Here is a 57,671-nt window from a genome sequence, read left to right on the forward strand (position 1 = left end):
ATGGTGCATATACTGGCAGTGGCATTCAGCGGCAAGGCAGCGGCCAGCGCCAATTTGGTCAATTTCTGGCCGATTGATTTCACTTGGGATGCTTTCCAGGAAACGTTCACTAACCGTAACTTTGTGAATGCGCTTGGCATTTCGGTATACCGTACAGTGCTCGGAACGGGGCTGTTTCTAGTCGTTCTGCTGCTGACGGGCTATCCGTTATCGAAGGAGGCCAGAATGTTCCGGGGCCGGAACGTATATGTATGGTTTTTCGTCTTTACGATGCTGTTCAGCGGAGGCATTGTGCCAAGCTATATTTTGATTATGAAGCTGGGTCTAAGCAACACGATCTGGGCACTGGTTCTGCCGGGCGCCGTCGAAGTCTTCTCCGTCATTCTGATGCTTAATTTCTTTCGCGGAATTCCGAAGGAGCTGGAGGAGTCGGCGCTGATTGACGGAGCCAGCCATGCAGTAACGATGATCCGTGTCTACTTGCCGCTATCGCTGCCTGCTGTCGCAACACTTGCCTTGTTTACGATGGTCGGGCATTGGAATTCATGGTTTGACGGGATGATCTATAACACGAGGGCGGAGTTTTATCCGCTTGCAACATTGCTCCAGACGATTATCGTACAGCAGGACTTCTCCAAAATTACAGCCGACCCTGCCACGCTGGCGAATATTTCGAGCCGGACCGTAAAGGCGGCGCAAATCTTTATCGGAGCACTCCCGATCCTGGCCGTTTATCCGTTCTTGCAAAAATATTTTGTCAAAGGGATTGTTATGGGGGCGGTCAAGGAGTAAGGGAGAATCTGTGCAGACGGCATACCCTGGATGATTATGGAAAGCGGCGAAGAAAAACAGTATAATCGAATCAATTCCATAACCGTTTGACGGGGAGCGTTTGCTATGAAAGAAACCCGGCTGACTATTTTTCATAAAATTGTACTCTGCATCTTGCTGCTGCTTGTGCCGATCGTCCTGCTGTACGGTTATTCCAACTATGTCTCAGAATCGGTTGTCCGTCAGGAAATCGCCAATTCGCTTGTGAGCCGTCTGACTTATCTCCAGAATCGTCTGAACACGCAAATCGTCCATATGTCTAAAAGTGCCATTCAGCTTAGCGGCGATCCATCGCTTACTTCGGTCAACTCGCTGGAGAGCTTCAAATCCTTCTTTGACATTATCGAATTCAAGAGTGAACTGCAGGGACGTATTTCTGTGCAGAGCAACACGTTGGAATGGCCGGCCGATATTTCGATTTATTTTCCGCCAACCAGACAGGTCATTACGCCCGGACCGGAGTTAGAGTACGATGACGATTATTTGCGCAGCCGGGTCAGTAACAGATGGAAGGCGCGGCCGAAACCGGAAGGAAAGGGACAGGGATACGATTTCTACTATTACGCGATCAATCCCTTCTCCGCCTCTTCCATTCCGCTGCAAGCCTCCAATATTGTAGAAATCCGTTTTTCAGATGCCAGCCTGGTGCGCATGCTTGACGAATACAAGGAAGCCGGTACGAGCGACCCGTTCCTGTATGATGGCACAGGCGGCATGATTGCCAACAGCACAGTCGACATGCCGCTGGCGCTTAAAGTCAAAGCCGCGCTCGCGGGACGTCCGGGGACGGCCCAAAACTCGTTTCATACTGAAATCGATGGTCATACTTATTTGGTCAATAGTATCAATACACCTGTGCTTGGCTGGACGTTAGTCGATTATGTACCGATGGAGCAGGTGCTGCTTCCGATCAAGAAAAGCAACACCATGTTCTACGTTTCCACAGCCCTGCTGCTGATCATGAGTGTAGTCGCGGCTTTTCTGCTTTACCGGAATGTGCAGATTCCGATCAAGCATTTGCTGCGCAATCTGCAGCGGATCAAGCGGGGAGATTTCTCGGCCCGCATTACGCTCCGCGCGGGAAGCGAGTTTCAATTCGTCTTTCAGCGGTTCAACGAAATGTCGGAGCAGATGAAGGATTTGATTGAAAATGTATACCGGGCGCAGCTGACCGCCCGCGATGCCCAGCTCAAGCAGATGCAATCGCAAATTAATCCCCATTTTTTGTACAACTGTCTCTACTTTATCGTCAATATGGTCCGTCTTGGCAATAATGAAGCGGCTGAGAGGATGGCCGTTAATCTGGGTGACTATTTCAAATATACGACCCGGCTGGAAAAGCAGGACGCTACATTACGCGAGGAGCTCGAGCTGATCCACAGTTATCTGGAAATCCAAAATTTGCGTATGAGCCGCATCCGTTATGAGATTGACATCCCGGCGGATATGCTGGAGCTTGCGCTCCCCCGTTTGCTGCTGCAGCCGTTGGTGGAGAATGCCGTTATTCATGGGCTCGAGCCCAAGCTTGGGGGCGGTGTCATTGTCATTTCCGGCAGCCGCACGGAGCAGCAGGCGCGCATCGTTGTGGAGGATAGCGGTATAGGCATGACCGGGGAGTGGCTGAAAGAATGGGAGCGGAGCCTTTCCGAGCCTGTTGTCGATAGTAATAGCGGCTATGGCGTCTGGAATGTCAATCAGCGGCTGCAGCTGAAGTTTGGCTCCGGCTCCGGCATATCCTGCGAACATGCGGAGTCGGGAGGACTGCGCGTCATTTTGAACTGGAATATTCCGGGCGACAAGGAGGAATGAGCTTTGTTTCAGCTGCTTATTGTAGACGATGAAAGATCCGTACTGGACGGGCTTGCGCTGACCATTCCCTGGCATGAACTGGATGTGGAGCAGGTGTACCGGGCGGAGAACGGACTGGAGGCGCTGGAACTGCTAAAGCTCCATCCCATCGATATTGTCATGACCGATATCCGGATGCCGGGCATGAGCGGTCTGGAGCTGATTCAGAAGATTCGCAGCCAATGGACCGGCATTCGGACCGTCATTCTGTCCGGGCATGGAGAGTTTCAATATGCTCAGGAGGCGCTCCGTGCGGAGGTGGAGGATTTCCTGCTCAAGCCTGTGCGAGCCGCGGATGTCATGGCAACAATTCGGCAGGTGCAGGAGAAGCTGCGTCTGGAATGGGACAGTGTCACCTCGGCGCAGCAGATGGAGGCGGCGCTGCGTGAACATCTGCCGATGCTGCGCAGCAATACGCTCGGCGATCTGCTCGTTGGCCGCCTGGGGGGAACAGAGCGGCTGACGGACAGACTGCAGCAGCTGGACATTCCCTTCGCAGATGGGGACGAATGCTTCCTGATGCTGATCCGCATCGAGGAAGGGTTCGCGGCTTACGACCGGGGGAGCCTGAGTCTGTTCGAATTTGCGATCGGCAATATGACGGCGGAAATATTCGGCAAGCATTTCTATACGTGGAGCGTTACCGACCCCGGCGGCTGCCTTGTAGTGGCATTAAAGCCGAAGATTTCGGCTGTGGCTTCCGCTCCGCCCCCGGCAGAATGGCCTGAAGCCGGCGGTGCCTCCGCTCCGGCAGGTCAGCAAGCTGCGGGACCGGCGATCGAGCCGTCAGTTGAAGAAACGCCGGCCGTCGAACGGCTCGCCGAACAGCTGCAGAAGAGCGTACTGACCTATTTAAAGGGCCATGTCTCTATTGTCGTTAGCGGTCCGGGACGTTTTCCGGGAGCGGTGCGGGAGCTGTACGAGACCGGGCAGGCGTGGATGCGCCAGCGGGTCGGGAGCGACAGCGGCATTTTATTTACCTGCGGCGGCGGGGCGGAGGCCGAGCGCGAGCACAGGGAGACAGCCTCGCTGGATCATTTGTATCGGACGCCCAATCTCATGCAACTGCTTGAGGCCGGGAAGTGGGATGACGCGGAGGAGAAGCTGGCGCAGATTATCGGGGAGCTGCGTTCCAGGTTTGCCGATTCCCGCGAGCACTGGAACGAGGTCTACCATAGTTTGTATGCTTCGTATATGTATGTCGCCCATAAGAACGGCCGGCTGTTGTCCAGGCTGCTGATTCGCAATCCGGAGCTGGCCGATGCTGATCAGGGAAAGCTGCGTTCTACCCGGCAGCTTGAAGAATGGGCCTGCGGAGTTCTGCGTTTGCTGCGGGCAGATATGGAAAAGCGGATTCGCAGTGTGCGGGCTTCTGTGGTCGAGCAGGTGCAGCGCTATATTCTTGAACATCTGTCTGAGGATGTTTCGCTGCAGACGCTGGCTGACCACGTTCACCTGCATCCTGTCTACCTGTCCAAAATCTATAAGCTGGAGACAGACGAGACGCTTACTGAATATTTGCACCGTATGCGCATGGATCAGGCCGCGGCCATGCTGAAGCAAAGCAATGAGCGCGTCTACAAAATTGCGGAACGGATCGGATTTGAGAACACCTATTTTACGAAGGTGTTTAAGAAACATTTTGGCCTGACGCCGCAGGAGTATAGAGAACGGTAATCTATTAAAAGGGGAAAGGGGAGAGAGCGATGTATTTTGGCGCTTGTTATTATCCGGAACATTGGCCTGAGGAACGATGGGAGCGTGATGCAGAATTGATGCTGAAGGCCGGCTTCAACACGCTGCGAATCGGTGAATTTGCCTGGACGCGGCTGGAGCGGTATGAAGGACAGTTTACATTCGACTGGCTTGATAGATGTCTCCGTGTTTTTGGCGAGGCTGGCATCAAAGTTATTCTGGGCACCCCTACGGCAGGACCGCCGAAATGGCTGATGGACCGCCACCCCGATCTGTACAAAAGGGATGCGTTGGGACATGTTCGCGGTTTCGGTACACGCATGCATTACTGTTTCAACAATGATGTTTACCTCAGCTATGTACGCCGGATCGTCGGGGCGATGGCTGAGCATTACAAGAACAATCCGTCAGTCGTCGGCTGGCAAATTGACAATGAGTTCGGATGTGCGGACACGACCTGGTGCTATTGCGACCGCTGCCAGTCGGCCTTTCGCTCATGGCTCGAACGCAAATATGGCGATATTGACGCCTTGAATGAAGCGTGGGGCACGGTTGTCTGGAACCAGACCTACAACAGCTTCGATGAAGTGCCGCTGCCCCGGCTGACAACCTATGATTTGCACAATCCGGGACTTCAGCTCGACTTCCGCCGCTTCTCCTCGGATGCGATTGTCCGCTTCCAGTCGGTACAGGCGGAACTGCTGCGAAGGGCTGCTCCGCACCAGCCGGTTACGCACAATATGATGGGGCCTTTTGGCGAAATTGATTATTACAAGCTGTCCGGGGAACTGGATATCGCCGGGCTGGACGTCTATCCGAACTTTCCGAACGGTGAGCGAATAAATCCGTATACTCCGGCACTTCATCATGATATCACGCGCGGCCTGAAGAACGGGAGCGGCTACTGGATTCTTGAGCATCAGAGCGGCACGCCTGGCGGGAATGTGATGAAGACGACACCGGAGCCGGGTGAATTGAGAAGGTGGACGTATCAGTCGATCGCTCACGGTGCGGATGCGCTGCTCTATTTCCGCTGGAGGACGGCATTGTTCGGAGGAGAGCAGTTCTGGCACGGTATCTTGCAGCACAGCGGGGTACCAGGCAGAAAATATGACGAGGTCAAGCAGGTCGGCGAGGAACTGAGGAAGCTCGCTCCGCTGCTGGCAGGCAGTGTAGTCCGCAATAAAGCGGCAATTGTTCGCTGCTACGAGAACGAGTGGGTGTTCGATATTCAGCCGCAATCGCCGGGCTACAGCTACATGGCGGGGGTTAAGCGGTACCACCGTTATTTTCAGCGGAGTCAGGCAGGGGTTGATATCATCTCGCCGGATGCGGATTTCTCGCCTTACCAGCTCGTCATTCTGCCTAATCTGATGATGGCTGATGAAGCGATGGCCGAGAAGCTGCGCGTCTATGCAGAAAATGGCGGCACCGCCGTGCTTGATTTCCGCGCCGGAGCCAAATCTGCAGACAACCGGATGTATGCCGATGTGCTGCCAGGTCCTTTCAAGGCCCTGCTCGGCATTGAAATTGACGATTACGGCATTATTGAGGCGGACGGAGAACGGCAGCGGCAGCTTGCTTTTGCCGGGGAAGAGCGGACGTATGAAGCGGAAGTCTGGTACGATGTCATTCACAGGCTGGGCGACGATGTCGAGGTGATAGCCGAATTCACCTCGGGCTATATCAACGGAGCGCCGGCTGTTACGAGGCGGCGAGTTGGCGCCGGCAATGCTTATTATATCGCGACCGCACCTGATGATGCGGCTTTGGAGCGGCTGCTGGACGGCATTGTTTGCAAAAGCGATGCCAGACCGGAGTGGGTTTCTGGCCATCCGGACGTGGAGTCAGCGGCACGCCGGAAAGGAGAACGCTGCATCTTATTTGCCATTAACCACGCGGATAAGGAAATAGAGCTTGAGCTTCCGGCGGGCAGCCGAGACCTGCTCTCCGGCGCGGTGCTGGACCGGCAAGCGGCGCTTGAGCCTAATGGCGTGCTTATTTTTGAGCCAGGCAAGGACTAGCCGCCGCTGCAGGCTAAAGGGAATGGGACTTTACATCATTCCGGATAACTGATCAGACGTTTGAACGAATAAGGTTGAGCAAGGGACGAATGAGCCCAGGCTCAGCCTTTTGTCGATGTAAGAAGATGATAGAGGGGCTGCCCATAAGGAAGCCCGTTAAAAATTGAGGGAGGTCAACACACTTGTAAGAAACATGCTATAATCACATATTAATTACTGGGTAGAAGGCGGTGGAGCGATAATGAGACGCGACTATAACTTGAGTAAGGACTTTCCGATTCATATAACGCGGTGGGTTCCGCTTACGGTGTTGGAGCCTTTTCATTGGCATAATGCGTTTGAAGTCGGTTATTGTTTTGAGGGAAAGGGGCAATTTTATTTTGAAGAGAAGCGCTATGAGGTGCGTGCTGGCGATGTGTTCGTGGTCAGTCACATGGAAAAGCATCGTGCGCAGTCGGATGCCGCTATGCCGAGCACATTTTATTTTGTTAAGTTTGACGGATCATTGATGCGAGGCACGGAGAATGAGCTGCTGACACCGTTCATTATGAAGTCGAAACATTTTGTGAATCGAATAGCTGGGGATGCACAGATCGCGCCGCAAATTGGACATTTGATGCACGAAATTTGGAAAGAAATGCAGGAGCAAAATCGCGCTTATAAAAGCATGGTGCGCGGGCTGCTGATTCAGGTGTGTACGTTGCTATTTCGGTATTTTTCCAAGGAGATGTCGACGGCGGAATGGAGCCGCTCTTTGCAGGCCTACAACAAACTGCAGCCGGCGCTCAGACTGATTCATGAGCGGTTCAGCGAGGATATTCGACTGGAACATATTGCGGAGTGCCTCGCGCTAAGCCCTTCGCGCAGTTATCACTTATTTAAAGAAACGATTGGCGAGGGATTTAAGGAATATTTGACGAAAATCCGCATTCAGGAATCGAAAAAAAGATTGCGGGATCCGAACGCTTCGATCACCGAGGTCTATTTGTCATGCGGCTTTCAAAGCCAATCCGCGTTTTACCGGGCATTTAAGTTAGTGGAGGGAATGACTCCCAAGGAGTACAGCCACTATATCATCATGTCATAGGAAATAGCTGTTTTTAGGAATTGTTGAAAGGAATATTGGAGGAATGGTCAGCGGCAATCTATTATACTTTTAAATAAATGAAAACGCTGTACAGCTGCGAAGAAAGCGATTGCATATTTATATTATAAATACGGGCGGGGAAGATATGGGAACTAACACTCCAACAACGAATGGGCAAGCAGAGGTGAAAGGAATGAAAGGGCATACCCGCAGAAGGCAAATTTGGAATGATAAAATTTTATACCTCATGCTTCTGCCATGCCTAGCATTTTTCGTGCTGTTTCATGTATGGCCCATTATCGGCATGAAGCTGGCTTTTTACGATTATCGCATCATTGGCGATGATGAGTTTGTCGGGTTCAAATATTTTAAAGAGCTATTCAGTACTCCGATTTTTCTTAAAGTATTAGAAAACACATTAATTATTAGTGCGATGAAATTGTTTATCATCTTTCCGATTCCGATCTTGTTTGCACTCATGCTCAATGAATTTGCCAACAATAAATTTCGCAAGACGGTGCAGGTTGTATCATACTTGCCCCATTTTCTATCCTGGGTTGTTATTGCAGGCGTCTGGTTTGAGTTTCTATCTCCGTCAACGGGTATGATCAATCAGCTGCTGCAGACGTTTGGCTTGCCTGCAACTGATTTTCTGACAGACAAGAGCAGCATACGCTGGGTGCTGGTGGCAAGTGAAGCTTGGCGCGGCATTGGCTGGGATTCGATCATTTACTTGGCTGCTATTATCGGCATTAACCAAAGTCTCTATGAGGCGGCGAAGATCGATGGAGCGAATCGCTGGCATATTGTGACGCGCATCGTGCTTCCTCATTTGTATGTGCCGATGGTCACGATTTTTATTTTGAATGTAGGCTTCATTATGAATGCCGGACTGGATCAGATTCTGAACTTCACGAATGAATCCGTCAACAGCCAGATTGATATTATCGACACGTATGTGTACCGGCTCGGCTTGCTTAACGGGCAGTATTCGTTTGCAACAGCAGCTAATTTGTTCAAAAGCGTTATTGGGGTAGCGCTCGTGCTGTCCATGCATTTTGTATCGAAGAAATTAACCTCCAAAGGGGCATGGTAAGGGGAAGTTAACATGCTGGAAAAAAGACTGACTACTCATAAACTCATTATTGGGCTTGTCCTGACGCTTCTGTCGCTCACGATGTTTGTGCCCATTGTGAATATACTGGCCAAATCTTTATCTGATCCGGCTAAAGTTCATTTGCTGCAAGGCTATGAAATATGGCCGCGGGGTTTTTCCTTTGTGAACTATGAAGTCGTACTGAGCAATCCGATTATCGGACGGGCGCTGGCAAATTCATTATTTATTACAATTGCCGGGACATGCTTTAGCATCTTTTTTACGACGATGGCGGCTTATGTGCTAACACGCAAAAATTTGGTGTTCAAAACACCGCTCATGATTTTTCTCATTATTATTATGATTTTTGAGCCGGGCATTGTACAAGAATATTTGGTCGTGAAAGATATGCACTTACTGGATAATTTGTGGGTTATGGTGCTATATCGATTGATCAATGTCTATTATTTGATTCTTATGATGCGGTTTATTGAGGAAATTCCCGATGCGCTTACAGAAGCGGCGAAGATCGATGGCGCCGGCCATATGACGTTATTTGTACGGATTGTGCTGCCGCTGGCACGAGTTCCGCTGCTGACGATCGGGATGTTTTATGCGGTGGCCAAATGGAATGAGTTTTTCAAGTCGAGTATTTTCTTGTCCAGCCAAGAAAACACGGTATTGCAAGTGCTGCTAAGACAATTCGTAGTTGAACAGGACAGTCTCGCATTAGTAGGCGCTGTCGATGTTATTAAAAACAGCAATATCGCCCAGCTTGATTTTGGTTCGCTGAAGGCTGCGACGATTATTATCGCTATCGTTCCTATATTGATGCTCTATCCGATTATTCTGAAGTATTACACTAAAGGGGTGATGGACGGCGGCGTAAAAGAATAGTGTTCATTCTAACAATTGTGGAGGGAATCACATGAAAAAAAGGTCCGCTTTTATGCTAGTCATGCTGATGTTAGTAGTTAGTGCCTGCAGTACAAAAAACACTGAAGCGCCATCTGAAACTCCTCAAGGTTCAGGCGATGAACCGGTCACATTGACGATTGCTCATAAAGGGATTTTATCTGCCGACGATCCGCTGCTAAAGGCAATTGAAGAGGGGATGAAGGAGGAAGGGAAAAATGTGAAGCTGAAATTTGCCCAGGTGCAGTCCGGTTCTTATCCCGAAAAGCTGGGTCTGCTGCTGCAAAGCGGTGAAATTCCGGATCTGATTTATTTCCAGGGCGGGGATTATCAGTTTGCGATTACACAAAAAATTCTTGAAGATTTAACTCCTTATATCGAAAAGTCCACTTATGTGAAAGCAGCGATGAATCCATACAATGTGGAAAGAACGAAAAACTACCCTTACTTAGTATGGGCTTCGCCGACGAGCAATGTCATCCCGGCCGTTCGCCAAGACTGGCTGGATAAGACGGCTTCGGGCAAAGCGTTGCTGGAAAAGCCGACGATTGACAACTACTATCAGTTTTTAAAGGAAGTAAAAGAAAGCAATGGCGCGCAGTTCGCTCTAACGACAGCAGGCAATTTGGATGAGCTTGACGCGATTTTTGGACAGGCCTTTGGCTTGAGGTCTACTTGGATAAAAGGGGAGGATGGTCAATATGTTTATAGTAAAACAACAGCTGCGGAAAAAGAAAAACTGGAGTTTTACGCCAAGCTGTATAAGGAAGGCCTTCTCGATCCGGAGTTTCTGACGAAAAAATGGGATACGAAGGAAAAAGCATTTTATGATGGTATAGCGGCAATTGTAGCAGCAAATCAAGGTGGTTCTATTAACCTCATTAATCAAAAAATGATCGCTCAAAACGGCGCCGGCTCAGAAATTACGCCGCTGCCGCCTGCAAGTGGTGCTGCGCAAGGCTATACGCCGGTGGATGCGAGTAAGGAGAGCCGCGGATTTGCCATTGCGGCAACGTCCAAGCATAAAGATATGGCATTCGCAGTTCTGGAATATATGACGAGTCCGAAAGGGCAAGTGCTCGATAAGCTCGGCATTGAAGGGGAGCAATATGTAGTGGAGAACGAAAAAATTAAGCTTACAGACAAGCATGCGGAATGGCTGCCGCGTTTTGTCGAGTCGATGGAAAACTTTAAACCGCCTTATGAAATCGATGCTGCTACGCCTTATATGTCCAAGCCGGCACTGGACTCCTTGGAGATGATGGCTTCCATGTCCACAAAGGACAATAGTTTCCTCATTCCGGATGAGTTGGCGGCGAAATGGGATGCGAGTCTCGCGCTTTACAAAGAGTTTGCTGCTGATATGGTGACAGGCAAGAAGACAAGCGCTGACTTCGATAAGTTTGTACAGGATTGGAATGCTGCCGGTGGCAAAGATTTGACGGAATACGCGAATGAGACAATCAAATAAATAGAAAAGAGGAGTGTGGTTTTTTTCGACGCACCCTGTACAGGAAGGAAGGAGGGAACCCGTGTTGTTGTCTGCAGAACAAGTAAAGGGCGCTATATTCGGTATTGCTTTTGGGGATGCGCTAGGTGCAGTTGTAGAAAAAATGTCGTATGCTCAAATCAAGGAGATATATGGCCGGGTCGACACGCTCAAGACGAGCTGGTGGAAAGCAGATTGGCCGGATTCTCTAAGATTGGGCAGAATGAGGGGGCAAGGTATCGTCACTGACGATACGTTGATGACTTTAGCGTTGATGAATGTGTATTGTACGGAGCGCAGGCATTTGGATGCGTACGATATGGCCAATGAGTTTGTGAAGGAAATTGCCTTTCGCCCGCGCTATATTCCCGAATTTGGCCGGGAAGCATTGATATTGGATCGGTTGTTCTATCCGGAGAAGCATATTTTTAACCGGCATGTTCTGGCGAATTGTGAGCCGCGCGAGGGCGGTTACGGCAACATGGTCAACTGTGGCGCGGCGATGTACATTGCTCCAGTCGGTATCGTCAATGCTTGCAACCCTAAGGCAGCCTATGATGAAGCGATTTTGTTCGCTTCCGGGCATCAATTGAGCTACGGTCTTGAAGCTGCGGGCGTAATGGCATGCTGTGTGGCCAAAGCGTTCGAACCTGACGTTACCGTATCCGATATTGTAGAAACAGCGCTGTTGTATGCCAAAGATGGTACAAGAATGGCGATTGAAGATATTTGTGAAAAAGCATTGGAGCTTCGCCCGGAGAAGCATGATCGCGATAAAGTTGTCCGTGCTTTTCATGAGGTAATGGCAAAGTATTCACCTGTCAAAGACGACGTCAATCGCAGCATCGATAAGCTGGGGATTCCATCCAACCATTATACGCCAAGCCGCTTGTTCTCGATAGAAGAGTTGCCCATGGCGCTTGGATATATAGTGCTGCATGATGGCGAACTGCTGGAAGCGATCAAGGATGGAGTGAGCTCCGGGCGCGATACAGACTCGATCGGTGTAATGATTGGTGCTATTCTGGGAGCGATGCACGGCTATACCGCTATTCCTGCAGATGAAATTGCCCTTCTTGAAAGTGCCAATAAACAAAATATTGAACAGCAGTGCATTAAGTTTCATGAAGCAGCAACGATTATTATTGAGAACGATCTGGCGTTCAGTGAGCGCAGACAGCTTCAACTTGGCATAACGAGAGGAAAGGCGGTTGATGTGCAATGATACCTGCTCATTATTTGGAGAAAATTTATGCGGGCTACTTGGGGATGAATATCGGAATCCGGTTGGGAGCTCCGGTGGAGCCGACCATCTGGACGTATGAAAGAATAAAAAATACGTATGGCGACATTACGGGCTATGTAAAAGAATATAAAAACTTTGCGGCAGATGACGATGCTAACGGTCCCTTTTACTTTCTGCGGGCACTCTATGATGATGCGATTGATCGTGATATTGAACCCAACGATGTTGCTCGTGCATGGTTGAACTATGCCCGTGAAGGCGTAGGCATGTTTTGGTGGGGCGGCTACGGGATTAGCACAGAGCATACAGCGTTTACGAATTTGAAGCGCGGCATTCCAGCTCCGCAATCCGGTTCAATCGAACAGAACGGCGCGGCGATTGCCGAGCAAATTGGCGGACAAATTTTCATCGATACGTGGGGATTGGTCAATCCTTGCAATCCCAAGAAGGCCGCAGATTTTGGCGAGGCGGCAGCTCGCGTCTCCCATGATGGTGAAGGCGTGCATGGTGCAAGATTTTTCTGTGCGGCTATTTCCAAGGCATTCGAAACGGATGATATAAATGAAATTATTGAAGCTGGCCTGGCGCAAATTCCTCCGGCCTCCTTATACACAGCAGTTGCCAGAGCTGTTCTGGCCTTCCATGCGGACAATCCGGGAGATTTCCGGGCTTGCCGGGATATGCTGGAAAGAGAATGGGGCTATGACAGATACCCTGGCGTATGCCATATGATTCCGAATGCCGGTGTATGTATTTTAGCGCTCATTTACGGACAAGGCGATTTTAGCAGAACGGTGGAAATTGCCACGATGTGCGGCTGGGATACAGATTGCAATGCCGGGAATGTAGGCACTGTACTGGGGGTTGCCTGCGGCATGAAGGGGATACCGGATAAATATCGTAAAGACATCAATGACGGTATTGTTATGTCTGGTATATCGGGATACTTGAACATTTTGGACATTCCAACCTATGCAAAAGAATTAGCCATCCTGGGCTATCGCCTGGCGGGTGAGCCGTGTCCGCAAGAGTTGCAGGACAGTTTTGTGGAGCGGGAAATTTACTTTGATTTCGAACTGCCGGGATCGACGCATAATTTCCGCGTATCGGATCCGTTCTTTGTCCAGACGCAGCATTCGGTTGAAAAAGCTTATAAAGGCACCGGCTCACTGGAAGTTTTGTTTGATCGTATGACTCGCGGCGAGCAGTCGAAAATTTACTATAAACCATTCTATACAAGAGATGATTTCAGCGATGAGCGCTATTCGCCGACATTTGCACCGAAAGCATACTCCGGTCAAACGGTCTCAATGAAAATATATTTGGATCAATGGAATGGCAATGAGACGATGGGCTTCGCTCCGTATGTGCGGCTGGCCAGCAGCAAACAAGACCTTCTGCAGGGCTATATCAAGCTGGTGAACAATGAATGGCTGGATGTCGAGTTCCAAATTCCCGACACCGAAGGCGACTTGGTCGATGAGGTCGGCATTGTGCTGGAGTCTTATTCACTGAAGAAATTCAAAAGTCTCGGTCGCATCTTTATTGATGAATTTCGGATTCACGGCAAAGCGGACTACACGATTGATTTCAGCAAGCAGCAGGTCAATTTTGGATGCGTGACGCCATTTGCCCAAAATCATGGTGCCTGGAGCATCGATAATGGCGCTTTATACTTGATGACAGCAGAAGCTTGCGAAGCTTACACAGGCAATTACTTTGCCACCGACTATACCGTAGCGGTCACGCTTAACCCGCAGCATGGAGATACACATTTGGTAGCTGTTCGCGCTCAAGGAGCTCAGCGAGGTTATCATGTTGGTTTTGATGGAGCGAATGGGGTATCCTTATATGTGAATGATTTTGGCTTTAGAAAGCTGACAAGCTGCGAATATGCATGGCAGCATCATCAAGATTATGATTTCAACGTCACTGCACAAGGTAATGTTATCACCCTGCATATTAACGGAGAAGAAGTTTTGCGGCATGAGGATGAAAAGTATGGTTACGGCATGTTCGGATTGAGCACACTAGGAGCATCCAGAACTTACTTTAAACAGATCAAATTAACAGAATTTTAATTGATGCTGGAAGAAGGGCGGGGCAATCGCGAGATGTCCCGCTTGTCCAGTTGAATTGAAGGAAGGCAGCTTATGGAACTATTGCATCTAGGATATTCATTGCTTGTTATTGTGTTTATCGACCTTATTTTGTCAGGTGATAATGCAATTGTCATCGGTCTGGCCTGTAGAAATTTACCTGCCGAACAGCAGAAAAAAGCTGTTCTGTGGGGAACGGCCGGGGCGATTGGCATGCGTGTGCTGGCCACGATCTTTGTATTGTTTTTGCTGGAAGTGCCTTGGCTTCATCTTGTAGGCGGCCTGCTGCTGCTATGGATTGCGAGTAAATTGTTAGTAGAAGAGGAGAACCATGATGATGTGAAGGCAGGCTCCAATCTGTGGGGAGCGGTGCGCACGATTATTGTGGCTGATGCGGTGATGAGCCTCGATAATGTACTCGCTGTAGCAGGTGCGGCTCATGGTAATATTATACTCGTTATTGCCGGATTACTAATCAGCATTCCACTACTTATTAAAGGGAGTATGCTCTTCATCAAGCTAACCAACCGCTTCCCGTGGATCGTCTACATCGGCGCAGGCGTACTAGCCTATACAGCGGCCAAAATGATGATCCAAGAACCGGCAATTGATGCATTCGTACCTGACGATTATCGGGAATGGCTCTTTATCGCGGCTGTCATTTTGTTGACGCTGGCAGTCGGATATATGAGGAATGCAAGTAAACGACGCAAAGCAGTGTCGATAAAGCCTGCCCACAAATGATCGGCCTCCGAACGCCCGGATGAAAACGGGAATCGGAGGCTTTTATTTTAGAATCAGTGTGGGTGACCAATATATCAAGTACAGCCTTTACTATTAATTTACCGCCGATTTTAACTTTACCGACGCTCTTTTCGCAAAAAAATATATGGACAAGGGGCCCGATTAAGTTAAATTATAGTTAGGGCTCCTTTTTCGACTGCAGACAGGACATCAAGTGAAAGGCTGTGATTTTCATTGATAAAAGTACTGATCGCGGAAGACGAGATGCTGGTACGGATCGGGCTCAAAAATTCGATCGATTGGCAGAAATTCGGCATGCAGGTCGTCGCCGACGCGCCCAACGGTCAATTGGCTTGGGAAGCCGCTCTGAACGACCAACCAGACCTGGTATTAACGGATATCAAGATGCCTGCGATGGACGGCCTGGAATTGATCACGAAGATGAAAGAAAGCGGATCGCGCGCCAAATTCGTTATACTGACTGCTCACGAAGAATTCGGTTTAGTTCGGAAAGCGCTTCAATTGGGAGTAAAGGATTACCTCTTAAAGCTGAAAATGTCGATCGAGGAAATTGAAGCCTTGCTGGATCGCCTCGGGAAGGAAATAAACGCGGAAGCGAAAGCGGGTACGGCCGCGGGGGTGGAATTTGCCGAGGACGCATCGGCTCGCAAGCAGAATCTGATTAGAGATTATCTGTTTTCCGGCCGCTATTCGGAAACGGAGTTCGCTGCGCTGGCCGCCAGGCTAAACGTTCGGTTCCGGCCCGAGCGGATTGTCATGGCCGCCATGACGATCGGCAAGTATGAACGGATCGAAACGAAGCTGCAAGATCAGCATGGCAGTCTGATCCGGTTCACGGTGCTTAACATACTGGAAGAAGTAATCTGCGGTTCCGGCCGAGTAGAAGCTATTCACGAGAAGGACGAACGCTATATTCTCATGTTTGGTTTCGAAGGCGGAGAGGGCGACCGATACATATATGAGGCGGTGGAAGAGAAGATCGGGTATGTGCGCCACGTGATCAAAACTTACCTGGGATCGACGACGGTTTTCGGACTGAGCTCGATTGGCCAAGGCTACTCATCGATGAACCGGCTGTATCGGGAATGCGCCTCGATATTGGAGCTACTCTATTTTTCGGGCAACGATGCCGTTATCACGTGGGGAGCGAGGGCGCCGGAGTCGGCGGCGGAACGGAGTCGAGCCAAATTGCGGAAGATGCTGACGGAATTGGACAGTCTCGACGAGCGATATCGGCGGGAAGTGGCGTCCGGCATTGATTCGCTGGACGAGGTAAGCGAATTAAGGAGGGGTCACATCGAAAGCCTATTGATTAAATGGATTCATTGGCCGATCTTGCATCTCGAGATGTTTCGAAATGGGGCGGATTCCCGGGCGCTAGCGTGCGTCAAGAAAATTCACGGCTGCGCCACGCTGGACGACGCGATTGAGGTGTTCGTCTCTTACATAGACGAGATGAAGCGTGATGATTCGGGCGCGCCGCGACTGAGCAGAGAAATCGCCGAAGCTGTCTCGTTCATGGAGAACAATTATGCGGAAGCGATATCATTGCACCAAGTGGCCGAGAAAGTGTTCTTGAGTCCCAATTATTTCAGCAGCTTGTTTAAGAAGGAGCTTCAAATCAGCTTTGTTGAATATTTGAACCGGATTCGGATCGAACGTGCCAAGGAACTGCTTGTTCACACGTTTATTAAATCTTACGAGGTCGCCCAGAGGATCGGATACGCCGACGAGAGCTATTTCGGCCGCGTGTTCAAGAGAGAGACCGGAATGAGCCCGAACGCGTTCAGAAGGCGGAGCGTCGTCCAGGGTCAGGCGGTGGGGCATGGGGATTCCCAAGAAGAAGTACGATAGAACGTTCCGCGGCAAGCTGTCCAATCAACTGATCGTGTCCTTTATCGGCATGTTCCTGGTCGTATTGCTCGTCAGTATGGCCGCGGCTTATTACGCGATTCTCGGCATTCTGAAAAACAACTCAAAGGAAAACGGGTTAAACGTAATGAGCCAATACAACTACAACCTGAATACGTTCCACAACGAGATGAACCATATCTTCAGGCAGATGGTATTCCCGAATCAGGCAGGAGAGACGGGCATCGTCCAAAGGCTAATCACGTTGGACCGGCTGCCGGAGGTTGAGCGAACCGTTCTGCTATATGCCGGGTTTCAGTCGTTTAAGCAACTGATGTCCAACTATTCGTATATTCGTTCGATCAATTTCTACAGCGACGAAGGAACGGCTTTAAGCGCCAGCCGGGAAGCCAATCAATCGACAACGGAAACGGATGGCGACGGGTATCGTTTTTACCAGAACATTCTAAGGAAGAGCGCAATATCCGATCCGGGCAAGCTTGTATGGCTGGGAGGATACGGGGAGCGGGAGTTCGATCTGAAAGGCGCTAGACGGAAGCAGGCCGTTTCCAAACCTTACATTACGGCGGTACGAAGTTTCTTCTCGGGCAGCAAAGCGGGCGTCATCGCGATCAATGTCGATTTGGATTATTTTACGAGCATCTATAACCGGGCGGGTAGCACGCAAACCGACAGAATGTATATGGTCGATTCCACCGGCATGATCGTTTCCCATAACGATCCGTCCCGCATTGGACAGCGGATCGACATTCAGAACTTGTTAGAGTCTGGTTTATTGGAGGGTTCGCCATCCGCGAGTTTGGAGCGGGACGGCCAACAAATGATGGCCTACCGGGTAGACGGCCTGGATTGGATTCTCATCCTGGAAGTTCCGTTGAGCATATTCGTTCAAGACGCGGGTAAGATCAGAACGATCGCGCTGGCGACCCTGTTCGCAAGCCTGGCATTCGCCATTCTGTTGTCCCAATATTGGATCAGACGGCTTACCTTGCCTCTCGTCCGTTTAACCGCAGCCATTCGGAAAGTCAAAGCGGGAAAACTGGGGGCTACTGTCGAGATACGAGGCAGCCATAACGAACTGGGCATCTTGATTGATCAATTCAACCTGATGTCTTCCGAACTTGCAAACGTGATTGAACAGAAGGAAAAGATCGAAGAAGAGAAGCGCACGATAGAAGTCCAAGCGCTGCAAACGCAGATCAACCCGCATTTGATCTACAATACGTTAAATACGATCAAATGGATGGCGATCATGATCAAGGCGAATAACATCGCGGAGAGCATTACCGCGCTTAGTGATATTTTGGAACCGTTGTTCAAGAAGCAGCAGGTGTTATGCACGATAGAAGAGGAGCTCGATTACATTCACCCCTATATCAAGATCATGAGGTTCCGGTATGGGGGCAGCTTCAAGGTGGAGATCTCCGTTCCCGAGGACATGTTGGCATGCCGGACGCTGCGATTCATTTTGCAGCCGATCGTCGAAAATGCAATCTATCATGGACTAAGCGGTCGCCAGGGCGGCTGCCTGTCCGTCTCGGGAGAGTTTCGGGAGGGGACAGCGGTCCTGACAGTGAGGGATGACGGAGAGGGCTTTACGGAAAGTAAGCTGTCCGAGGTGAGGAGTCTGTTGATCGATACGTTCTTGGAGGAAAGGGAGGGCCAAAGGGAGGAGAGCGGTTCAGGAATCGGATTGTGGAACGTCCAGAGAAGAATACGGCTGCACTTCGGGGAACGATACGGAATCGTGATCGATAGCCTAGAAGGCTACGGCACGGAAGTGCGGCTGACGCTTCCAGGAAAAGAAATGATAGCAGAAAGAGCACGCGCATCGAACTAATAATCGGTGCGCGCGTTCTTTTTTTGGCAGTACAGAAATCGTAAGATATTCCGATATTAATCGGACCGATACGCCCGACAGCCCCTAAGAGCATATTTCCGTCCGATTAATCGTTGGGAATTTCATCGTTTTCGCCCCCCGGACGGAGCTATAATGAATTCACATTCAACCGAGCTTTATGGAGAAAGGCAGATGATAAGGAAGTGGCAAGCTTTACGAGATCACTGGCGGAGAGAAAACGGATAAAATTCATGAACAGAAGCTACAAGTCCAGGCGGGGGCTTCAGTACTTCCTGTACGCCTTGCCATTTGCCGCGTTCGTGCTCGCATTTGCATACGTCCCGTTATTCGGATGGATCTATGCGTTCTTTAACTACAAGCCCGCTCTCTCGCTGGCGCAGATGGATTTCGTCGGCTTCGACAATTTCGTCAAGCTGTATCGGGATCGCGAGGTCGTCGGGCAGGTGCTGACGAATACGCTTGCGATCAGCTTCATTTCGCTGCTGTTCACCCCTTTGCCGGTGATCATGGCGATCCTGCTGAACGAGATCGGCAGCGGCAAGTTCAGAAGAATCGTTCAAACAACGACGACGCTGCCCAACTTTATCAGCTGGATCGTCGTGTTCTCCCTGGCGTATGCGATGTTCTCGCCAAGCAGCGGCCTGGTTTACGACGTGTTGGAAAAGCTGGGCGTACAGAAGCCAATGATCGGCGTGCTCGGAAGCAACGATTGGGCCTGGATGTTTCAAATCCTGCTTGGCATCTGGAAGTCTCTTGGCTGGGGGATGATTATTTACATTGCGGGCATCGCGGGTATCGACCCCGAGCTGTACGAAGCGTCGAAGATCGATGGCGCAAACCGCTTCCAGACCATGATTCATATTACGCTGCCGGGACTGGCCCCGACGTTTTTCGTTCTACTGCTGCTCCAGATCAGCAATATACTGAACAACGGGTTTGAGCAATTTTTCGTATTCTATAATTCGCTCATTTCAGAGAAGCTGAACGTTCTGGATTATTACGTTTACAGTTCTGCGTTCCGCGCTTATGACTACAGCTACTCGACAGCACTCGGCATGCTCAAGACGTTCGTCAGCCTGCTGCTTCTGTTCGGAGCCAATCTGTTCTCAAAGAAGCTGCGCGGCGAGTCATTAATGTAGCTGTATGAGAGGTGAAATGAAAATGAACATTAAGAAATATGGGAGCTTCTCCGGCCGATTGTTTAACGTTTTTAATTATGCGCTGATGACGGTGTTCATGATCGCCTGCTTGTATCCGTTCTATTACGTCATCATTTATTCGTTAAGTGACCCACACAAGATAAGTCGTGGTGGTGTGTTCTTCTGGCCGGTGAATCCGACGATCGACAGTTACGTTGAAATTTTATCCAAGAAGACGGTGCCGCTCGCGTTTGTGGTATCGGCGGCCAAGACGGTGTTGGGAACGGCGCTTTGCATTTACTGCTCGTCGCTGTTCGGGTACCTGATGACAAAGCAAGAGATGCGGTTTCGCAAATTGGTTTACCGGTTCGTGATTTCCTCCATGTACTTGGGGGCGGGATTGATCCCTTGGTATTTGACGATGAAAGCCTATGGCCTGCAAAACAGCTTCCTGCTCTACGTCATTCCCGGCATGCTGAACGCCTTTTTCGTCATCCTGATCAAGACGTATATCGAGTCGATTCCGGCTTCGATGGAAGAATCGGCGGAAGTGGACGGCGCGGGGTTTCTGACGATGTTTCACCGGATCATCTTTCCTTTGTCCAAGCCGATTATAGCGACGGTTGCCGTTTTCTCAGCGGTAGGCATATGGAATTCCTGGCAGGACAACTTTTTCCTGGTCAGCAATCCGAACCTGCAAACGATTCAGCTTATTCTGTACAAGTATTTCAACGAAGCAACGCTTCTGGCGGCCGAACTGGCCCGCAATCCCAGCGCGATTAAAGAGGCGCCGAAGATCTCGTCCGAAACTGTGAAAATGACGATGAGCGTCATCTCGATCGTGCCGATACTGCTCGTGTATCCGTTCATGCAGCGGTATTTCGTCAAAGGCATCATGCTTGGGGCCGTAAAAGGCTGAGCGGGAAACGAAACGTTCGGCGCAAATGAGCATGGGGTCAACGGTTCACCCTATAAACCGTTAACGATATAAATTGATAATGGGAGGCTATCAAGTGAGAAAAAGAAAAAAGTGGATTGCGGGCATTTCGATGCTTCTGGCGGCGGTCATGATCTTACTCTCCGCATGCTCAGGCAACAACGGAAACGGCGAGGCAAGTCTGTCGAAGGGCAGCCCGAGCGGCGGACAGGCGGAGGGATCACCGACGGCAAGCCTGACGGGACCAGGCGATGCGGCGGAGCTTTCCAGAGATCCGATCACGTTGAAGGTGTATTGCTACGGCTGTCCATCGGAAGGGATTCAGAATACTCCGATGGATCAAGCGATTAAGGAGAAATTCAATGTGACGTTCGACGTCGTTTCTGGAGACGAGCAGAAGCTTCAGGCGATTATTGCAAGCGGAGACTTGCCGGACATCATCTCCTTAACCGGTAGTGTCGCAAACATGTCGGACACGTTGATTCAAGGCGGGCTAGTGGTTCCGATGGATGAGCTGATCGAGAAATACGGTCCGAATTTTGAGAAATATAGCTCGCTAGCGCTCAGCATGATGAGAAAGCTGTACAGCAACGGAACGAATAAAGTCTATTTCCTTCCCCAAAACGTGCAAAAATCGTACGAGCTGATCAATAGAGGCGGATTCGTAGGTTTTTTCACAAGATGGGATTTGTACAAGGAAATCGGCGCTCCGGCCATGAACAACGAAGATGATTATTTGAACGTGCTGAAGCAAATGCAAGAAAAGCATCCAGAAACGAAGGACGGCAACAAAGTATACGGCTTCTCGGCTTGGACGGACTGGGGGCCTTGGGCCTATACGATTTCCTATCCTTTCATGCACGGATATACGGATGTCTCGGATTTATATATGAAACAAGAAACGGGAGAACTGGAGGATGTGTTCACTGATCCGGACGGTATCTTCTGGAAAGGGATTAAATTTTTCAATAAAGCTTATCGGATGGGGCTGTTCGATCCGGAAGGATTTATTCAGAAGAACGAGCAGTATACGGCGAAGGCGGAGAACGGGCAACTGCTGGTCGTCGCAGCCAATTGGTTCGGCGGCAAAGCGCTCATGAAGAACGTGGGTACTGATCTTGCCAAATACATCGCGATTCCGGGTCCATTCCCTGTCATTCCAGGCGTTTATCCCGCCGATAACCCCTTGGGCTACAGAATTGGCAGTGCCAAAGCGATCACCAAAAACAATAAGTATCCGGAGAGAACGATGGAAATGTTCAACTACTTCAACTCTCCTGAAGGCACTCGTCTACTGTTTGGCGGCATCCAGGGTAGAAGCTGGGATATGGTTGACGGCAAAATGGTCCCGCTCAAAAATGAAATTACAGACGACCCGGCATACCGGGAAAAAGAAGGAATCGGCATGTATGCGAACATTTTAGGGGGACTTTCGGAACTGTATCCTGACGATGACGGCAAGCCTTCCGTGCCCGGCGTCGAAGTAGATACATCTTTGCTGGACGAGGCAGAGAGAGATTTTTCCGCTTATTACGGCGAAGGCTTGAAGTACCCAGGGCAAGTTTACGACAAATGGATTAAGGAAGGTAAACTGAAATCGCCAACGAACTTCTGGCTCGCACAGTCTATGATCAAGTATAGCACCGATGCCGCCCAACAAGCATCAAGTAAGGCGAGGGAGTATTTCATGGCCAACGTCGCCAAATATATTATGTCCAAAGACGATGCTGCTTTCGAGACGGAAAAGGCAAAAGCAATTGAGGAATTTAAGAAACTGGGCATGGATAAAGCGTACGAGGAGCTGCGTCAAAGCTTTGAGGAAGCGAAAAAATTGGCGTCAGAAATCACTCAATAAGCTTCAAAGGAATAGTGTTAGATGGCCGGCTTCGCCTGGAGTATCGGTGAAGCTGGGATTCATTAACGAAAGGAATGAATAGGGATGAATCGATTATTTTCGAAACCATTGGCAAGCTTTCTGATTATTTGCCTTCTTGTTGGCCTTAGCGGCGCGGGATTTGCCAGTAAGGCCAGTGCAAGCGGTGAAAGCGCTGTCTCTTCGGAACCAGGCGGATACAAGCAAGATCAATTTTTCATTTCCACAATCACAGCTGTTCATTGGGGAGATGAATACGATTTAGATGATTATAAAACCATTATACAGGCGACTAAGGATGCGGGCTTCAACCTGATCGAAAACGCGACAATGCCCCGGAGCAAGATGCATCAGGCGCTTGAAGCATGCGACGCGGTCCAGATTAAATGCTTGGCGCAAAATATTACCAATGACAATGGGTTCTCCGGAGTAGGGGGCAATTATCCGCCTTTTACCGAAGCATCCATTCAATCGGTCGTAGACGAGCTTAAGGACTATACGATGTTGGAAGGCTATTATATTTGGGACGAGGTTTTAAAGCCAGAGTTCGGAGTTGCTAGGCAACTGAAGGACTACTTGAAACAATTTGATCCCGATAAGCTGGCTTATTCGATTACGTTGCCAAGTTACGGGCCATACAGATGGGACGACACAAGCGGCAACGGCTTTGAAGAGTATATCGATTCTTATATTCAGAATATAGATCCGGATGTGCTGGGCTTCGATTATTACCCATTCTGGAAGCTTCTCGGTCCGGATGCCGAAGAAGCCTCGCTGATCGAAAACGATCTGTGGAGAGATATGGGGCTGTTCCGTAAAAAATCGATGGAATTCATGAAGCCGTTCTGGTTTTACTTTCAGGCGGTGGATATGGAGGTCGTAAATGACACGCGACTTTTGGGTCATATGACCCGCGAGAAAATGGGCGTACAGATGAAGGCGGCATTGGCGTATGGGGCGAAGACAGTGAGTTATTTCCGGACGTTGGATATGCTTACCGATGTTCATGGCAATAAATTTCCCATTTATGACGATATCAAATCCTTAAATAACGAGGTCATGAATCTCGGGAACCTCTTGTTCGACAAGCAATCCAAGCAAATCTATCACTTTGGAATTGCAGAGAACAAACGGCAGCCATACTTCTTGGATGACGTTGGCAAAGGTAATTTAATCGAGAGTGCGCCTGACAATGCAATTGTAAGTGTCTTTGGCGACTCCACTTCGACTGCCTATGTACTGGTCGTCAACAAAGATTATAAGCAGCCGATGACCGGGCAATTGAATCTCAAAGTACCTGGACAAGTGAAGCGATACGATAAAACGAATAATACTTCACAGGTCGTATCTAACTTGTCCAATTCAATTGATCTGCAAATTGCAAAAGGAGACGCCGAGCTCTATATGATTGAACCCGTAGACGATACGGAAGCGCCTTCATGGCCGGCAAACAGCAAGATAACGGTTTCGAATGTCACGCAGACTGGCGTGAAGCTGAGTTGGCCTGAAGCGCAGGATAATGTTAGCGTGGCGGGCTACCGAATTTATGTAGACGGCGTCGAACGAATGAGTGTGTCTAAGCAAGTTCTTGAACAACAGATTGCGAATCTAACGCCAAACCAAACTTATACGTTCACAGTAAAGTCGTACGACGCGGCAGGGAACGAAAGTGTGGGATTGAGTGAAACGGCAACTACCTTACAGATTCCATCGGGCGGCCAGAACTGGTACGTCCCGAGTCTGTCCGATAATGCCGACTTGCGGGTGTTGCAGGTGAGCGTTGACGGCAAAGAGTTGTCGCTAGCGCCGTCGTTTGCGCCGGGTACGTTAGTCTATACGGTCGAGACGGAGGCTGACCGGGCAGTCATTGCCGTGAATGCGTCGCATGCGGCTGCGAAGGTCTTATTTGACGGCGGTGCGGTCGGCGGCCGTGTTGAAGTCAAGCTGCGGGAAGGCAATAACGTCTTTGAATTGAAGGTGCAAGCCGAAAACGGGGTGACGAAGACGTATACGGTGACCGTTCATCGCAAATTGCCACAGCCGGAACAAAAGCCTGAGCCGGAGACGTTCGGGAAACCATCAGTCGCGTTAACGGACATCACCGGTCATTGGGCAGAGAGTTCGATTAAAAAGGCCGTAGCGCAGCAGATCGTAAGCGGTTATGCGAACAATACGTTCAGACCGGACAATCCGGTTACGCGTGCGGAATTTATCGTTATGCTGGCGAATGCGTTGAAGCTCGAAGGAGAAGGCCAGTCTTTGACGTTCACTGATCGCGAACGGATCGGATCATGGGCGGCCAAGTCGGTTGCCCAAGCGTTGGAGAAGGGAATTGTTAAAGGCTATGCGGACGGCAGCTTCCGACCGAACGCAACCATTACACGCATGGAAATGGCTGCGATGATCGCCAGAGCGATCGAATTGCCGCTTGCCGCGGATGCGAAGACCGGATTTGCAGATGACAGTGAAATATCGCAATGGGCCAAGAGCGCTGTTGAAGCGATAAGGCAAGAGGGAATCGCGGTGGGCCGCAACGGTAATCGTTTCGTTCCCAATGCAACAGCTACGAGGGCAGAAACGGTGGTTATGCTGCTTCGAATAGCGGAACGCTAATGGATATAATCAGTATCGTTAAATCGGGAAATTGATATTTTATCGAAGCTTCCGCCCGTGTTAAATAGAGTGGGAGCTTTTTTTCACTTGCCCGGCAAGGAATAGCCATAACAACCGGGACATTCCAAATTTCAGACGGAGTTGATGATTAAATGGAGAATAGCACGGCAGAAATTATACAAATACCGGATATTGTTTTAGGACAGTCGGAGATAGTTTTGCCCGATGTTCCGAGCGGATATAAAGTTTCGTTATATGGCAGCGACAGTCTTCCTGTTATTGATCTAGAAGGGAAAATTCACACACCGCTAGTTGATGTGAAGGTGAACTTATTACTTAAAGTTGAACTGGAGGATAGTCCTGATCAGAAAGTGATCACGAGAAATATAGCGGTTATAGTTCCCGGTCTAGGCAAGCAAACGGATGAGTTAAATGAAGAACCGGGGGTTATTCCCGCAGTGCGTGAATGGCTTGGAAGAACAGGCGATTTGATATTGGCTCCTTCCTCTAAAATTGTCGTAAACCCTTCAGATAAAGGAGTGTTGCAGAAAACTGCGGAAATAACGAAGGAAGATTTGAAGGAGATTGGCGGCTATCATTTGGAAGTCGTTTACGGTCAACCGAACGATGGCGATATTTACCTGGCTATCGATAATGCATTGGCTTATTTAGGGAAAGAAGGATATGTGGTAGATACGGATCGTCATTTATCTATCACATCAGCCGATGCTGCAGGAGTTTTTTATGGAACTCGAACGGTATTGCAAATATTAAAACAGCATAAGCCGAATCATAATCGGATACCTAAAGGCTTAATCAAGGATTACCCTAAATATGAAATTCGCGGATTCATGCTAGACGTAGGAAGAAAGTATTATACGATTGATTTCTTAAGAAAATACGTAAAATTGATGTCCTGGTATAAGATGAATCAATTTCAAATTCATTTAAATGACGTGGTATATTTAAGCCCCTTTGATGACGGCACATACGCTGCTTTTCGGTTGGAAAGTACTAGATACCCCGGCCTTACAAGCAGTAGCGGTTCCTACAGTAAAGAGCAATTCCGAAATCTTCAGTTGCTCGGCATGGATTATGGGATCAATGTCATACCTGAGATTGATACGCCGGGGCACTCAGGCGCTTTCATTCGTTACAATCCTTCTTTTGGCAGCGGACACAATTTAAATATAAATAATCAGAACGCGGTAGACTTTGTAAAAGGCTTGTTCGACGAATATACTGAAGGGGATCATCCGACCTTCATTGGACCTGATGTTCATATCGGTATGGACGAATATCACGTTGGCGCAGCATTAAATCAGGAAGCGATTGAAACGTTCAGAAAATATATGGATACGATGATTAATCATCTCGGCAGTAAAGGGAAACGTCCGTATTTATGGGGTGGGTTGACGATATATAGTGGCGTGACTCCTATTAGCAACAATGCAACGATGGACATCTGGAGCGTATCAGACGGAGATCCGCAACAAGCGATTGATCTTGGATATGATGTGGTCAATGTCGAGGGGACAACCACCTATATTGTTCCTACCATGAAAGATTATTTGGATGCGCAGTTCCTGTATAATGATTGGGAGCCTAACAAATGGACTTCGGTTCAATTGCCTTTCGGCCATCCAAAACTGAAAGGCGGCAAGTTTGCTTTATGGAATGATGCGTCTGAAGCTAGAGGGATTTCTATGGATGACGCTCATGATAGATTGTTCCCAATAGTCCAGGTAATGGCTGAGAAAATGTGGACGGGAAGCCGGGCGGATAAAAACTACGATGAATTTGCAAATAGGGCGGCTGGAGTTGGAGAAGCGCCAAGTGCTAACTTGTCTCATAAATTACATGTAGAAAATGACAATGGAAATGTCATCACCTATCGGTTCGAAAACCAGTTTGAGGATTCATCGGGCAACGGCTTTAACGGGATTGGCCACAATGTAGCGATAACCAGCGGCAAGTATGGGAAAGGCGCGAGATTGAAGGGGGGAGAGAGCTACATTCAAACACCTCTGCGATCGTTGGGATTCGGATGGGTTGTTTCCATGTGGATTAATCCCGACGCCGATAATCCGGATGATGCAATTATTTTGGAGTCGCCGGAAGGCCTATTGAAGTTAACGCAAGGGAACACTGGAAAATTAGGTTTTTCCAAAGAAAATTATCATACTTACTTTGATTATCAAGTTCCAGCGGGCAGATGGACGCATCTCCTATTGACAGGGGATAAGAGGGGAACCACCCTCTATGTGAACGGTGATGAATATATCGAACAAGCAGATAAAGTAACGGGAGCTCCCGTTACTTCGAGACCGATTCAAACGTTTGTACTGCCGATAGAAAAAATCGGCAGTACAACGAACTCATTTAAAGGCGTTATTGATAATTTCATGATTTTCAATATGCCCATCGATTTACTAAAAACTAATGTTAATTTTGCATTGAATAAACCCGTTGAGGCCTCTTCTTCGGCGATCGTTAATTTTACACCGGAGAAGGCCGTAGACGGAAATTCCGGAACAAGATGGTCAAGCGTTGAAACTAATCCTTGGTTTTCGATCGACCTTGGCGAACAAAAAGCTATAAGCAGGGTAGTGATAAATTGGGAAACAGCTTTTGCAAAGCGGTATAAAATCTTCGTTTCGAGCGGCGGTCAGCAATGGACAAATGTGAAGGGAGATGACGGAATTATTTATGGCAATGGAGGGAGAGAGGCAATCCCTTTTGATGAAATAAGCGCCAGATATGTTAAATTCGAAGGAATAGAAAGCGGGACGATACACGGGTATTCTTTCTTTGAATTTGAAGTGTTCGGATCTGGTAAAAAGATGGATCAGTATCATGATTTAATCGTGCAAGCAGAACAATTATTTGCTTTAAATAAAGGAAGCAGTTCGATAAGAGGCCAATTGCTGGCCTTGTTAAACGACTTCCCGTACAACTTCGATCATTCAATTATCCCGCTGCGGCGATTGATTGGCACCTTGCAGGAATCGATCGACGAGCGGACGCCCAGGTTATCTTAACTCTCAAAAATAGCGAGCATGCGGCTATTTTCATCAGTGACGCGAAGCTGAGGGGAGAAGAGGGCTTGCATTAAAGCTTCCGCACGCGGGATAATCCGCGGACGGAAGCTTCTTTTATCAAGGTTCAGATACAGCCTTGTCAAATAATCAACCTTCCGGCTTCATTTCGTTTCCTTCCCGAGACGTGATGGAGCCGGAGGACTACCTGGCCAATGACGGCGCCATTCCTTCTTACTTCGCATACATGGCGACACTATAGTGCGCCGGCTTCATCCACGATTGCTTTCGCTTTGTCGTAATCTTCTTCCGCTACGATGGCCGTCAGCAGGATGTCGCGGCCGCTGACTCTGTTCCCGTAACCGCCGGAACTCATTCCGCTGGCACTGACGCTTGCGGCAGCCAATACGGCGGCATCCCGGTTCTCGAAGTCGCCTCCCAGCGTAAGGTCGCCAAGGCTGCGGAAATCGCCGGTAATGGGATTCATGATCCCTTCGACCCCGCCGCCCGGATAGCCGTCAAAGCGGTCGATTGCCGAATCGATCAGCCGCAGCTCTTTCAGCTTTTCCAAAGCTTGCTCGGCTTGCTCCGGCGTATTGAAGTAGGCGAGGATAGATCTTTCTTTCATCGGGACAGCCTCCCTTTAATCGTCAATTTACCAATATAGTTTGGTCTGGACGATGGCAAACTATTCAAGCATTCCGTTTGCACAAACCACTGTAAAAGGGTACGGAAAAGCATAAGGCGATCCCCGAAGGTCACTCGCCGGTGACAGTTGGGATCGCCTTTTTGTGTTGCTTATTTAGGCAGAGCTGCTTTAAACTTTTTGCGGATTTCGGCGAATTGCGCATTATCTTCACCGTTTGATTTATTGCCGAAGCCAATCATTACTTTTCCGTCTACGATTAAAACAGCGACTTCTTTGGCGTCATCCGCTTGGATGAGGACGAGGGAACCTTTCTGGCCGTCTTCATTGAAGTCAACGGTTTCTACTGCTTTCGCATTTTTGTACTGATCATTCTCAGGCATAGGGGCAGCGGCAACCATCAATAGTAACGGCTTGGCTTCTTCTACTACATGATCCTCGACATATTTTTTCTTTTTGTCGACGTCTTTTTCATTCAGGAAATCATTGACATAAGACAAGGCGGTTTTTTCGGAAGCCGAGGAACCTCCGCCACATGCTGTCAGCATGGCTGCAAGTACGAGCAGCACGACCCATTTCATTTGTTTCAAGTTTTTCATTTCAACCACTCCCAGTATTATTTATCTATAGGTATGAAACCAATACGCCTATTTTACTATGCCGATGGAGAAATATGGAATGCAATTTATGTCGAATTGGTAGCGGTTTGTTAAATAATTGATAAAATGTTTGCGAACACTTGTTCCTTTTGGTAAAATGTGCAATAATAGACGGAACATCATAGTGATAGTGAGGAATGAAAGTGCGGAAGAAGCAGGTTTCGATTTTTACAATTATAATTGCTGCTGTACTGTTATTTGCCAGTCAGTATTTTGATTGGCCGCTGGATGGGAAGACGTCGCTTCCCGCGAACGGCTCTGCCGAGATCACGTTATATTTTCCGGCTGACCGCTACCCGGAGACGGGACTGCATATTAAGGAAGCGATAGCTGCCGGAGAATCGGAGATTTGTACGATTGACCGCGAGCATGCGGAGCAGCGGCGCAAGGAGTCGCTCCGAGGAATTCCGACAAAGAAGGGGTACGACCGGGATGAGTGGCCGATGGCGATGTGCGCTGAAGGCGGCAAAGGGGCGGATGTGAAGTATATTGATCCGTCGGACAACCGCGGGGCAGGCTCGTGGGTAAGCAATCAATTGGAGTCTTATCCGAACGGGACGCGCGTCCTGTTTGTGGTGAAATAATAGGGAAGAGCTCTCTTGGTAGCTGTCATGCCGGATGTGACAGGCGGATGCCAAGAGAGCTCTTTTATTGTTATAGGACGATGAGGCGATGGGGCGAAACGGCCTTGAGCAGACCTAAGCGGACTGTCCTTCCGTTATCTGTGAACAAACGCCCTGCTTAAATCGCAATTTCCATATGAATGTTCGGATGATACTCGTAGCCTTCCAGCTTAAAGTCGCTGATGGTGAAGTCATCGAAGTTGGTAACGTCCGGATTAATCCACAGGGTGGGAGCTGCAAACGGCGTACGCTCAATTTGCTCCTGCAGCGGTTCGATGTGGCGCTCGTAGATGTGGGCATCATTAACATTGAAGGTTAGCGATCCGAGCTCGTAGCCTGTAACTTGTGCAATCATACGCTGAAGCACGTAATATTGGAACACATTGAACGGCTGCCCCAGTGCGATATCGTTGGAGCGGACGCCTACGATCAGGTGAAGCTTTCCTTCCTTGACGAGCCACTGATTATGCCATACGCAAGGATACAGCGACATCTCGTGAAGATCGTCAATATTCCATAAGGAGATGACATGGCGCCGCGAGGCCGGATTTGTTTTTAAATCGTGAATGAGACGGTGAACTTGATTGTTGATGACTGCCGGTTTTCCGTCCGTTTCCTTGCTTACGACAAATTCTTTCCCTAGTTGATAGCCGTAGGCTTTTCCTATTGTGCCATCCGGCAGCGTCCACTCATCCCATATCTTCACTTTTTTTTCCTTAAGATAGGTCACATCGCTCGTCCGTTTCACATAAAACCATAGCATCTCGTGGATCGCCGTCTTCCATGCCAGCCGTTTCGTTGTCAGGACCGGCACTTCCGAATTATCAAAAATCAGCTGCTTGGAGATTACGCTTTTCGTATAGGCAGGAGTGCCGTCAGCCCATTTGGTGCGCACCTGCTGGTCCTTGTCCCATACCCCGTGCTGTATAATATCTGCTACTAGCTCCTTGTACATCAGGTCATACTTACTCATTCCATCACCCCGTAAGTCAATAAAGAACGAAGTTCTTTTCTATTAAATAGTATAATCGAAACCAGCTTGAAACCAAATAGCTTTTCCTGCAGCCAAAAATAGAGAGAATAATTATGTATAGTTTTTGTATATTATTACCTCCAACTCTATGGAGATCTTTGGTATAATAATCACCTAATGATTGATTACTATATTTAAGATTGTGGGGGAAATCATGAACAAAACCGGTTGGTTGACGCTTGTCATCTGCGGCTTATTGGTCATAACGATGTCCACGACGGGGGTCGCCAAAAGCAGCGATGCCTATTCTGCAAAAGTACTGGCTAATAATCTCAATGTTCGCAGTGAGCCGAGCGCGGAAGGGTCGGTTGTAGGCAAGCTGAACAGTGGCGATATTGTTACGGTTTCGAAGGAAGAGCATGGTTGGCTGAAGGTGAGCGGCGGCAGCTCAGGCTGGGTGGCCGGCTATTATTTGAAGCAAGTGGCGAACGGGACGAAATCCTCTGATAAGAGTGGCGGTACGGTTAAGACGGCCTCAGTTACCACGGCCTCTGTTAGCACTTCGGCCAAGCAGGTCTCGGTAGCTGTCGATTCGCTGCGGCTGCGGGGCGGACCTGGGAAAAATTATGCGGTTGTAACGGGTGCGGTGCGCGGCGACCTGCTTGCTGTAATGGACAATAAGAACGGCTGGATGAAGGTGCAAAACAGTGCAGGGGAAGTCGGCTGGGTAGCCGGACAATATGTGCTGGCAGCGTCAGGTACAGTAAAGATTGCTTCCTCCGGCAAATCATCCAAATCCGGCGGCGGCGGTGGGCTCAAGGGCAAACGAATTGCTGTCGATCCTGGCCATGGCGGCAGCGACGCGGGGATGGTCGGGACAACCTATGATACAAAAGAAAAGGATCTGAACTTGAAAACAGCGCTTTATTTGGCGGAAGAGCTGCGCAGCCGCGGCGCCGAAGTGATCATGACGCGGACGAAGGATGAGAAGCCTGCATTGTCGTCACGGGTCGAGATGAGCCGAAAGGCAGGGGCGGATGCCTTTGTTAGTATCCATTATAATTCATCGACCAAAAAATCATCATCCGGTACATTAACCTTCTACTATTCGGATAAAAAGGACGAGCCGCTTGCAAGAGCGATTGAAGGACAGCTTTCCAGTCAAAAAATTGGACTGAAAAGCAATGGCATTTCTTTCGGAAATTACCATGTTTTGCGTGAAAATGGCGCACCGTCCGCATTAGTTGAGCTTGGTTTTCTGACGAACGCGAACGATGAAGAGCTTGTGCGCACGAGCGCTTACCAGAAGCGGGCGGCCAGAGCCGTAGCTGAAGGAATAGCAAAGTACTTTCAGTAGTACACGAAGAAGCCTTGGAAACCCAAGGTTTTTTCGCATTTTTCATCGCCGCGGGGAGTTTTTGCCAAAGGGATCGGGCAAACTTACCTGAGAATGGGATTGTGAAAAAGCTTCAACCGTTTCATCATTTGTAGTATGATGGAAGAAGTGAAAATTGACTGCCGGGACTATAGGTACATGTGAAAATGCCGCAGCTGCAGCCGAGAGAGCTGGCTAGCGCATTGGAGCGAGGATTTGGCTTTACCGGGCAAAACCTGAGGAGGATTTTTATGTCAGAAATGGCGGCGGGAGCGCCGGCGGCGAGCCGGCAGCAGGCGAATAACCTGCTGCGCCGGGACGTTCGTTTTTTGGGAAATATTTTAGGCGATGTGCTTGTCCACCAGGGCGGGCGCGAATTGCTGGATATCGTTGAGAAAATTCGTGAGATGAGCAAAGCGCTGCGCGCGGAATTTATTCCTGAACTGCATGAAGAGTTCAAACGGGCAATGAATACGTTGAACCCTGAGAAGCGGCATCAGGTCATTCGCGCTTTTGCGATTTATTTCCAATTGGTCAATATTGCCGAGCAAAATCACCGTATTCGCCGCAAGCGCGATTATGAGCGTTCGGCAGGCGAGAATGTACAGCGCGGCTCGATTGAGAGCGCGGTTCAAGTATTGAAGGAGCAAGGCGTGGCAGCGGCGGATGTGCGGTCCATGCTGGAAGGAATTTCACTGGAGCTGGTGATGACTGCTCACCCTACAGAGGCGACTCGCCGCGCTGTGCTTGATATTCATCAGCGCATTGCTAATGAAGTGATGGAGCTGGACAATCCGTCGCTTACGTATCGCGAGCGGGAGAAGCTGCGCGAGCGTCTGTGGAACGAAGTGCTGACATTGTGGCAGACGGACGAGCTGCGTGACCGCAAGCCTACTGTCATCGATGAAGTGCGCAATGGATTGTACTATTTTGACGAAACGCTGTTTGAAGTGCTGCCTAACGTCTATGAGGAGCTGGAGCGCTGCCTGGAGAAATATTATCCGGGTGAAAAATGGCATGCGCCCGCATATTTGCGGTTCGGCTCATGGATCGGCGGCGACCGCGACGGCAATCCGTCCGTCAAGGCGAAAATTACGTGGGAGACGCTCACGCTCCACCGCGAGCTGGCGCTTAAAAAATATAGCGAAGTGTTGAAGCAGCTGATGGATCTGCTCAGCTTCAGCAAGAATATCGTGAAGGTTTCGGATGAGCTGATCGAATCGATCAAGCAGGACCGCTGCGAGGTAGAGCCGCGCGAAGTGGAAATTTGGCGCAACGAGAAGGAGCCTTACCGCATCAAGCTGGGCTACATGCTGCAAAAGCTGATCAACACGCAAAATGCCGATCTGGAAAAAGGCAGCGTGCAGCGGTATAACAGCCCTCAGCAATTGAAGGAAGACCTGCTCATAATCGATCGCAGTCTTCGTCGCCATTATGCGGATTATGTAGCCGATACGTACATTAGCAAATTGATCCGTCAAGTGGAGCTGTTCGGCTTCCATCTGGCTGCGCTTGACGTCCGCCAGCACAGCAAAGAGCATGAGAATGCGATGACGGAAATTTTAAGCTATATGAGCATTACAGAAAATTATGGCGCGCTGAGCGAGACGGAAAAAATCGAGCTGCTGCACCGGCTGCTGAACGATCCGCGTCCGCTTACTTCGCCGCATTTTGAATATAGCGAGCAGACACGCGAGTGTCTGGATGTATACCGCACGATCTATGAAGCGCAGCAGGAGTTCGGCAAAGCATGCATCAGCAGCTATCTGATCAGTATGACGCAAGGCGTCAGCGATATGCTGGAGGTTATGGTGTTCGCCAAGGAAGTAGGCTTGTTCCGTGTCGAAAAGGATGGCACAGTCTATTGCTCACTGCAGTCGGTGCCGCTGTTCGAGACGATCGACGATTTGCATGAAGCACCGGCTATTATGGAGCAATTGCTCGCGCTGCCTATCTACCGCAAAGCAGTGGCGGCTATGGGCAATCTGCATGAAATTATGCTCGGCTACTCCGATTCGAATAAAGACGGCGGCGTAGTGACGGCCAACTGGGAGCTGCGCGTAGCGTTGAAATCTATTACAAGCTCCGCCAAAAAGTTTGGCGTCAAATTGAAGTTTTTCCATGGCCGCGGCGGCGCACTGGGACGAGGCGGAATGCCGCTGAATCGCAGCATACTGGCGCAACCGCCGCATACCGTTGGCGGTGGCATCAAAATTACCGAGCAGGGCGAGGTGCTTTCTTCCCGCTATTCAATGCAGGGCATTGCGTACCGCAGCCTGGAGCAAGCGACCTGGGCGCTCATTACAGCCGCTCGTCTTGCCAGATTGCCGGAAGAGGCGCATGAGTCGCTGGCGGAGTGGGAAGAAATTGCAAAAGGCATCTCGGAGACGGCGCAGGATAAGTACCAGGATCTGATTTTCCGTGATCCGGACTTTATGGCCTTCTTCAAGGAGTCGACGCCGCTGCCTGAGGTTGGCGAGCTGAATATCGGCTCAAGACCGGCAAAACGGAAAAACAGCGACCGTTTCGAAGATTTGCGCGCGATTCCGTGGGTGTTTGCCTGGACGCAAAGCCGCTACTTGCTGCCGGCCTGGTATGCTGCCGGAACTGCACTGGATAACTACGTACAAGGTGATGAGTCTCGTCTGGAGACGCTGCGTACGATGTACGCACAGTTCCCGTTCTTCACGACATTGATCGATAATTTGCAGATGGCGCTGGCGAAGGCCGACCTGATTATTGCTCATGAATATGCGGGAATGATCTCGAGTGCTGCTATCCGTGATCGCATTTTTGCATTAATTGAGCAGGAATATGAAAAAACATCTTCGCTTATTCTACAAATAACTGGCCAAGCAGAGATACTAGACAATGTGCCAGTCATTCAGGAATCAATCCGGCTGCGGAATCCTTATGTTGATCCGCTTAGCTACTTGCAGGTTCAACTTTTGACTGAACTGCGCACTCTGCGCGACCGGGGAGAAGATGACCCTGAGCTGCTGCGCGAAGTGCTGCTGACAATCAATGGCATTGCTGCAGGATTGAGAAATACGGGCTAATAGAGCATTGGTTTGGGGCTGGGCGCCCGGGCGGCTTAGGTCCGCCCGGCAGCCGGCCCTTTGTTATCCTCTATCGGTCCCGATATCCGGTTTTGCCGGCCGGATGCATATAGTTGGTCACAACGGGAAAGTCATCGTATGGATAACGATGATGCCGGGCTGCCCTTCGACAATGAGCGAAGCTGGCGGCGGGTCTGGAGGAGAAACAGTGAAATTAGTGGAGTCAAGTTTGGCACGGATGGCACGCAAGGGTGATCATAGCGCGTTTGCAGAAATTGTAAGACTGTACCAGGACAAATTGTACCATATGGCCAATAGGATGCTGTACAACCGGCAAGAAGCGGAGGACGTTGTACAGGATGCTTTTTTGAGGGTGTATAACAATTTGGACCGATATGACGATACATTGAAATTTTCAACCTGGATTTATCGTATTACTACCAATTTATGTATTGATCGATTGCGGAAACGAAGGCCAAGCTATTCCTTGGATGCCGAATCGAATGATCATGACGGTTTGGATGGCTATGCGATGATTCCCAGCGATGACCGGACGCCAGAAAGCGAACTGTTATTGTCAGAGACGCAGCAGATCATTCATCAGGCTATTGAGACTTTGCCAGCCAAGTATAAATCCGTAATGGTGTTACGTTATTTGCAGGATATGTCGCTGCAAGAAATTGGTGATGTTCTGGAAGTGCCGGTAACGACAGTGAAAACCAGGGTACACCGCGGCAGAGAATTTTTGCGTAAAAAATTGGAACATAAGCTTTAGAGGATTATTGTGCTCAGAAGTGAAACTTATATGATTCAGGGACGTATCGTAATACTAGAATGAAATTGATCATGCGTCCGATCGCTTATTCACAGTAAGAGCAAGCTTCATCCATGACGAAGAAAGGAATGGCTGCTATGAACTGCAACGTCGCCATCATGTCGATGCACGATTATTTGGACGGCGAGCTGTCTAAGGACGATGTCGCGAAATTAAAAGCGCATCTAAATGCTTGCCCGGTCTGCCGGTCTCGATATGAGCAGTTGGAACGGACAGAGGCGTTAGCGCACAGTGCGATTCAGCCCATCAGGTTCGCCAATCGCGGGTCATCTACACTGCTGACACAACGTATTATGAATCAATTGCCGGCGGCAAGGCGGCGCAGAATGTCCGGATCGTTGCAATGGATTCGCCGACATCCGATGATTTCGGTTGCTGCGGTTTTTGTGCTTTTGATGTTGTCCAGCTTTTTAACGATGTGGGAGCAGGATAATCAGTTATCCATTACAGGCACGGATCTTGCACAGGTGATCATCGATGGCAATACGGTTACAGTGCCTCTCGGAGCCCATATTCGGGGGGACCTTACGATTCATAATGGCAAAGCCAATTTGCTGGGTGATGTTGAAGGGAACGTAACGGTAGTCGATGGCCAGCTGTACCAGGCATCCACCGCTCACATATCCGGCCAGGTCAAGAAGATTGACCAGGTGCTTGACTGGTTTTGGTATAAAGTGACCACTTCTATAAGCAAATTAGCCTATTAATCCGGCTGCCTCCCGCATGAGGGAGGTTTTTTTGTAAAAATAAAGGATTTGGAAACCCGTTTCTAGAAAATAATAAGGTTGGGATAGCTAAAATAAATAAGGTTGGAGAAGATACGAGTCAATTTCATAATGACGTAAGCTGCCTGTAAAAGTTTATTCACTGATGAAATTGACTCAACACATGTGCAATTGCTCTTGCTGGGGGTTGACGCAAAGATGAACTATTTCACTGATCTCACATGGAAAGACTGGATCAAGGATATCATCGACATTGCCATTGTCAGCTACATAATATACAAACTTTTCGTTCTGGTGCGCGGTACGAAGGCTGTTCAATTATTGAAGGGCATCTTTGTGCTTGTCGGTACATGGGCAATTAGCACCTGGCTTAATTTGTATACGCTGAAATGGCTGATGAACCAAATGTTTACGTTCGGGATTGTTACGGTACTCATTATTTTCCAGCCGGAGCTGCGCCGCGCACTTGAGCAGCTTGGCCGCGGAAAGCTGTTTGGCAGATCATCAGCGATGGATCGCGATGTGAGCGATCGTATAGGGGAGATTAATAAGGCGGTTAACTATATGGCGCAGCGCAAAATTGGCGCGCTCATCGTGTTTGAACGCAGTACGGGACTATCGGATTATATTGAGTCGGGCATTCAAATGGAATCCATGGTCAGTTCGGAGCTGTTGATTAATATATTTATCCCGAATACGCCGCTGCACGACGGAGCGGTCATTATTCGCGGGAATCAAATTATGGCGGCAGGCTGCTATTTGCCGCTTTCGGAGAATCCTTTTATTAGCAAGGAACTCGGCACGCGTCATCGTGCAGGCATCGGGATTACGGAAGTATGCGATGCTTTGGCGATCATCGTCTCGGAGGAGACGGGGCAGGTCTCGCTCGCAGTCGGCGGTATGGTTGTGCGGGATATTAAAGAGGAGTCGCTTATATCGAAGCTGTTTGAGGAGCTGAGCCCGAAGCCGAAGGGGCGCGAGCCGATCATGCCGTTATTTCCTTTCTTGCGCAGAAAGAAAGGAGGAAGCGACAATGGATAAATGGCTGAGTCACCCGACCGCATTGAAAATTATATCTTTATTTCTCGGCACGCTGCTGTGGGCTGTCGTTCACTTCGATTCGGAGCGATCGCCGAACACGGTCGCTTCACTGACGGAAACGAGAATGATTGAATCGGTCAAACTGGAGGCTGTCGGTCTCGATGAGCGGAATTTCGCCTTGCGGCTGCTGGAACCGACATCGATCATGCTTAAAGTGCGCGGCGCGCGATCGGACTTGATCTCCGCATCGCCGGAAGATTACAAGATGGTCGTCGATGTGGCCGGCATGGAGGAAGGGCGACACGAACTGCCGATTACTGTAAGCCGCTTGCCGCGCAATATCGAATTGGTCGGCGTAACGCCGCGTACGGCTACAGTGGTGCTCGAATCGATGCTGACCAAGGAATTCGAAGTCGAAATCAAGACAACGGGCGATCCTGCCAACGGTTATAAGGCAGCAATACCTATTGTCAAACCGAATAATCGGGTGCATGTCACCTTGCCAGAGGACCAAATGAACGAGGTGGGCTTTGTCGGAGCGGTCGTCGATATTAAAGGCGAGGAAAAGACAGTCACCGCCAAAAAAGTGAAAGTGGTCGTGCTGGACAAAGCGGGCGAGGAGATGACGGAGGCTGTCGTCAATCCAAGCGTAGTAGAGGTAGAAGTACCTATTACGATGCCGTTTAAAAAGGTGCCGCTGCAGATCGGACTAACCGGGAAATTGCCATCCGGTCTGGCGATCGCCTCTTTCAAGCCCAGTGTAGATCAGGTGACGATTTATGGGCCTCAGGATGTGCTTAATAAGTACGATTTTTATGACGGGATTAATGTCGACTTGTCGAACCTGACACAATCGGGTACGATTGATCTTAACATTGAACCGACTGGCCAAATCGAAGCCGTCGATCCGGGCAAAGTGTCCGTTGAGATCGAAATCGTCGAAGCGAAGTCGATGGTTTTGCCGCAGCTGCCGGTGTCAATGATTGGTTTGCCTGACGATTTCAAGGCGAAACTCGTCTTGCCCAGCCCTGGCAAGATGGATCTGACGATTGAAGGGGCATCAAGCGTGCTGGCCGATATTAGCGGCAAGGATTTGCAGCTGATCGCCGACTTGAGCGGCTTGGGTCCGGGCAGCCATAATGTGAAGCTGGAAATCCATCTTCCCCGGTTCGTCTCGATCGTTGGCAACCCGCCAGTCGTAACTGTCGAGATTAGCGATGGTACCGAGACTGCTACTCCGCCGCCTGAGGATATTCCGGCAGATGTGCCGCCGGCAGGCGAAGAGACAGAGAGTCCGGACGAAACACCTATCGGACAAGGAGGCAGCTCGGGAGCGACTAACGGAAACAATGCTGCCAGCCCCGGCAATGATGTCGAGGCTGGCAGCAATAATGGCGGAACGAATTCTGCTGGCAATCATGAGCCAGAGGGGGAAACTAACGGGAGCAGCACTAATAGTGCTGGTCATAAAGAGCAAACCGAAGGTGGGGATGGGCCTGCAAATGGGGGCGTCAATGAGGGTCAGAAATCCGATGCCGACGAAACCAACAGCGGGAACGATGCGCATAATGGGAATGGGAGTGTAAACAAAGAGAAGAACACGAAGGCATGAAAGGATTGACATTAAATGGGGAAATATTTTGGGACAGATGGCGTTCGCGGTGTTGCCAATCAGGAGCTTACACCAGAGCTCGCTTATAAAATCGGCCGCTGTGGCGGCTTTGTGTTGGCGGGAAAGGTAGATAAGCCTAAAGTCGTAATTGGTCTTGATACACGTATCTCGGGACCGATGCTGGAATCGGCGCTCATTGCCGGGCTATTATCGATTGGAGCAAGCGTTATTCGCCTTGGTGTTGTATCGACGCCTGCTGTCGCTTATTTGACTCGCATTCTGGGGGCAGATGCCGGTGTTATGATTTCGGCATCGCATAATCCGGTTGCGGATAATGGCATTAAATTTTTTGGCGCTGACGGCTTTAAGCTGAGCGATGAGACAGAGCTGGAGATTGAGCGGCTGATGGACGCCGAGCAAGACGATCTGCCGCGTCCAGTGGGCAAAGAGATCGGCACTGTGCGCTCCGAAAAGCAGGCCAAACGTCTTTATCTTGACTTTTTGAAAACAACGATTAATCATACATTCGGCGGTTTGAAGATTGTTCTGGATTGCGCCAACGGTGCGGCTTATGAACTAGCCCCAACCGTATTTCGGGAAATGGGCGCTAAAGTCATTACAGTAGGCGCAGAGCCGGATGGACTAAATATTAACGAGGGTGTCGGTTCGACGCATCCGGAATATTTGCGTGAGCAAGTATTGGCGAATGGCGCGGATCTTGGTTTATCTTTCGATGGCGATGCCGATCGCTTGATTGCGATCGATGAGAGTGGCGAGGAAGTAGATGGCGACTTTATTTTGTGCATTTGCGGCGAAGCGCTGAAGCGTGCCGGCAAGCTGAAAGAAAATACAGTCGTGACGACCGTCATGAGCAATATCGGCTTTTTCAAAGCGGCAGAGCGCCTAGGCTTGAAAACGGCGCAAACGGCTGTCGGCGACCGTTATGTGATGGAAGAAATGCGCCGCGGCGGCTACAATTTGGGCGGAGAGCAATCCGGCCACGTTATTTTCCTTGATTATAATACGACAGGCGATGGTATTTTATCCGCTCTGCAATTAGTGAATACAATCGTCGGCTCCGGCCAGAAGCTGAGCCAGCTGAAAACAGCGATGCGCAAGTATCCGCAAGTTTTGGTTAATGTGCGTGTAGCAGATAAGAGCACCTACAAAGAAAATAAAGCGATTGCGGCTGTCATTGCCGAGGTTGAGCAAGAGCTTGGCGATAACGGACGCGTCCTTGTCCGTCCATCGGGAACGGAATCGCTTATCCGCGTAATGGCCGAAGGGCCGGAGAAGGAGCAAGTCGAGGCTTATGTGGCCCGCATTGCCGATACCGTCCGCGCTGAGCTGGGCGGCGTTTAAGCGAGTTTGAATAGCAAACGCGCGGTCATCGGATGCTGATGAGCAGCATGCGCTGGCGGCATTCGAAGGCCGCTTAACAAAACTGAAACAAACTTTTTGTTGCACATAAGATGCAAAATGAATATGATAAAGAATGTAATTCTAGCAGGAAAGAGAGGATCGAGGTTGTAACCACCCAAGCGCCAGAGCTTGTGCGCGCTGTTGCATTTTTGTAGAGGGCTGCTGCAGGCAGCCGGCCAAAGATGAACAGGCGGCAAGCTGACGAGGTGGAGGTGTTCGAAATTTCGGCGGGGACCTCCCGGTTCTGCATTCAAACCGTAAGCCAACTTCCAAAACGATCGGGCAACCGGTCTGACAACGAAGCGGCGGGAATGCTTAATAACTAGCAACTAGTGCTAGTGCAAACTACGAGTGACGATTTGAAGATCAAGTGGAATAGACATGTGTAATCGGATAAGCGGCCGGAAGGGCGCGCTTGTCATTATGCATGGGACAACATTCCGTTTGCTAACGAGCCGGCGATGACGGCGGTGCAGGCGGAACGTTTTCTGACGAAGACAACCCAATCGTTAACGTAAGAAAACCTCATATGCAATGCCTGTGCCGTCACCAGATGGTTTAGTTTAGGCCGCCGTTAGCAACGGGAATGAAATAATAACCGTTAACGGAGGTCTATCGAAAATGTGTGGAATTGTAGGATACATCGGGTCGCGTGATTCACAGGGTATATTGCTGGAAGGGCTAAAGAAGCTGGAATATCGGGGTTATGACTCTGCAGGTATTGCCGTATTTGACGGCCGGAAGCTTGAGGTGCGCAAATCGCAAGGACGTCTTGCCAACCTCGAAGAGAAGCTTGATGGTCAGCCGCTGCGTGGTTATGTCGGTATCGGACATACGCGCTGGGCAACGCATGGCAAGCCGTCGGATGTCAACTCCCATCCGCATACAGACAATTCTTCGAAATTTTCAGTCGTTCATAACGGCATTATTGAAAATTATTTGGAATTAAAAGCGCAGCTAGCGGCAAAAGGCCATCAATTTGTATCTGAAACAGATACAGAGGTGATCTCGCATTTGGTGGCAGATCTGTACCAAGGCGATATTGTGCAGGCTGTACAGGCTGCAGTTCGCCAAATGCGCGGCGCCTTTGCGCTGGCTGTACTGACAGAGTACGAACCGGACCGGTTAATTGCTGTCCGTTACGCCAGTCCGCTGGTTATCGGCATTGGCAATGGCGAGAACTTTATCGGTTCCGATATTCCAGCCATCCTGGAGCATACGCGCGATGTATATATTTTGAACGATGGCGAAATGGCCATTTTAACTTCGAACGGTGTCGAACTGCTGACGACTGATGGCAATAATATTTCCAAGGAAATATTTCATGTCGATTGGGATCTGTTAACCGCAGAAAAAGCCGGATTTGATCATTTTATGTTGAAAGAGATTTACGAGCAGCCAAGAGCTTATCGCGATACGATGATGGGTCGCGTGATCGAGGGAACGGAGGAAGGAAGCCTCAAAGTACAGCTGCCTGAGATCGGCATGACAGATGAACAGCTGCGAGCGATCCGCAATATTCATATTGTTGCTTGTGGGACTGCTCACCATGCTGCATTGATCGGCAAAGCCGTGCTGGAGTCGCTGGCGAGAATTCCTGTGGAGACAGACGTAGCCTCAGAATATCGCTACCGCAATCCGATTATTACACCTGAGACGCTGGTCATCGTAGTCAGCCAGTCCGGAGAAACGGCAGATACGCTGGCAGCTTTGCGGGAAGCCAAGCGCTGCGGTGCTCGCGTGCTGGCGATTACGAATGTGGTAGGCAGCTCTGTATCCCGTGAAGCAGATGATGTCATCATTACACAAGCGGGGCCAGAAATTGCTGTAGCTTCTACCAAAGCCTACACTTCGCAGCTGATCGCATTCTATCTGCTGGGCCTCTACATGGCAGACAAGCGAGGGGCGTGCGAGCAAGCGCAAATCACTATGGTGCTGCAGGCGATGCAGCAATTGCCTGAGCAAGTGGAGGCGATCCTGTCGCAGGCTAATGTGCTGAAGCAGACTGCTCAAGCATTGGTGAAGCATCAAAGCTTGTTCTTCATCGGGCGCGGTGTTGATTATGCGGTTGCTCAGGAAGGCTCGTTAAAGCTGAAGGAAATTTCTTACATTCACTCCGAGGCTTATGCCGCAGGTGAGCTGAAGCATGGCACACTTGCCTTGATCGAAGAAGGAGTGCCTGTCATTGCCCTCATCACGCAGGATGAATTGTATGAGAAGACACTTAGCAATATTAAAGAAGTGACTGCCCGCGGCGCCTATGTATTCGGCGTCATTAACAGCGGTCAGGAGAGTGAAATCAGCCAATCCGTCGACGAGCTGTTCGCCATCCCGCAGACGCTGCCGCTGCTTACACCGGCTCTGTCCGTCATTCCGCTGCAGCTGATTTCTTACTACGCATCCCTGGCGTTGGGGAACGATGTAGATAAGCCGCGGAATTTGGCGAAGAGTGTTACGGTGGAGTAGGCGGGAAAATAAATTGAGTCCCGATTGATTCATTACAATAAAGTAATGTTCTACTCAACAGAATTACAATAAAGTTTTGTTTTATTAAAATACCAAGAGGGCAACACTTGTTTAAGTGGTTGTCCTCTATTTTTTTAATTGAGCACGGTAATCCTTCGGACTGAGTCCTGTATATTTCTTGAACACATTTGAAAAATACGCGGAGTCGCTGATGCCTACCATCATGCCGACTACGTAGGCTTTAATTTCGCTTTTTTGCAGAAGCAGCTTTGCCTGCTCGATTCTGTATCGCGTAAGGGCTTCCGTGATGGTTTCGCCGGTTTCTTTTTTAAACAGACGGCTCAAATAGCTGCTATTCAAGTGAACGTGATTGGCCAGCATCTGTAGATCGATATCCATGCTGTAATTGGCTTCGATATATTTAATTACTTTCTCAATCGATATATTGTCGTGTATTTTGGCGTTAACAATGGAGGTGACGGATTCGATCATATCGATCATTAAATTCGACAAACTCACGATCGACTCGCAATTTGCAATCTCATCAAATTTGTTCAAGGTATACTCCATTTTGTTGTTTAGCATATCGCAGTTCAAAAGTAGGTTAGAGCATACAGAACATACCAGGTTTCCGATCGCTTTGGTTTGTTGAATCGTTCGATTTGTTGCTCTTAGCTGTTGGATGATTTCCTTCATCTCATTAACGGCGCTGCTTCCGTCGTCCATCTGTACATGATGGATCATCTGTTGGATTCGTTGTTTGAATTCCAGCTCGATCACAGGCGAGGGACTGCTATCCTTCGGCATGTAGTAAGATATCTGTAATCCCGTATAAAATTTCTCTGATAACGCTTGTCTGGCTTCTTCATACGCGATATGCAGTTCCAATAGGGAGGTATGCATATTACTAACTCCTATCGAAACGACAGTGTTCATAAAATTATCCGAAATTTGTATGAGCTCATTGCAAATTCGGTTGACGTCTCGTATATGAAGGGAATAATCATGCTCCTCGAACGATACAAGCATGATCACCATCTCATTACTAGGAATCAAGAGGATGGGACTGTAGTCTTGAAACGACTGATTTAAGAAATTGATTAAAGACGTGATTATGTGTTCCTGTTTATCAGGATTGTCCGGTTCGGTGTCCAACTTAGCCTTTAAATCAAACGCTACTATAAAATAATGCTTAAGGTTTATTCCAAGACTTTGCGCTTTGTATTCGACGTCAGCCGAATGGATGCTGCGGTGGAGAACATCTTGCAAGAAGCTTCGTTTGATCTCCGGTAACGTGTTGATCATTTCTTCTTCTAATTTCCTGATTTTTGAATCCGCTTCCCTCTGTTGGATGATCAAGTTTTTAGCTTTCCGAATGGCATCCTGAACTTTATCGATAGGATTCGTCTTTATAATAAAATCGATAACACCATACTGAATGGCAGATTGGGCGAATGAAAAGTCAGCAAAGCCTGTTAGTAAAATAACCTTCGTTTTGGGGTAATGTTTATAAATTATTTCAGACAGCTCGATGCCGTTTAAGGCGGGCATTTTTATGTCCGTAATCACGATATCGATTTTTTTCGTTTTCAGCGCCTCTAGCGCCTCTAAACCGTTGCTGGCTTCATTGACGATTTGGCAATCCAGTTCACTCCAATCTATGAAATTTTTAAGTCCGTTTTTAATGACATGTTCATCATCGGCTATCATGACCTGAAACAAATGGAGCCCCTCCTTGTTGTGCTGGTATGCGGATTGCTACGGTTGTCCCCTTGCCTTGTTCACTGCGAATGGCAATTTCATATTTTTCGCCATACATGAATTTCATTCGCTTGTTTACATTGATTAATCCAATGTGAGTATGGTTTTTTTTGTGTTTTCTGGATGCTGCTTTACTATTTCCTGCGAGGTCCAACTCGGCTGTATCGAATCCGACACCGTCATCTGCGATTTCAATGTTAATTATTCCAAAGTCCTCATAAGCGTTGATATATAAGTTGCCTTGAGCAATTTTATTTTCAAGCCCATGAACGATTGCATTTTCAACGATCGGCTGAATGCACAGCTTGGGAAGGGAATAGTCCATGATCGATTGATCGATATTTACTTGGATTGTGAATTTGTCCCCAAAACGCTCCTTTTGAAGATAAAGATAGTACTCCACGTATTTCATTTCTTCCCTTATCGTTGTGGTCTGGCTCGAATCTGTATAAATGCTGGCTTGCAACAACTCGCTAAGTGACGATACCATCTTATAAATGGTGTCATTGTTGGACATTTTGGCCTTCCATCCAATCGTAAGGAGAACATTGAACAAAAAGTGGGGGTTGATCTGTGCCTGCAGCGATTTCAACTCAGCCTCTTTAATGAGAAGTTGGTTATTATACACCTCATTGAACAAATAATCTATGCGGTTGATCATTTTGTTGAAAATATTGCTCAGGCGAATTAACTCGATCTCTTTATACCCACCCATACGGGCATTATAGTTGCCTTTCTGAACCTTTTCCATTTTCTCGATCAAATCTTTTATGTGCCGAATAACGTGGGTCGAATAAAAAATGCCGATAACAACGAAAACGATCACTAATAATGCAATAATATACAAGTAATCCCGGATACTTTTGTTCAAATCCAGAAAGACTGATTTTTCAGGTACAATGATTAATGAGGTAAGATCATAACCGTTGATTTCCTTAGCAGCGATCCAGAACCTCTCATTATTGATTTTTATTTGTTTGGCTGAGCTGGTCAATTTTTGTGCCAGCAGCTCGCTTGGAGCCTTCTTTCCCAGCATAGATTTATCAGTGGCTGAAACGACAATCCCGTCATTATTAAAAATCATCCCTTGAGAACCTGTATATTGACTGATGCCTTCATACGTTTTTGAAATAATATTTTCATTAATGTCTAAAACGATGGTACCTTTTAAGGAAGAATCGTTTTCATCAAAAAAATTACGGATGTAAAACAGGGTGGGGTTAGCGGCTGTAGGGGGGATGATTTCGAATCTGCTGTTTTGGTTTCGATGTTTTCGTACCAACTCCGAATAGTTTTCTGTATTGATTAATTTTAAGGAATCGTATCGCAAATAAAAATAATCCTTTTCATCAACATTAAACATAAATATGGAGTTGATTAGGCCGCTTTCCCACGCATAATTGAAAAATAGATTATGTTGAACGCCTCTTTGCAGCGTATCTCTGATTTTTATTTGAGTGGCGGATTGGACATTGTTTGTCTTTAAAAGGCTTAGATTGCGCGTAATATCTTTACTGTTAATAAGATTAAAAAACAAATTGCTTGTGCTCTCAAACTGAGAATATATAAGCTTGTTCGTTTCATTTGTGAAATCATTCAACTTATTGAGAAGCTGATTGCTTAAAATAGAAGAAACGACGGCATAAAAATAAATACCTGTCGCTACCATGGGGATGAAGACGATGACTGCTACAAATACAATCATACTTCTTTTGATCGAGTGGTTCCTAAAAATATTTCGCAACATTTTTAACTCCCTGCCTTCGAATTAAAACAATGATGTAGATAAAGAGTTCGCTGGAAGCACTGGATTTCCTTTGATAACGAAAATGATTCGTGAATAAAGTAAAGAAATCGATAGAAAGTAAAATGGATACAACTTTCTTAGCATTAGTCGAAAAGCTGCCTGGCTAGCAGTCTTTTGTTCTAATCGGGCGTGAAAAACAGAAAATCAAGTAAAAAAAACAATACTCGAAGTAATAAGGTTCTATTCTATAGCGTGCTAAATTTTTTTAAGATAAGGGATATAAATCATATAAAAACGATTAAGGGAGGATCACCTCAATGGGTAAGCGTTTTCAACGCCTGGTTTCCGTTACATCTCTAGTCATGTTAACAGCTATGGTGTCAGCATGCAGTACAGAGAAATCCACGACAAATTCACCTGCTGAAACGGAGCCCGTAGAAATTAAATTTTTGACTTCATGGGTCGGCAATCATCCGTTCGCCGGATATTTAAATGAAAAAATTGAAAAATTCAACAAGCAACATGAAAATCAGATTGTCGTTAAAGTGGAGGACGTACCTGACGATGCTGCGATGAACGAGAAACTGAAAGTGATGATCTCGGGCAGGGATTTTCCGGATATTGCGGTTACGGATAGTGGTTCGATTGCGGATCTGGCAGCTAAAGGCGGTGTGGTATTGGACCTCAAGCCGTATATAGATGCTGATCCTGATTGGAAGTCCAGCCTTGATGAACGCGGCTTGGAGACATGGAACCACAATACTGGCAAATGGCATGCGATCACAAGCCATAACGATGTCGTCGGGTATTTCTATAACAAGCAATTATTTAATGAAGCCGGTATTCAAGCACCTGCAACAACTTGGGAGGAATTCTTCAAACAGTGCGAAATGTTGAAGGAAAAAGGAATTACTCCAATCGCCATCAACACTGCGCAAAACGGCTGGACCGCCAACCTTTGGTTTATTTCCTTGATTGGCACCAATGGCGATGCGGGAAACAAACTGGCGAATACTAATCATCCAGAAACGTATGAAACGCCTGAAGTTATTTCCGCCGCGAATAATCTCAAAAAGATTATGACTCAATACTCCACGAAAGATGCAGTCGGCCTGGATTATGCAGGAGCCATGAACTATTTTCTGCAAGGCAAAGCGGCTATGATTGCCAACGGCATTTGGCTGACAGCTGACGTATACGATAAGCAAAAGTCTATTAAAGGTTTAAAAGATAATCTTGGAGTCGCAAAATACCCAGGGGACGGCATCGTTTCCACACCGGGCTTCACCTTCATGGCTAGCAATCTGGATGAGAGGAAATACGATGCCGAGGTTAAGTTCATTCGCTTTCTTACTGACGAGCAAGGCCAAATCGATAAGTTGACGCAGCTGAATCTGGTGCCGGCTTCTAGTAAGATCGACGTATCTCAATATCAGATCGATCCGATGCTGAAAGAATTGATCAATCAAGCGAAGAGTGCCAAGTATACGTACGTTACGCCGTGGGCTATTTATCAAGAAAGCGTCACCAGCAACATCACTCAAGATCTTGCGTCTCTTGCTTTCAAGCAGACGCCTGAACAATTCGCCAAAACGTTAACCAGTCAAATCAAGAACTAATAATTTGAAGTAACCATCTCTTTTTGTATGGCTCAACAGCTTGGAAAAATGCAAGGGAGCTAATTATCATGGTCATCAAACATAAATTCTGGACTGGCTTGTTTATCGCGCCTACCCTCATTATTTTTCTAATGTTCTATGCATACCCGCTGGGAACTGTTGTCGTCACCTCCTTTACCGAATGGCATCTTGCCAGTCCGATCGTCTTCAACGGATTTGCAAACTATGCGGCGCTATTCCGCCCAGATTCGGCATTTGGCGAGAGTTTGGTGAATACACTGCTCTGGCTGATCCTGCAGTGCACGGTCTTCGTAGGTCTCGGTGTACTCGTGGCACTGCTTACGATGCGGCGGGACAAGTTTTCAAGATTCATTAAGGTCGTCTATCTGATCCCCAATATGATTGCCGTAGCGGCGCTAGCGAGACTGTTTTATTCGTTCTTCCAGCCAAGCTACGGCTTGGTCAATCAGTTCATCGCTAAAATCGGGTTTCCTGATTTCGATAAAAACTGGTATTTGGATCCGAGCACGGCATTTCTATCGGTTACGCTGACGTCTATCTTGTTTGCGGGCATCATCACTTTGATCGTTTCGTCCGAAATTGCCTCCATTCCCGCATCCATTTTTGAATCGGCTACAATCGACGGTGCGACGGGCACCCAGATCCATCGCTATATCACGCTTCCATTGTTAAAAAATATTATCGCCACCTCGCTCATTTTGGCTTCGACCGGCGCATTGAAAATGTTTGAGGTGATTTACTTGACGACTAATGGAGGCCCGGGCAATCAGACCATGAACCTTTCGCTGCTGCTGTACAAAACCGCGATGTCAGACAATGATTTTGGTTATGCAAACGCAGTCGGGACAGTCATTTTCGCCATTGGTATTGTCGTCATCCTAATCATTACCAAGTTATCGAAATTGGGGCAATCCCATTATGTGGAGTAAGGAGCAAGGCCATGACCATACGCAAAGCAACCGCAGAAGGATTGAGATTGATCTTTTTATGCATCATCATGTGCATCTCGCTGGTTCCGTTCATTTGGACATTCATTGCGTCGTTCAAGACGACTCCTGAAATTTTGGAATCGGCTATTTCTTTGCCCGACCAATTGAGCTTCGACAACTATATCAGTGCATTTCAAAAGGCTCCGTTGCTGCTGTTTTTTATTAACAGCACGATTGTAACCTTGGTCTCTATTGTCTTTGTCCTGCTGTTGTTCAGTATGGCAGCATATGTTTTTGCAAGACATAAATTCAAAGGCAGCGAATGGCTGTTCTCTTTCCTTTCTTTGTCGTTGCTTGTTCCGACAACCGCGATTATTTTCCCGCTTTACTTACTGGTGAAGCAAATCGGTCTTTACGATACGAAGGCGGGGCTGATGTTCGTGTACGTATCGCTGTCAATGCCAATCTCGATCTATATTTTCAGGAGCTTCTTCTTGACGATTCCCAAGGACATGGAGGAGTCAGCCTATATGGAGGGCAGCGGATTCGTGAGGACCTATTTTCAAATTATCGTTCCCTTAGTAAAACCGGTATTTGCCACCGCGGCCATATTGGCCTACCTCACGTCATGGAACGACTTCCTGTATGCGCTGCTCATTACGTCCGGCCAAGAAAACCGTACGATCCCGCTAGTGATGAAATATTTTGAAAGTCAACAGTTTGGGAGCGACCTGGGAGCGGTTTTCGCGGCCGCCGTCATCGTCATTTTACCGAGCATTGTCGTTTATCTTTTATTGCAAAGGCAGATCGTTTCCGGTTTAGTCGCAGGGGCCACCAAGGGATAACAGAAGATAGAAATATCTATCGTTTCAATACGATACAATCCATCGCTAAGTTGCTCAATAAAACAACGGCAGTCTAGGACGTTATTTCTCGTCCAAGTTTGCCGTTGTTTCTTTTATTGTTTTAGACAGAATATGGTTTTGAAGTTGTCAAGTTCTAAACCGGACTATGGGCGAGGCAGCGCTTTTTTGTATTTGCCGGGACTGCTGCCGTACATCGATTTAAAAAATCGGATGAACGGAAACGCATGGTCATAGCCGATCAGATTGGCGATTTCCCCCATCGTCAAATCCGTCGTAGCCAACAAATATTGCGCCTTCTTCAATCTCTGCGCTTGGATATATTGCATCGGAGAAACTTGGAAAGCTTGTTTGAACTCCTTATGAAAATGGGAGGTGGACAAGTACATCAGCTCGGCCAGCCGGGTCACCTTTATTTTCTCGGCAAGATGTTTCTCGATGTAGTCGAACACAGGCTGAAACCGCTGGAACTTCCTCATATCCTCGAAGCTGCCGATCTTGTACCGGGAGACGGAAAGAACAATTTCCAGCAGAGCGAACATTCGCTGCTTGACCTGCGCGGTCTTGTACAAGGATGTGCTGGCGTCGATCGGATCGGTGTTCATCAAGGCGGTGATTTCAGCTTGAAGCCGACCGATGTTATTTCCGACGTCTCTGGAGGTGACATAAGGAGTTTCTATGAAGTCGAACAGTTGAAAATGGCCAAAAAGAGTGATGTCCAGATTCAGCCAATGCGTGACGAATTGAGGTTCCAGCATGTTGATTTCATATTTGTTATTCGATGGGATAATCAACCCTTGCCCAGGCTCGACCTTATAGCTCGCATTCCCGATGTGAAGAAGCAGCGGGCCGTCCGTAATTTGGGAAATAAGCGTGAACGGCTGATCGAAACTATGAGATTGCTTCACGTCAAATCGTGTCGTATTGCCCCGGAAATAAGTAAAATCAAGCGAATTCAGGATCGTGATCAAAAACCGGGAGTCATCCATACATCTTCCGCCTTCTTCATGTAATTACACTTAATTATAGTGCAACGTGCAACCGAATCAAGCGGAATGAAGCAGGGTTCGTATAATAAGTGTATTAAATCAGACGATTTGTCATTTCTTCCTTCCATCCCCCAGTGAGATAATGTTCCCGTGACAGAAATCATGAGGGAGTTGAAGCGGAAATGAGCGCTAAACTGAAGATAGGCATTCTGGGCGGCGGAGGCATTTTGACTGCGCATGCCCCGGGGTATACACGACTTGCGGATATATGTGAAGTTGTTGTGGCCGAGACAGACGCAAGCCGCCACAGTGAGATCCGAAGACTGCTGGGCGAGGATGTTGCCATTGTAGGAGATTATACCGAGATTTTGGCCGACAAGGACGTGGATGCGGTTGATATTCTTCTTCCTCATTACTTGCATGCGCCTGCCGCAATCGCGGCTGCGGAAGCAGGCAAGCATGTGCTGACCGAGAAAGTGATGGCTCGCAATGTGGAGGAATGCGATCAAATGATCCAGGCTTGTGAGAAAGCCGGCGTATCGCTTACCGTCTGCCATGACCGGCGCTACGATTCCGATTGGCAGGCGCTTAAGCAGGTGGTCGATTCCGGCGAACTGGGGGACATTTTATTCTGGAAATTGGAGCACAATCAGAACGTCGTTTTCCCCGAGAAAAGCTGGGTGCGGTCGAAGGAAATGCTTGGCGGCGGTGCTATCATGAGCTGTCTCACCCATCAGATCGATTCGCTCAGATGGTATGAAGGCGAAGTGGATCAGGTGACTTGCATGACGAAGACGGAGCCGGATCGCATGGAAGGGGAAAGTATCGGAGCCGTAATGGCCAAAATGCAATCGGGCGCGCTGGCTCTGCTCTCCATTAACTGGTACACGCAATCGCATCACGCCCCGGACGGATTATGGTACGAATTCAACCATGTCACCGGTACGAAGGGTGAAGCGTATTTTATGAGCGGCAAAGGCACATACGTCAAAATTCATGACGGATCATCCAAGCAGTTCCACTACGACATGAAAGGCGAAGGGAGCTTCGTCAAGGTTGAGGTAAAAAAAGAATTGACAGGCCATCAGCGCTGCATCGAGCAATGGGTGAAAAGCTTGAGAGGCGAACAGGCGGAAATTTTGACCGACGGGACAGATAGCCGTAAAACGGTTGAAGTGGCGGAAGCCGCTTACCGGGCTGAGGCAACGAAGGCGGTTGTCAGCCTTCCCCTGCAACCGGCACGTTGAAAGCAGTGGACAGACGATAAAAGGAGGACTGGCCTTGAAGATAGGAATTGATAGCTTTACGCTCCGGGAATTAAACCTGGATCCTTATCAGTGTCTGGATTATGCCAACAAACGAGGATTGGAAGGCGTGCAGTTTGGTGGTATAGACGGGTTGAGCCCCAATCGTGATGTGGGTGAACTACTAAACTTAAAGGATTACGCTGATTCACTCGGAATGTATATTAACGTTTCCGTAAATTCATGCAACCCGCTTCAATTCAACCAATCGGAGGATGAAGAAAGAACTGCGATAAGCCGTGCTATTCAAGCCTTCGCTAAAACTGGCTGGCATGAGCTGAGGAGCGTGATCAGCCATAGTGACGAAAGATACAAACACCCTGTTTCATGGAACATTCATTTATCAAAGAGTATCGATTTCTTACGCAGTCTGAGACCAGTGCTCGAAGAATGCGGCAGCAGAATCAATATTGAGAATCATGGTGACTCCACCTTTGATGTTTTGCACATCGTTGAAGCAGTTGGTTCTGACATCTGCGGTGTATGTCTCGATACTGGGAATACACTCGTGAATGGGGAAGACCCTGTACAGGCGGCCAGACGAGTCGCTCCCTATACGCATATGACCCATATCAAGGATGGAATCGTCTTTTTCTCGGCGAATGGGGTCAGCAGACAAGGTAAGGCTCCTGGCCAAGGAAATGTCGATTTTGCGAGCATCATCGCCATTTTGCATGAATACAACCCGGATTTGCCTTTGTCGATCGAGGATCACAAGTGGATTTTTGAATTCCCGGTGTTCGAGAAGGATTGGTTTATTCCCAATTCTGATTTGACGCCATATGAATTCGGTCAATTTATCAAGCTGGTATCAGTAACTGAGCAGAAGCTTGCCTCTGGCGAGCTGCCAGCGGTCGATGTATACGAAGCGATACCATATTTGGAGCAAATGGAAGAAAGGATTGCAAGCGGTGCCGAGCATTTGCGGGGGATCCTGAAAAAATTGAATTTACAAAGCGGCAAATAAAAGATGGCCCGCCATACACCAAGTATGACGGGCCTTGCGTGTTTGCAAGAATGTCGAAGACATGCAAGAATGTCCAAGCTGAAGAAAGACTAACAGGCAAGAGAATCTAATTGTTGATAGAAAAACTACATTTTATAGTTAGAACATCTTAGGCTTGAATTGTTCAATCAGGAGGTCACCACCATGTTATTCGATATGGAAAGATTGAAAAATCCTGCAGCGGATGACCGCATCTATTTCGATTATGCCGAGCACGTTAGCAAACCGGTTCAAGAAAGGGTATGGAACAATGAATGAGCTACAGACATTATACGTGAATTCTGAGGGCGCCCCAGACCGCCGCCGCCGGGTGACGAATTGGCTTCGAGGTCTGAGGAAAGATCTTCGCAGGGACAAATACTTGTACTTGCTTGCATTGCCCGGTCTTGTATTTTTCTTCATATTCAAATATGTACCTATGGGGGGAGTGGTCATTGCATTTCAAAATTACTCTCCGTTTGCTGGAATATGGAAGAGTGAATGGGTAGGACTGGAGCATTTTCAGCGGTTTTTCTCCACCCCGGATTTCATGCTGCTGTTTCGCAACACGATGGCGATCAGCTTGATGAATCTCGTTTTCTTTTTTCCGCTTCCGATCGCATTGTCCTTGCTAATGAACGAGCTTCGGAGCGTTGTGTTCAAGCGGACGGTGCAATCGATCGTCTATATGCCGCATTTTTTGTCTTGGGTCATTATTGCGGGGCTTACTTTTCAGTTATTCGCCACGGGCGAAGGCTTGGTCAATAAAATATTGGAGGAGCTAGGCGCAAGCCGCATCGACGTGTTGACCAATCCGCATATGTTCTGGCTCATGCTTACCTTGCAATCCATCTGGAAGGAATGCGGTTGGGGCACGATTTTATTTCTGGCGGCTATGGCCGGCATAGACCCTCAGGTGTACGAAGCTGCGAAAATAGACGGAGCGGGCAGGCTTCGCCAGATGTGGCATATTACGCTTCCGGCGATCCGCAATGTCATTATCATCCTGCTGATTCTGCGGCTGGGACGCACGATGGACGTAGGCTTCGAGCAGGTATTTCTCATGTATAACGGAGCTGTGTCGGACGTAGCGGAAGTATTCGATACTTATGTTTATCGCGTCGGCATTCAGCAGGCGCAGTTCAGCTACAGTGCGGCCGTGGGGTTGTTCAAGTCCGTTGTCGGCTTGCTGCTGGTCGTGCTGGCCAACCGGTTCGCCAAAAGAATGGGCGAGGAAGGCGTATATTAAAGCATACAAGGAGGATTCGATATGAAAGCAAATATCGGCGATCGGCTGTTCAATGTCTTGAATATCGCACTGCTGGGGCTTATTGCTCTCGTTACCTTTTTTCCGATTTACTATGTATTCGTCGTATCGTTCACCGATTCGTCCGAGTTCGTACGGAAGAGCTTTATTCTTTTTCCCGAGAAATGGTCTTTAGAATCCTATAAATATTTGCTGTCTACGAAAGCTTTCTCACGTTCGATCGGGGTGAGTGCCTACCTTGCGATTGTGGGCACAACGCTCAGCCTGATCGTGACCGCCGCGCTCTCCTATACGCTATCTCGCAAGAGATTGCGGGGCAGAAGGGTTATTCTGCTTGGCATTCTGCTAACGATTTTGTTCAGTCCGGGAATCATCCCAAGCTATTTGGTCGTTCGCCAATTCGGGTTGATCAATAGCCTGTGGGCGCTAATCTTCCCCGCTTTGGCAAGCGGCTGGAACGTGATCTTAATGAAGGGATTTTTCGACAGCGTGCCGGCCGAGCTTGAGGAGTCCGCATCCATAGACGGGTGCAACGATCTGACGATCTGGCTCCGTATCATTTTGCCGCTGTCGCTCCCTTCTCTTGCGGCGTTCGGGTTATTCTACGCCGTCGAGTATTGGAACCAGTTTTTCGCCGCTATGATCTATCTTAACGACCCGACAAAATGGCCGATCCAGGTGATGCTGCAAAACATGCTGCTGAATGCGGACAACTCGGAGCTTCGGGCCGAGATGTCTACCATGTCTCCTCCGTCGGAGACGTTGAAGATGGCGGCTGTTATCATCGCCACCGTCCCGATTCTTACGGTGTATCCTTTTCTGCAGAAACACTTTGCCAAAGGAGCGATGGTCGGCTCGATCAAAGGCTAACATTTCACTTACCTCTGCCCGGCTCATGCAGGATTAAGGCTCGACACTGTCGAAATTTAAGTGAATTTTGCGAGATTGGGAGGGGAAGTCGCGTGTTCAACAAACGTTTTTTTCGCAAAAGCCTTGCCTTGATGCTGCTGGCCGCAAGCATTCCCGGCCTCATTATCGGGATCGGCATTTACGAGCTGGCCGCAAGCAAGATGGAGAGCGAGCTGCAGCGGCTGCATCAGAGCCAGATTAAACAACGGGCGGAAAATATCGTCGACCAGTTGGCTTATTTGGAGTTAACCTTCTCTCACTGGGCTTTCGACACCAAATTTGACGACAAGATGAGAGAGCTAAACATCGCTTACGACTACGAGAAGGTTCAGGAACTGTACCGGACGTTGCTGGTGATGGAAGGGACACATCCTTTGTTGAAACGGGTTGACTTGTTTCTCGACGAACCGCGCCCGGTCTTGTTTAATAAAGACCAATTTGCGTATTTGTCCGATTCCCCCGAGCTGCAGCCCTATGAATCTTTGCTCAGTGAACGGAAGTCCCTCTTCTGGATGAACGTGATCCATTCCGACCAAGCCAAGGCAAACGGCGCCGAGACGCTCAAGCTGGTAAATAAAATTCCCGGCGGAAGTTCGGAGCCCTTTGGTGCCATCGTGGCTACGATCAATGAGGATAAACTGATCAATCTTCTGGATACGCTGACTCCATACAATGAAGGCACGACCCTTCTGATGACCAAAGACGGCAGTTGGCGGCTGTCCGGCCACGATAAGGGAAGCCCTTCGGGCCTCGTTGCCGCCCTGCAGCAGGAGTATAGCCGCCATAGCGGCACATCGGAATCGTTCTTGTTCGATTACGACAAGACTACTTATTCTGTCTCCTACGGCGAAATGTCGCGACTCGGAAACACCTGGGTCTATATTTCCGCGGCACCGTTAACGTCAATCACAGCGCCCGTCTTGCTGCTCTCAAAGTGGATTGTGATCATCAGCGTCATCGGCCTGCTGCTTGCTTTATTGATGTCCTGGTTTTTGTCAAAGCGGATTTATTCTCCTGTCGGACGTTTGGTCCGGCTGATCTCGGGAGACAGAGGCGAAGAGCTAAAAGACGAGTTCGATTTATTGGAACAGCGATGGAATCATTTGGCCGAAGAGAGCGAATCGTTGCGCGTCAGATTAAAGGAGCAGCAGCCGCTGCTGCGCGACAGCTTTTTCCTGGAACTAGTGCAGGGCTACTTCTATTCGCTGGAGGAGAACAATCTTCGCGAGCGGCTCAGACATTACGGCTGGAGCACGGAGAACCGGCAGTACGTGGTCCTTATGTTTCAATTAACAGGTTTCGCCAACTTGAGGGGCCGGTTCTCGGTCGGAGACGAAGAACTGGTCACCTTCGCGGCAACGAACATTATTGAAGAACTGACGGGAACGCATTATGAGCAGGCGGAGACGGTCA

At 48.7% G+C, this 57,671-nt stretch carries 41 protein-coding genes (2 of these 41 running past the window's edge); 35 read left to right on the top strand and 6 right to left on the bottom strand.

Annotated elements, in window-relative coordinates:
• The 18 genes from ACFQ0N_RS28645 to ACFQ0N_RS28730 form a co-directional block, all read left to right on the top strand.
• Positions 1-792, top strand: the 3' portion of a protein-coding gene (locus ACFQ0N_RS28645; protein ID WP_379332872.1) for a carbohydrate ABC transporter permease. Its footprint begins 87 nt before the window's first position; only the last 792 of its 879 coding nucleotides appear in the window; its start codon lies beyond the left edge, outside the window; the stop codon is at positions 790-792.
• Positions 793-897: 105 nt separating this feature from the next.
• Positions 898-2,640 carry a sensor histidine kinase gene (locus ACFQ0N_RS28650; RefSeq protein ID WP_379332874.1) on the top strand — a complete coding sequence of 581 codons (1,743 nt, stop codon included), beginning with the start codon at positions 898-900 and terminating at the stop codon, positions 2,638-2,640.
• Between the two features lie 3 nt (positions 2,641-2,643).
• Complete coding sequence (locus ACFQ0N_RS28655; RefSeq protein ID WP_379332876.1) at positions 2,644-4,356, top strand: response regulator; 1,713 nt, start codon at positions 2,644-2,646, stop codon at positions 4,354-4,356.
• A 29-nt stretch (positions 4,357-4,385) separates the two neighbouring features.
• Positions 4,386-6,398, top strand: coding sequence for a beta-galactosidase (locus tag ACFQ0N_RS28660; RefSeq protein ID WP_379332878.1), 2,013 nt, complete (start codon positions 4,386-4,388; stop codon positions 6,396-6,398).
• Between the two features lie 241 nt (positions 6,399-6,639).
• Positions 6,640-7,485 carry an AraC family transcriptional regulator gene (locus ACFQ0N_RS28665; protein ID WP_379332880.1) on the top strand — a complete coding sequence of 282 codons (846 nt, stop codon included), beginning with the start codon at positions 6,640-6,642 and terminating at the stop codon, positions 7,483-7,485.
• A 193-nt stretch (positions 7,486-7,678) separates the two neighbouring features.
• Entirely contained in the window at positions 7,679-8,581 is a 903-nt protein-coding gene (locus ACFQ0N_RS28670) for an ABC transporter permease (protein ID WP_379332963.1), read from the top strand.
• 12 nt (positions 8,582-8,593) lie between these two features.
• A complete protein-coding gene (locus ACFQ0N_RS28675; protein ID WP_379332882.1) occupies positions 8,594-9,478 on the top strand; it encodes a carbohydrate ABC transporter permease in 885 nt (294 codons plus the stop codon).
• Between the two features lie 31 nt (positions 9,479-9,509).
• Positions 9,510-10,967, top strand: a complete 1,458-nt coding sequence (locus ACFQ0N_RS28680; protein WP_379332884.1) for an extracellular solute-binding protein — start codon at positions 9,510-9,512, stop codon at positions 10,965-10,967.
• Between the two features lie 61 nt (positions 10,968-11,028).
• Positions 11,029-12,210 (top strand): ADP-ribosylglycohydrolase family protein, encoded by a 1,182-nt coding sequence (locus tag ACFQ0N_RS28685; RefSeq protein WP_379332886.1) that lies wholly within the window; start codon positions 11,029-11,031, stop codon positions 12,208-12,210.
• On the top strand, positions 12,207-14,312 hold the full coding sequence (locus ACFQ0N_RS28690) for an ADP-ribosylglycohydrolase family protein (RefSeq protein WP_379332888.1): 2,106 nt from the start codon (positions 12,207-12,209) through the stop codon (positions 14,310-14,312). The genes ACFQ0N_RS28685 and ACFQ0N_RS28690 overlap by 4 nt, the downstream gene beginning before the upstream one ends.
• A 72-nt stretch (positions 14,313-14,384) precedes the next feature.
• Positions 14,385-15,074 carry a TerC family protein gene (locus ACFQ0N_RS28695; protein ID WP_379332890.1) on the top strand — a complete coding sequence of 230 codons (690 nt, stop codon included), beginning with the start codon at positions 14,385-14,387 and terminating at the stop codon, positions 15,072-15,074.
• 234 nt (positions 15,075-15,308) lie between these two features.
• Positions 15,309-16,949, top strand: coding sequence for a response regulator (locus ACFQ0N_RS28700; RefSeq protein WP_379332893.1), 1,641 nt, complete (start codon positions 15,309-15,311; stop codon positions 16,947-16,949).
• A complete protein-coding gene (locus tag ACFQ0N_RS28705; RefSeq protein ID WP_379332895.1) occupies positions 16,921-18,807 on the top strand; it encodes a cache domain-containing sensor histidine kinase in 1,887 nt (628 codons plus the stop codon). Before ACFQ0N_RS28700 ends, ACFQ0N_RS28705 begins: the two co-directional genes overlap by 29 nt.
• Before the next feature lie 251 nt (positions 18,808-19,058).
• Complete coding sequence (locus tag ACFQ0N_RS28710; protein WP_379332898.1) at positions 19,059-19,967, top strand: ABC transporter permease subunit; 909 nt, start codon at positions 19,059-19,061, stop codon at positions 19,965-19,967.
• Positions 19,968-19,989: 22 nt separating this feature from the next.
• Positions 19,990-20,886, top strand: a complete 897-nt coding sequence (locus ACFQ0N_RS28715) for a carbohydrate ABC transporter permease (RefSeq protein ID WP_379332900.1) — start codon at positions 19,990-19,992, stop codon at positions 20,884-20,886.
• Positions 20,887-20,980: 94 nt separating this feature from the next.
• Entirely contained in the window at positions 20,981-22,759 is a 1,779-nt protein-coding gene (locus tag ACFQ0N_RS28720) for a type 2 periplasmic-binding domain-containing protein (protein ID WP_379332902.1), read from the top strand.
• Positions 22,760-22,843: 84 nt separating this feature from the next.
• Entirely contained in the window at positions 22,844-25,390 is a 2,547-nt protein-coding gene (locus ACFQ0N_RS28725; RefSeq protein WP_379332904.1) for an S-layer homology domain-containing protein, read from the top strand.
• A gap of 152 nt (positions 25,391-25,542) precedes the next feature.
• Positions 25,543-28,431: a family 20 glycosylhydrolase gene (locus ACFQ0N_RS28730; protein WP_379332905.1), complete on the top strand. Its 2,889-nt coding sequence runs from the start codon at positions 25,543-25,545 to the stop codon at positions 28,429-28,431.
• A 253-nt stretch (positions 28,432-28,684) separates the two neighbouring features.
• On the opposite strand, the gene ACFQ0N_RS28735 is transcribed toward ACFQ0N_RS28730, so the two are convergent.
• Both ACFQ0N_RS28735 and ACFQ0N_RS28740 read right to left on the bottom strand, forming a co-directional pair.
• A complete protein-coding gene (locus tag ACFQ0N_RS28735) occupies positions 28,685-29,056 on the bottom strand; it encodes a hypothetical protein (protein ID WP_379332907.1) in 372 nt (123 codons plus the stop codon).
• 170 nt (positions 29,057-29,226) lie between these two features.
• Positions 29,227-29,673, bottom strand: a complete 447-nt coding sequence (locus ACFQ0N_RS28740) for a hypothetical protein (protein WP_379332909.1) — start codon at positions 29,671-29,673, stop codon at positions 29,227-29,229.
• Positions 29,674-29,876: 203 nt separating this feature from the next.
• Here ACFQ0N_RS28740 and ACFQ0N_RS28745 point away from each other — a divergent pair, with 203 nt between their 5' ends.
• The gene (locus ACFQ0N_RS28745) at positions 29,877-30,317 is read left to right on the top strand and encodes a NucA/NucB deoxyribonuclease domain-containing protein (protein ID WP_379332911.1); all 441 of its coding nucleotides are present in this window, start codon (positions 29,877-29,879) and stop codon (positions 30,315-30,317) included.
• 157 nt (positions 30,318-30,474) lie between these two features.
• On the opposite strand, the gene thyA is transcribed toward ACFQ0N_RS28745, so the two are convergent.
• Positions 30,475-31,329 (bottom strand): thymidylate synthase, encoded by an 855-nt coding sequence (thyA, locus tag ACFQ0N_RS28750; RefSeq protein ID WP_379332913.1) that lies wholly within the window; start codon positions 31,327-31,329, stop codon positions 30,475-30,477.
• A 214-nt stretch (positions 31,330-31,543) separates the two neighbouring features.
• On the opposite strand from thyA, the gene ACFQ0N_RS28755 reads away from it, so the two are divergent.
• The 8 genes from ACFQ0N_RS28755 (at position 31,544) to glmS (ending at position 43,864) form a co-directional block, all read left to right on the top strand.
• Positions 31,544-32,686, top strand: a complete 1,143-nt coding sequence (locus ACFQ0N_RS28755; RefSeq protein WP_379332915.1) for an N-acetylmuramoyl-L-alanine amidase family protein — start codon at positions 31,544-31,546, stop codon at positions 32,684-32,686.
• A gap of 269 nt (positions 32,687-32,955) precedes the next feature.
• Positions 32,956-35,763: a phosphoenolpyruvate carboxylase gene (ppc, locus tag ACFQ0N_RS28760; RefSeq protein ID WP_379332917.1), complete on the top strand. Its 2,808-nt coding sequence runs from the start codon at positions 32,956-32,958 to the stop codon at positions 35,761-35,763.
• 172 nt (positions 35,764-35,935) lie between these two features.
• A complete protein-coding gene (gene sigW / locus ACFQ0N_RS28765) occupies positions 35,936-36,538 on the top strand; it encodes an RNA polymerase sigma factor SigW (protein WP_379332965.1) in 603 nt (200 codons plus the stop codon).
• A 113-nt stretch (positions 36,539-36,651) separates the two neighbouring features.
• Entirely contained in the window at positions 36,652-37,305 is a 654-nt protein-coding gene (locus ACFQ0N_RS28770; RefSeq protein WP_379332919.1) for an anti-sigma factor family protein, read from the top strand.
• Between the two features lie 216 nt (positions 37,306-37,521).
• Positions 37,522-38,364: a diadenylate cyclase CdaA gene (gene cdaA, locus ACFQ0N_RS28775; RefSeq protein WP_379332921.1), complete on the top strand. Its 843-nt coding sequence runs from the start codon at positions 37,522-37,524 to the stop codon at positions 38,362-38,364.
• Complete coding sequence (locus ACFQ0N_RS28780; protein WP_379332923.1) at positions 38,357-39,976, top strand: CdaR family protein; 1,620 nt, start codon at positions 38,357-38,359, stop codon at positions 39,974-39,976. The genes cdaA and ACFQ0N_RS28780 overlap by 8 nt, the downstream gene beginning before the upstream one ends.
• A 15-nt stretch (positions 39,977-39,991) precedes the next feature.
• Complete coding sequence (gene glmM / locus ACFQ0N_RS28785) at positions 39,992-41,338, top strand: phosphoglucosamine mutase (protein ID WP_379332925.1); 1,347 nt, start codon at positions 39,992-39,994, stop codon at positions 41,336-41,338.
• 681 nt (positions 41,339-42,019) lie between these two features.
• Complete coding sequence (gene glmS, locus ACFQ0N_RS28790; RefSeq protein ID WP_379332927.1) at positions 42,020-43,864, top strand: glutamine--fructose-6-phosphate transaminase (isomerizing); 1,845 nt, start codon at positions 42,020-42,022, stop codon at positions 43,862-43,864.
• 126 nt (positions 43,865-43,990) lie between these two features.
• Here glmS and ACFQ0N_RS28795 read toward each other — a convergent pair whose 3' ends face one another.
• Positions 43,991-45,586 (bottom strand): response regulator, encoded by a 1,596-nt coding sequence (locus tag ACFQ0N_RS28795; RefSeq protein ID WP_379332929.1) that lies wholly within the window; start codon positions 45,584-45,586, stop codon positions 43,991-43,993.
• Positions 45,561-47,372, bottom strand: coding sequence for a sensor histidine kinase (locus tag ACFQ0N_RS28800; protein ID WP_379332931.1), 1,812 nt, complete (start codon positions 47,370-47,372; stop codon positions 45,561-45,563). The genes ACFQ0N_RS28795 and ACFQ0N_RS28800 overlap by 26 nt, the downstream gene beginning before the upstream one ends.
• 317 nt (positions 47,373-47,689) lie before the next feature.
• Here ACFQ0N_RS28800 and ACFQ0N_RS28805 point away from each other — a divergent pair, with 317 nt between their 5' ends.
• The 3 genes from ACFQ0N_RS28805 (at position 47,690) to ACFQ0N_RS28815 (ending at position 50,786) form a co-directional block, all read left to right on the top strand.
• On the top strand, positions 47,690-48,991 hold the full coding sequence (locus tag ACFQ0N_RS28805) for an ABC transporter substrate-binding protein (RefSeq protein WP_379332933.1): 1,302 nt from the start codon (positions 47,690-47,692) through the stop codon (positions 48,989-48,991).
• 68 nt (positions 48,992-49,059) lie between these two features.
• Entirely contained in the window at positions 49,060-49,941 is an 882-nt protein-coding gene (locus tag ACFQ0N_RS28810; protein ID WP_379332935.1) for a carbohydrate ABC transporter permease, read from the top strand.
• Between the two features lie 11 nt (positions 49,942-49,952).
• On the top strand, positions 49,953-50,786 hold the full coding sequence (locus ACFQ0N_RS28815) for a carbohydrate ABC transporter permease (RefSeq protein WP_379332937.1): 834 nt from the start codon (positions 49,953-49,955) through the stop codon (positions 50,784-50,786).
• 164 nt (positions 50,787-50,950) lie between these two features.
• Here ACFQ0N_RS28815 and ACFQ0N_RS28820 read toward each other — a convergent pair whose 3' ends face one another.
• A complete protein-coding gene (locus ACFQ0N_RS28820) occupies positions 50,951-51,793 on the bottom strand; it encodes a helix-turn-helix transcriptional regulator (protein WP_379332939.1) in 843 nt (280 codons plus the stop codon).
• Positions 51,794-51,975: 182 nt separating this feature from the next.
• Here ACFQ0N_RS28820 and ACFQ0N_RS28825 point away from each other — a divergent pair, with 182 nt between their 5' ends.
• The 5 genes from ACFQ0N_RS28825 to ACFQ0N_RS28845 all read left to right on the top strand — a co-directional run.
• Complete coding sequence (locus ACFQ0N_RS28825) at positions 51,976-53,040, top strand: Gfo/Idh/MocA family protein (RefSeq protein WP_379332941.1); 1,065 nt, start codon at positions 51,976-51,978, stop codon at positions 53,038-53,040.
• 34 nt (positions 53,041-53,074) lie between these two features.
• Positions 53,075-54,064 (top strand): sugar phosphate isomerase/epimerase family protein, encoded by a 990-nt coding sequence (locus ACFQ0N_RS28830; protein WP_379332943.1) that lies wholly within the window; start codon positions 53,075-53,077, stop codon positions 54,062-54,064.
• A 289-nt stretch (positions 54,065-54,353) separates the two neighbouring features.
• Positions 54,354-55,331 carry an ABC transporter permease gene (locus ACFQ0N_RS28835; RefSeq protein ID WP_379332945.1) on the top strand — a complete coding sequence of 326 codons (978 nt, stop codon included), beginning with the start codon at positions 54,354-54,356 and terminating at the stop codon, positions 55,329-55,331.
• 21 nt (positions 55,332-55,352) lie between these two features.
• Positions 55,353-56,219: a carbohydrate ABC transporter permease gene (locus tag ACFQ0N_RS28840; protein ID WP_379332947.1), complete on the top strand. Its 867-nt coding sequence runs from the start codon at positions 55,353-55,355 to the stop codon at positions 56,217-56,219.
• Positions 56,220-56,311: 92 nt separating this feature from the next.
• Positions 56,312-57,671 carry the 5' portion of a helix-turn-helix domain-containing protein gene (locus ACFQ0N_RS28845; RefSeq protein WP_379332949.1) on the top strand. It continues 935 nt past the right edge of the window, so 1,360 of the gene's 2,295 nt are visible here — the first part of the coding sequence; the start codon lies at positions 56,312-56,314; its stop codon lies off the right edge, out of view.

This window comes from Paenibacillus sp. GCM10027626, from assembly GCF_042676285.1.
In the GTDB taxonomy this organism is placed as follows: Bacteria; Bacillota; Bacilli; order Paenibacillales; family Paenibacillaceae; genus Paenibacillus_Z.

What these genes read in the sequence shown, in the direction of transcription:
- ACFQ0N_RS28810 (WP_379332935.1), top strand. Translation starts at nt 49,060, where the DNA reads ATGGTCATCAAACATAAATTCTGGACTGGCTTGTTTATCGCGCCTACC.
- ACFQ0N_RS28770 (WP_379332919.1), top strand. Translation starts at nt 36,652, where the DNA reads ATGACGAAGAAAGGAATGGCTGCTATGAACTGCAACGTCGCCATCATG.
- ppc (WP_379332917.1), top strand. Translation starts at nt 32,956, where the DNA reads ATGTCAGAAATGGCGGCGGGAGCGCCGGCGGCGAGCCGGCAGCAGGCG.
- ACFQ0N_RS28680 (WP_379332884.1), top strand. Translation starts at nt 9,510, where the DNA reads ATGAAAAAAAGGTCCGCTTTTATGCTAGTCATGCTGATGTTAGTAGTT.
- ACFQ0N_RS28835 (WP_379332945.1), top strand. Translation starts at nt 54,354, where the DNA reads ATGAATGAGCTACAGACATTATACGTGAATTCTGAGGGCGCCCCAGAC.
- thyA (WP_379332913.1), bottom strand. Translation starts at nt 31,329, where the DNA reads ATGAGTAAGTATGACCTGATGTACAAGGAGCTAGTAGCAGATATTATA.
- ACFQ0N_RS28665 (WP_379332880.1), top strand. Translation starts at nt 6,640, where the DNA reads ATGAGACGCGACTATAACTTGAGTAAGGACTTTCCGATTCATATAACG.
- ACFQ0N_RS28650 (WP_379332874.1), top strand. Translation starts at nt 898, where the DNA reads ATGAAAGAAACCCGGCTGACTATTTTTCATAAAATTGTACTCTGCATC.
- glmS (WP_379332927.1), top strand. Translation starts at nt 42,020, where the DNA reads ATGTGTGGAATTGTAGGATACATCGGGTCGCGTGATTCACAGGGTATA.
- ACFQ0N_RS28800 (WP_379332931.1), bottom strand. Translation starts at nt 47,372, where the DNA reads ATGTTGCGAAATATTTTTAGGAACCACTCGATCAAAAGAAGTATGATT.
- ACFQ0N_RS28735 (WP_379332907.1), bottom strand. Translation starts at nt 29,056, where the DNA reads ATGAAAGAAAGATCTATCCTCGCCTACTTCAATACGCCGGAGCAAGCC.
- sigW (WP_379332965.1), top strand. Translation starts at nt 35,936, where the DNA reads ATGAGCGAAGCTGGCGGCGGGTCTGGAGGAGAAACAGTGAAATTAGTG.
- ACFQ0N_RS28815 (WP_379332937.1), top strand. Translation starts at nt 49,953, where the DNA reads ATGACCATACGCAAAGCAACCGCAGAAGGATTGAGATTGATCTTTTTA.
- cdaA (WP_379332921.1), top strand. Translation starts at nt 37,522, where the DNA reads ATGAACTATTTCACTGATCTCACATGGAAAGACTGGATCAAGGATATC.
- ACFQ0N_RS28805 (WP_379332933.1), top strand. Translation starts at nt 47,690, where the DNA reads ATGGGTAAGCGTTTTCAACGCCTGGTTTCCGTTACATCTCTAGTCATG.
- ACFQ0N_RS28825 (WP_379332941.1), top strand. Translation starts at nt 51,976, where the DNA reads ATGAGCGCTAAACTGAAGATAGGCATTCTGGGCGGCGGAGGCATTTTG.
- ACFQ0N_RS28730 (WP_379332905.1), top strand. Translation starts at nt 25,543, where the DNA reads ATGGAGAATAGCACGGCAGAAATTATACAAATACCGGATATTGTTTTA.
- ACFQ0N_RS28740 (WP_379332909.1), bottom strand. Translation starts at nt 29,673, where the DNA reads ATGAAAAACTTGAAACAAATGAAATGGGTCGTGCTGCTCGTACTTGCA.
- ACFQ0N_RS28675 (WP_379332882.1), top strand. Translation starts at nt 8,594, where the DNA reads ATGCTGGAAAAAAGACTGACTACTCATAAACTCATTATTGGGCTTGTC.
- ACFQ0N_RS28695 (WP_379332890.1), top strand. Translation starts at nt 14,385, where the DNA reads ATGGAACTATTGCATCTAGGATATTCATTGCTTGTTATTGTGTTTATC.
- ACFQ0N_RS28670 (WP_379332963.1), top strand. Translation starts at nt 7,679, where the DNA reads ATGAAAGGGCATACCCGCAGAAGGCAAATTTGGAATGATAAAATTTTA.
- ACFQ0N_RS28755 (WP_379332915.1), top strand. Translation starts at nt 31,544, where the DNA reads ATGAACAAAACCGGTTGGTTGACGCTTGTCATCTGCGGCTTATTGGTC.
- ACFQ0N_RS28660 (WP_379332878.1), top strand. Translation starts at nt 4,386, where the DNA reads ATGTATTTTGGCGCTTGTTATTATCCGGAACATTGGCCTGAGGAACGA.
- ACFQ0N_RS28710 (WP_379332898.1), top strand. Translation starts at nt 19,059, where the DNA reads ATGAACAGAAGCTACAAGTCCAGGCGGGGGCTTCAGTACTTCCTGTAC.
- glmM (WP_379332925.1), top strand. Translation starts at nt 39,992, where the DNA reads ATGGGGAAATATTTTGGGACAGATGGCGTTCGCGGTGTTGCCAATCAG.
- ACFQ0N_RS28690 (WP_379332888.1), top strand. Translation starts at nt 12,207, where the DNA reads ATGATACCTGCTCATTATTTGGAGAAAATTTATGCGGGCTACTTGGGG.
- ACFQ0N_RS28840 (WP_379332947.1), top strand. Translation starts at nt 55,353, where the DNA reads ATGAAAGCAAATATCGGCGATCGGCTGTTCAATGTCTTGAATATCGCA.
- ACFQ0N_RS28725 (WP_379332904.1), top strand. Translation starts at nt 22,844, where the DNA reads ATGAATCGATTATTTTCGAAACCATTGGCAAGCTTTCTGATTATTTGC.
- ACFQ0N_RS28705 (WP_379332895.1), top strand. Translation starts at nt 16,921, where the DNA reads ATGGGGATTCCCAAGAAGAAGTACGATAGAACGTTCCGCGGCAAGCTG.
- ACFQ0N_RS28820 (WP_379332939.1), bottom strand. Translation starts at nt 51,793, where the DNA reads ATGGATGACTCCCGGTTTTTGATCACGATCCTGAATTCGCTTGATTTT.
- ACFQ0N_RS28715 (WP_379332900.1), top strand. Translation starts at nt 19,990, where the DNA reads ATGAACATTAAGAAATATGGGAGCTTCTCCGGCCGATTGTTTAACGTT.
- ACFQ0N_RS28780 (WP_379332923.1), top strand. Translation starts at nt 38,357, where the DNA reads ATGGATAAATGGCTGAGTCACCCGACCGCATTGAAAATTATATCTTTA.